We start from the raw sequence: 57419 nt of genomic DNA on the forward strand, positions 1-57419 counted from the left end.
ACGATGATGGTGCGGTTGGCCCACGGGCAGGCGCGCGCCGCGACGAGCCGGTACCGCCCGGCCTCGACGGCGAAGCCGTCACGACCGTCTGCCGTGATGCGGGTGGTGATGTACCGGGTGTCCCGGGTGTACTCCTTGCCCTTGGTCGTGTACTTCCCGCCCTCGCGGTGCTCGGGATGCTCCTCCGCGCCCGTCCCGACGGCGGCGCCCCGTTCAGGCGCCGACGCCGATCCGGCGGTGCGGTCGGTGATGGCCTCGTTGGTGCTCAATGGACGTCCCCTCGTGTCTATAGTGCAATCTTCAACCAGTCTAGCGGGGTTGGGCTGTGGAGGCGGCTCGGCCGGGTCGGCGCCGGAGGGTCGGTGCCGCCGGGTGATGGTCGTGCCGCCGGGCCGTGGCCGTGCCGTCGCACGCTCGCGGCGTCTGCGCCACCGGTCAGAAGCGCTCCCCGCGCTCGCGCACCCCACGTTCGCTGGAGTACACCTCGGTGCCGTCGATGAAGACCACCTCGGCGCGGGAGTACACGTCCAGCGGGTCCCCGGACCAGACGACCACGTCGCCGTCGAGCCCCTCCCGGAGCGCGCCGACCCGGTCGTCCAGCCCGAGCATCTGAGCGGGGTTGAGGGTCAGCGCCGCGATGGCGACGTCCCGGTCGAGCCCCTCCTTCACGGCGAAGGACGCCTGGTGCACGAGAAACTGGATCGGCACGACCGGGTGGTCCGTGGTGATGGCCACCTGGACGCCGGCCTGCGCGAGGCGCGCGAGGTTGGCGATGCCGCGGTCCCGCAGCTCGACCTTCGAGCGGTTGGAGATCATCGGGCCGAAGATGACCGGCACGTGCTTCTCAGCGAGGACGTCGGCGATCTTCGCGCCGTCGGTGCCGTGGTTGACGACCAGGCGATACCCGAACTCCTCCGACAGGCGGATGGCCGTGGCGATGTCGTCGTGGCGGTGCGTGTGCTGGTCCCAGACGAGCTCCCCGTCCAGGACGCGGGCGAGCGTCTCGAGGGCGAGGTCCCGTTCGAACGGCTTGCTCTCGGTCGCGGCGTGCGCGCGCGCGGCGGCGTAGTTGCGGGCCTTGACGAACGCCTCGCGAATGACCTGGGCGACGCCGAGCCGGGTCGAGGGCAGCTGCTTCTTCTCGCCGTAGACCCGCTTGGGGTTCTCGCCCAGCGCGGACTTCACCGACACCGAGGCGCGGATCACCTGCTCGTCCACCGTGCGGCCGCCCCAGGTCTTGATCGCGACGGTCTGACCGCCGATGGGGTTGCCCGAGCCCGGCTTGACGACGGCGGAGGTGACGCCGCCCTCGAGGGCGTCGCGGAAGCCGAGGTCCTCGATGTTGATCGCGTCGAGGGCGCGGACGGCGGCCGCGTTGGGGCTCGTCATCTCGTTCGTGTCCTCCCCGGCCCAGCCCTCGCCCTCCTCGGAGACGCCCAGGTGCGCGTGGGACTCGACGAGTCCCGGCAGCACCCAGCGGCCCGTCGCGTCCACCACGCGGACGCCGTCGGGGACGGCGACGTCGGTGCCGACCTCGCGGATCGTGCCGTCCACGACGAGGACGGTGCCGCCCTCCATGGGCTTCCCGGCGACCGGGACGACGTAGCCGCCGACGATGGCGACGCTGCCGCCCGAGGTCGTGGCACGGGGGCTCCTGCCGGTGGGGACGTCGGGGCCGTTGTCGGTGGGCGCTGCGTTCGCACTGGAAGTCATGGGGCCCATCCTGGGCCGATCGGGCGCCGGCCGCCCGGCGCGCGGGCGGGTTCGCGCAGCGGCCGTCCGGCTCGGGCGCCCGGACGGGCGGGCGTCAAGACGGGCGGAGGCCCTGGCGTGAGCGCGCGCCGTGGTCAGAAGCCGTAGTCGTCCCGGCTCGCCCAGCGCACGCCCTGGCGATGGCTGACGAGCACGGCGCGAACGTCCACCTTCTGCGCGCAGGCGTTGTGCGCGTGCGCAGCCAGAGCTGGTCCGCCGCGCTCAGCGAGGGGCCACCGTCACGCTCGAGTACCAGGATGACCGAACGGGCCTCCGCCAGCTCGGCGGCGTGGCCGACGAGTCTCGCGAACGCGCTTCCGTCCCCGGGTCCTGGTCGCGCCGGAAGGTCCTCGACGGGGATGACGAGGGGGCATGGACGCTGCGCCTCGTCGAGGAAGAACGTCCACACCTGTCGGCGCAGGGCCGGGCCGATGCGGCCGGTGACGTGGCGCTCGACCGCCGCGTCGGTGGTCAGGGGCGCGCGGTGGGTCGCGTCGGGCGCGGGGCTGCTCATGCCCTCACGATGACGGCGGCGGCGGGGTTGGTGCCGGCGACCTGGGGATGACCGCGGGCATCTGCGCCTGGGGACGGCGCGGGCACGCCCTACGGCACGGGCCAGGTGTGTACCGGTTCGTTGGCGTTCATGTGCTCCATGTACGCGCGGAGCATGGAGGTCAGGGCGTCCGGTCGGGCCTGCCCGCGGGCCTCGAACGACTCTGTGGCGGCGACCTGCCAGCTGGCGCCGTTCACCCGCAGCTTGGCGCGGGACTCGATGATGTCGAGGTAGCGGTCGGTGGCCTCGCCCGCCACGCCGAGGCGTTCCAGGCCGCGCTGGGCCATCGGCAGGAGCGCGCGCAGGACGAGCTCGTCCCAGTCGACCTGCCCGACGCCCGGCCAGTACAGCCGCGCCGCCGCACCGTCGCGCGCGCCGGCGCGGAAGTTCTCACGCGCCGCCTCGAAGCTCATCCGCGACCAGACGGGCCGCTCGTCCACCACCATCTCGACGACGACGCCGTAGAAGAAGGCCGCGTTGGCGACGACGTCGACGACGGTCGGGCCGGAGGGCAGCACCCGGTTCTCGACCCGGAGGTGCGGCTGGCCGTCCGAGACGTCGTAGATCGGCCGGTTCCAGCGGTAGATGGTGCCGTTGTGCAGGCGGAGCTCGGCCAGCGTCGGCGTGCCGCCGCCGTCGAGGACGGCGAGCGGGTCCTCGTCGCCCACCTCCGGCAGCAGCGCGGGGTAGTAGCGCACGTTCTCCTCGAACAGGTCGAAGATCGAGTTGATCCACCGGTCACCGAACGGCACCAGGGGGCGCACGCCCTGGTTGCGCAGCTCAGGGGAGCGGGTGTCCGTGGCCTGGAGGAACAGCTCCGTGCGGGTCTCGGCCATGAGCTGGTGACCGAACAGGTACGGGGAGTTCGCGCCGAGGGCGAGCTGCGGGCCCGCGAGGACCTGCGCGGCGTTCCAGTACCGCGCGAAGCTGCCGGGGCGCACCTGCAGGTGCAGCTGGACCGACGTGCACGCGGCCTCGACGGCGATCGTGTCGGTGGACATCTCCAGGCGCTCGGGGCCCGGGATGTCCAGCATGATGTCCTCCCGGCGGGCCGCCAGGACCGCCTGGTCGAGCAGGCGGTAGCGGGCGTTGTCCGAGAACCAGGAGAAGCCGGGCTCCGGCCGCGGCAACGTCGGCAGGATGCCGATCATCACGATGTCCGAGCCGACGTCGCCGGCACGGTCGCGGGCGTGGTTGAGGTTCTTGCGCAGGGCGCTCTCCAGCTGGAGCAGCGACTGCCCGTCGATGCGCCGCGGCTCGACGTTGAGCTCGATGTTGAACCGGCCCAGCTCGGTCTGGAAGCGCATGTCGTCGATGTGCTCGAGCACATCGGTGTTGTTCATCGCCGGGCCGAGGTCGCCGTCGACCAGGTCGAGCTCGATCTCCAGGCCGGTGCGCCACTCGTCCTCGACGAAGGACCCGGCGTCCAGCATCCGCTCGAGGGCGTCGAGGCAGCGCCGGACCGCGAGGCGGTACCGGGTGTGGTCGGCGCGGGTGTACACCTTCGCGCTGACGTCCTGGCCCATCTGGGCCTCCTTCGCTGATGGCGGGGCTGCGGCAAGGCCAGCATGAGCGGGCCGCGCCCGGCGCGCACGCCGGGCGCCAGGCAGGCCGGTCTGGCGGCGAGCACGCCAGGGGGAAGAATGGGCGGTGATGAGCGCGGAGACACGGGCGCGGCACCGCTGGGAGTGGTGGCACCGCCAGACGACCACCACCCGGCGGGTGCTGCGAACCGTGGCGACCCTCCTCGTCACCGGGCTGGCCGCGCTCGTCTTCGGCGTCACCACCGCGAGTACCCACGCGTCGCTCGGCCCCCACGTGGCCGACTACCACGTCACCCTGGACCGGCAGGTCACCATCGAGATGGGCCCCCTGGGTGCCCTGATCCTCGACTCGCCGCTCCCGTGGCCGCTCGGCGTCGACGTCGTCGTCGGGGAAATCCCCAGCGACCTTGAGAAGACCGTCTCGCCGGCGCCCGGCCTGGTCGCGGACCTGCACGCCTACGGCCAGCTCTTCAGCGAGCCGCGGGCGGCCGTCGCCGACGCCGTGCGCGGCCTGGTCGGCGACGCCCTCGGCCGCACGGTCGTGGCCTGGTCGGTCCTGCTCGTGCTCCTCGCCGCCGGCCGGCTCGCCTCCCACGGTCGCCTGCGCGAGGAGCTCAAGGCCGCGCTCGCCCGGCCCGGGGTCGGCGCGCTCGGGTCCGCGGCCACGCTCGCCATGGCGGCGGTCTTCGTCGTGCCCGCGATGGAGCAGGACCAGGACCCCGGCTACAGCCCGGCGGTCCTCGACGGCACGCCCCTGGCGGGCGCGAGGATCACCGGGCGGCTGGCGGACCTCGTGAGCATCTACGGCGGGACCGTCAAGGACGCGTACCTCGAGAACGAGGCGTTCTACAACGAGGCCTCCGCGAACCTCGCCGCGGCCTTCGACGCCGATCCCGCCCCCCGCGCGCCGGAGGACGCCGCTGCGCGGGACGCCGCGGGGGACGGTGCCGCCCCCGCGCCGGAGGGTGCCGCGCCCGCGCCGGACGGTGCCGCGCCCGCGCCGGACGGTGCCGCGCCCGCGCCGGACGGTGCCGCGCCCGCGCCGGACGGTGCCGCGCCCGCGCCGTCGGACGCCCCGCCCTCCCCGGCCGGCGCGCCCGGCCCGGGCTCGACCACCACCTCGGCCGCCCCGAAGGGCGAGGCCCCCGATCCCGTCACCTTCGTGCTCGTCTCGGACCTGCACTGCAACGTCGGGATGGCGCGCGTGATCGCCGCCGCCGTGCACCACTCGGGGGCCGACGTGCTGCTCGACGCGGGTGACACCGTCATGAGCGGGACCTCCGCGGAGTCCTACTGTGTCGACGCCTTCGCCGGTGCGGTGCCCGACGGCGTCCCGGTGGTCGTCTCCTCCGGCAACCACGACTCCGTCACGACGGCGGAGCAGGAGCGGACGGTGGGGTGGACGGTCCTGTCCGGCAAGGTCGTCGACGTGGCCGGGATCAGCATCCTCGGCGACACGGACCCGACCCTGACCGCCGTCGGGGCCGGCACCCGGCCGGAGCGCCCCGAGTCCATCCCCGAGCTGGGGGAGCGGCTCGCGGGGGCCGCGTGCGCGGCGACCGACGCGGGCGCCCGGGTCGACCTGCTCCTCGTGCACAACCCCCGCGCCGGCACGGCCACAATGGACGCCGGGTGCGCCCGCCTGCAGCTGTCCGGGCACTGGCACCGCACCGAGGGACCGGAGGTCCTCGGCCGGGGGCTGCGCTACGTGAGCACGTCCACCGGCGGCGCGGCCGGGGGCGGGATGACCCTCGGCCCCCTTACCGGGGCTGCGGCGATCACGGTGCTGCGGGTGGACCGCACCACCGGCGCGCCGATGGACTACCGCATGATCGACGTCGGGACGGACGCCTCCGTGGCCCTCGGGCCGTGGCACACGTTCCCCGAGGTCCCGCAGGTCGGCGGTGACGGCGCGCCGCCGGTGCCCGACGGCGGCGCCGCGTCCCGGACGGCGACCGAGAAGCCGACGGACGTCCCGTGAGCCGGGAGCGCCGGTGCCGCGGGTCGCATACTTGAAGGCGCCAACCTGGGAGGTCTCGTGAGCCGGAAACGCATGTCGGCGGAGGTCGCGCGTCCGGGCGCGCCGGGCGCGCTGGGCGGGGAGCGCGACGGAACCGCCGGGATCCCGGACGCCGCCGTCGACGACCTCGACGTGAGCGACGAGGAGCTCGAGGCCCAGGTCGCCGCCCTCGACCCCGCGCGGCCCACCGAGCACCAGCTCGCCGGCGGGGCCCCGCGCGGGCTCGCCTGGCTGCTCACCATCGGCGGCGCCCTCGGCGCGTGGGCGGCCGTCATGCTCGTGCTCTCCGAGATCGAGGTCGCCCGCGACCCCGATGCGGCCCTGGCCTGCGACTTCAACCCGTTGATCGGGTGTGGCACGTTCATCACCACCTGGCAGGCCCACCTCTTCGGCATCCCGAACGCGGTGGTGGGCACGGTCGCCTTCGCCGCGCTGACGGCCGTCGGCGTGATGCTGCTGGCGCGCGCCCGCCCGGCGCGGTGGTTCTGGGTCACGCTGACCGCCGCGGCCACGCTGGCGATCCTGTGGGTGTTCTGGTTCCAGTACCAGGCCCTCTTCAGCATCCGGGGGCTGTGCCCCTACTGCCTCGTGGTCTGGACCGTGATGATCCCGATCTTCGTCAACGTCTGGGCGCGCAGCCTTCAGGCGGGGCACGTCCGGGTCCCGGACCGCCTCCGCCGGACGCTGGTCCAGGACCGCCTCCGCCGGACGCTGGTCCAGGACCGCTGGATCATCGTCGCGGCCTGGTACGCGGCGGTCGTGCTGGCCGTCGCCTGGGTGTTCTGGGACCAGTGGCTCCTGCTGCTCGCCTGAGCCCGGCGCGGCCCTCGCGGGCGGTCACCCGCCCGGCGCCCGGTCTCAGGCGAGGGCGGGCGAGGCGAGCGCCGCTGGGACGTGGTCGCCGTGGCCCTCCTCGCGCAGGGCCTGGCGGACCTTCTCGGCCATCGCGTCGAGCTCGTGGCCGGGGACGTCGTGCCGGGCGTTGGCGAAGGTGAGCGACCGCTCGTCCCACGCCGGCAGCACGTGCAGGTGCAGGTGCTCCACCTCGAAGCCCGCCACGATGACGGCGGCGCGCGGCGCGCCGTAGGCGGACTGCTGCGCCCGGCCGATCGTCTTGGCGACGACGGCGAGGTGCGCCACCACCTCGTCCGGGGCGTCGGTGTACTGGGCGAACTCCTCGCGCGGGACCACGAGCATGTGACCGTCGGTGATCGGGGCGATGGTGCCGAAGACGGCGCACACGTCGTCCGCCCACACGAAGCGCCCGGGGATCTCGCCGGCGATGATCTTGCTGAAGACCGTGCTCATGCCACCATCCTGGCACCGGCGGGGCCGGGCCCGGCCCACGAACGTCGGCGCGTCCACGGCCGGGACGTGCCGGCGGGCGGGCGCCTCCGATCTCTTCAGGGGCGGGGCGCCGCGATCTGGGCCGCGAGGTGGCCGCCGCCGTAGCCGTTGTCGATGTTGACCACGCCGACGCCGGGCGCGCACGTGTTCAGCATCGTCAGCAGCGCCGCGAGACCCTGGAAGCTGGCGCCGTACCCGACGGACGTGGGCACGGCCACCACGGGTGCCGAGACGAGGCCGGCCACGACGCCGGGCAGGGCGCCGTCCATGCCCGCGACGACGACGATCGCCGCCGCACGCCGCAGCGTGTCGACCCGGGCGAGGATGCGGTGCAGGCCCGCGATGCCGACGTCGACGACCAGCTCGGTGCGCCGGCCCAGGTAGCGCGCGGTCAGCTCGGCCTCGCGCGCGACGGGCAGGTCGGACGTGCCGGCGCACGCCACGACCACGAGTCCCCCCGTGGGCTCGGGCGGGGTCGGGGGCCAGGCCAGCAGACCGGCCTCGGGGACGTGGAGGGCGTCCGGGAGCACCTCGAGGACGGCGGCGGCGCGCTCGGCGTCGGCGCGGGTGAACAGCGTCCCGGTGGGATGGCCGGCGAGGTCCGCGTCCTGGCGGTGGCGCTCGGCGAGGGCGGCTGCGATGGCCCGCAGCTGCTCGGGGGTCTTGCCCTCGCAGTAGACGGCCTCGGGATAGCCGCGGCGGGCAGCGCGGTCGTGGTCGAGCTCGGCGACGCCGGGCACCTCGCCGCCCGGCTCGGGCGCTGCCGCGGGCCCGGGGGCGCCGTCGGCGGTGGCCTGGAGGGCGCCGGTGTGCGCGTCAGCCACGGGTGCCCACCTGGAGGAGGGGGAGGGTGAAGGCGCCGGACTGGATGCCCCGCAGGTCCACGACGACGTAGCGGAACCCGGCTGCCGTGACGCCGCGGTGGAGGGCCTCGCGCACCGGCTCCTCGGCGGCGCGCGGGATCTCCGCCGTCGGCAGCTCGATGCGGGCGATGTCGCCGTGGTGGCGGACTCGGCCATCGGAGAACCCGAGCTCGCGCAGGACCTCCTCCGCGCGCTCGACCTGCCTGAGCTTCTCGGGGGTGACGTCCTGGCCGTGCGGGATCCGCGAGGCCAGGCACGGCGCGGCCGGCTTGTCGGCGACGGGCAGCTCGAGCACGCGCGCGACATCGCGGACCTGCGCCTTCGTCAGGCCGGCCACCGACAGGGGGCGCAGCACCCGGTGGTTGGTCGCCGCCTGGGAGCCGGGGCGGTCCGGGCGCTTCGCGTCGTCGGCGTTCTCGCCGTACGCGACGGCGGCCAGGCCGTGGGCGGCGACGAGGTCGTCGGAGATGCGGGTGAACAGCTCGTCCTTGCAGAAGAAGCAGCGGTCGACGCCGTTCTTGACGTACTGGGGGTTCTCGCCCTCGTGGGTCTCGATCTCGATCACCCGGGCGCCGATGAAGGCCGCCGTCTCGTGCGCCAGCGCACGTTCCGACCGGGCGAGCGAGGGGGAGACGCCGAGCAGCGCGACCACCTGCTCGGCCCCGAGCGTGCGCACGGCCAGCGCGAGGAGCAGCGCGGAGTCCACGCCCCCGGAGTACGCCACGCCCAGCGGGGCGGCGCCGGTGAGCTCGGCGCCCACGGCGTCGGCGAGGGCGAGTGTCTCCCCGCCCAGGTTGTCGAACCGTGCTGACACGTCTTCCTCCAGTTTTCGGTGCCTCCCGCAGTAGGACACCCTACGTCGGGTGCCCGGCCCTCCCGCGGGCGGTGGTGCGTGCGGGCGCCGGCGCCGCGGTGCTGCGACGTCGACGCCCGCCGGGGACTTCCGGGCACGTGCCCGGGGGTGAGTCAGCTCGCGGCGTCCTCCGGGTGGAGCTCGGCGTGACGCTTGGCGCGGTTGGCCTGGATGCCGACCATGATCTCCTGGAACTTGGCCTCGGTCAGCGGGTACCGGGACATGATCAGCAGGGCGACCAGGAAGAACGCCGCGGGCAGGATCGCCGCGGAGGTCTGGATGCCGTCGAGGACGGACTGGGGCTGGACGGCGAGCGTGCCGTCGTAGCCGACGATGCCCAGCGCGTAGGCTCCGATGGCCGCGCCGACCGCCTGGCCGACCTTGCGGATGAAGGAGAAGGCCGCGTAGGTCGCGCCCTCGGTGCGGATGCCGGTCTTGAACTCGCCGTACTCGACGGTGTCGGCCTCCAGCGCCCACGTCATCGTGTTGAGCAGCGCCATCCCGAGCCCGATGAGGAACAGGCCGGCGAGGCTGACGAGCAGGCTGTTGGCCATGCCGAAGATCGCCGCGCCGACGACGGCGACGCCGGCCGCCGTCATGAAGCCGTGCTTCTTGCCCAGCTTGCGGGTCACGCCCGGGCCGAGCGGGCCGACGTACAGGACGGCACCGGTGGTGATGATGGTGACGACCGCGGCCAGCCAGTTGCCCGCCCCGGCGTACTGCGCGAGGGCGTGGTTGGCGATGTAGATGCCCAGGGCGGAGACGATGTTCTGGCCGATGAGGTAGAAGAGCGACGACGAGCACAGGCGCAGCAGCGGGCCGTTGTGCTTGAGGGTCTGGAGGGTCTCCTTGAAGCTGACCCGCTCGACCTCGCGGTAGACGGACTCCCTCGACGTGGCGAAGGTCGTCATGAACATGACCATGCCGACCACGAGGAAGATCGCCGCGGTGACGAGGAAGGTCGTGGCCAGGTTGTCGGAGGCCTTGATCTGCGGGGCGAGGATCACCGAGAGCAGCAGGATCGTGGCGCCGGAGCCCACCATGCGGGCCGCGGACAGGCGCGAGCGGTCCACCGGGTTCTGGCTCATCGCGCCGGCGAGCGAGCCGTAGGGGATGTTCACCAGGGAGTACAGCAGCCCGAGGAGCGCGTAGGAGCCCACCGCCCAGACGATCTTCATCGAGTAGCTCTCGACGGGGATCCAGAACGCCAGGAGGTTCGAGGCGAGCAGGGGGAACGAGAACCACAGGATGAACGGCCGGAACTTCCCGAACCGGGTCATGGTGCGGTCGACCATGCGGCCGGCGAAGAGGTCGGCGAAGGCGTCCCAGATCTTGACGAAGAGGAAGATGCTCCCGGCGTGCGCCGGGCTGATCCCCACGACGTCGGTGTAGAAGACCAGCAGGAACAGGCCGGTCATCTGGAAGGCGATGTTGCAGCCGGCGTCGCCCGCGCCGTAGCCCATGATCGTCTTGCGCGTGAGGTGGGGCCCCCCGGCGCTGGTAGCTGGCCGCCCCTGCACGGCGACAGACGTTGCGGTGCTCATGTTCTCTCCTGAGTGGTGGGGCTCGGCTCCGGGCGTCGGTTGGCGCTGGGTCGGGGCTCGAGACGCGTTGCACCATTTATCCGCCCCCGGGCCAGGCGCGCGCCAACACTTGCCGTCGGTTGCACGGTGGTTGCCGTTCGTTGTCCCGCAACCTGACGACGACGAGAGCCGTCCGCCGCACGGGTGCGGCGGACGGCTCGGTGCAGTCCTCTTAGCGGGGGGCCTGCGAGGGGTCCTCACCGTGGAGCGCGGCATGCCGCGCGGCACGGTTCGCCACGATCCCGCGCACGATCTCCTTGAACTTCTCCTCGGTCAGGGGGTACGTCGCCATGATGAGCAGGGCGACCAGGAAGAACGCCGCGGGCAGGAAGGCCGCGGCGGCCTGCATGCCGTTGAGGGTCTCGGTCGTCTGCGTGACCTGATGGCCCGCGGTGGACGCACGGAACCCCACGAAGGCCAGGGCGTATGAGGCGATGGCGGCACCGACCGCCTGGCCGACCTTGCGGGTGAAGGAGAAGGCGGCGTAGGTGGCGCCCTCGGTGCGGATGCCCGTCTGGTACTCGCCGTACTCGACGGTGTCGGCCTCCAGCGCCCACGTCATCGTGTTGAGCAGCGCCATCCCGAGGCCGATGAGGAACAGGGCGAGCAGCGCCACCCCGAGGTTGTGGCTGAAGGCGAACAGCAGGCCACCGACGATGGAGATCACGGCGGCCGTCATGAAGCCGCGCTTCTTGCCGAGCCGCCGGGTGACGGACGGCCCGAAGGGCCCGACATAGATGACGGCGCCGGTGGTGATGATCGTGACGACCGCGGCCAGCCACCCGGCGGTCCCGCTGACGTAGCGGGCCAGCACGTCGTTGGCGAGGTAGATCGCGAGCGCCGAGACGATGTTCTGACCGGTGAGGTAGAAGAACGAGGAGAGGCACAGCCGCATGAGCGGGCCGTTCCTGCGCAGGGTGGAGAAGGTCTCCCGCAGGCTCACCCGTTCCACCTCGCGGTAGACGGTCTCCCGGGACGTGAGGAAGGTCGTCATGAACATGGCCATGCCCACGACCAGGAAGATCAGCGCCACGATGAGGAACGTCTGGTGGAGGTTCGCCGCCGTCTTGATCCGCGGGGCGAGGATGACGGCGAGCAGCAGGATCGTGGTGCCGGACCCGACCATGCGGGCCGAGGCGAGGCGGGAGCGGTCCACGGGGTTCTGGCTCATGGCGCCGGCGAGCGAGCCGTAGGGGATGTTCACCATCGAGTACAGCAGCCCCAGGAGCGCGTACGTGAGATAGGCCCACAGCAGCTTGTACCCGTAGCTGTCGAACTCCGGCATCGAGAACACGAGGAGGTTCGACGCCAGCAACGGTAGGGAGTACCAGAGGATGAACGGGCGGAACTTCCCCCACCTGGTCATCGTCCGGTCGACCATCCGCCCCGCGAAGACGTCCGCGAAGGCGTCCCACACCTTGACGACGAGGAAGAGCGTCCCGGCGTCGGAGGGCCGGATGCCCGCCACGTTCGTGTAGTACACGAGCAGGAACAGGCCGGTCATCTGGAAGGCGATGTTGCATCCCGCGTCACCGGCCCCGTAGCCGATGACGGTGGCCGGTCTCAGGTGCGGCTTCGCGGCGTTCTCGAGGGTGCTGGTCGTGGTCGACATGGCCTCTCCCTGATGGCTGGACCTGACGGCACACGCGCGGCGGGTGCCGTTGTCTCGCTGCGAGATGGTGCGTCCATTTACCCACCACGTGTCTGTCGCGGCAATGGTGTGAGCGGCCCCGCCGGGGGTGCGCCGGGACCAAGGTCGCGCTCGCGGCCGGGGGCGCGTGGTGGGATGGCACAGGTGCTCGAGCGGACGGCGACGGGTGCCCCAGCGGACGGCCGTGCGGGAGCGTGCCGGGCAGCGCGCGCAGGGCTGAACGCGCAGGACGGGCCCGGGAGAGGGCGCGTAGGAACCGGCGCGCAGGCGGCCGCGCGCACCCTAGGTGTGACGTCCGCGATACGGCAATCGGTTGCCATTTCTTGCCCCCGCTCCGTACGGTGGTGGCATCCGAACGGGAGGATCGCGCCGATGGGGCACGACACAGACGAGGAACGCACGGGGCCGCCTCCGGGGCCGGCCCCGGAGGCGGAGACGTCGCCGGAGGAGCCGCCGTCGCCGGTGGTCCGTCGGCGCCGCGGCGCCCCCACGATCTACGACGTCGCCCAGGCGGCGGGCGTGGCCCCGTCCACCGTCTCGCGCGCCTTCTCCCGTCCGGGGCGGGTCAACTCCGACACGGCCAACCGCATCCGCCAGGTCGCCGCCGAGCTGGGGTACCGCACCAACCCGATGGCCAGGGCGCTGGCGACCACGCACACGGGCCTGCTCGCACTCGTGGTGCCCGACATCACGAACCCGGTGTACTTCGAGATCATCAACGGCGTCCAGGACGAGGCGGCCGAGGCGGGCTACACAGTCCTGCTGGTGGACTCGCGCGAGTCCGACACCCGCGAGCGGCAGGCGCTGGAACGGGCGCTGCCGATCGTGGACGGCATCGTGCTGGGCACCTCCCGCATGTCCGACGCCGCCATCCGGATGATCGCGAAGCAGAAGCCGATGGTCGCGCTCAACCGGGCGGTGCGCGAGATCCCCTCCGTCGTCCCCGACAACTCGCGGGGCGTGCGGCGCGCGCTCGAGCACCTCGGCGAGCTCGGTCACGACCCGGTGACCTACCTCGCCGGCCCCGAGGCCTCCTGGGCCGACGGCATGCGCTGGCGCGGGCTTCGCGAGGCGTCCCTCGAGCTGTCCGTGCACGTGCGGCGCCTGGGCCCGCTCAGCCCCACCGTGGCCGGCGGGGTGGCGGCGGCGAAGGCGTGGCTCCAGACCCGGACCAGCGGGGTGATCGCCTACAACGACCTCATCGCCATCGGGTTCATCCGCTCCGTCACGGCCCGCGGCGTCCGCGTCCCCGAGGACGTCTCCGTGGTGGGCTACGACAACATCTTCGCCTCGGACCTCGTCACGCCGCCGCTGACGACGATCGCCACGCCGCGCCGGGCGCTCGGCGCGGCCGCCGTGCGCAACCTTGTCGCCCAGATCAGGGGTGCGCAGCCCCGGGTCGGGCCGCCGGTCGTCGTCCCGGTCAAGCTCGTCGAGCGGGAGAGCACCGGCCCGCGTCTCTAGCGGGCGCCGTCTCCGTCGGGCGCCGTCTCCAGCGCTCGCCGGCGGGCGCCCTCCCCAGCGAGCGCCCTCGGCCCGCCCGGGCGCCGTCCCCGCTGGTCGGCGGCCCGCCCGCGGCCCGTCGCCGTCGCCGAGCGGCCCCACCGCGTGGGCAACTGGCGGCAACAGATTGCCCTCGCAAGTCCGGGACCAGCACGATGGCGTCATGACCAACTCTGACAACGACGTCCTGCATGTCCATCCCGACCGGCTGCTGCCCTCGGAGCCCGGCCTGCGCAAGATCGCACGGGAGCTCTACGGCTCCGTCAAGGACCTGCCGATCATCTCGCCCCACGGTCACGTCCCCGCCCAGTGGCTCGCCGACGACGTGCCCTTCGAGGACCCCACCTCCCTGCTCATCACCCCGGACCACTACGTCAACCGCCTCCTGCACGCCAGCGGCGTCTCGCTCGCCGACCTGGGCGTGGGCCAGACCGACTTCAGCGACGAGCAGAAGCGCAACGCCTTCCGCCTGCTGTGCGCGAACTGGAAGGCCTACCGCGGCACGCCGGTGAAGTTCTGGTTCGAGTCCGAGCTGGCCGACATCTTCGGCATCGAGCTCGCGCCGACCGAGGCCAACGCGGACGCGATCTACGACCAGATCGCCGCCGCCATCGCCACCCCCGAGTTCCGTCCCCGCGCCCTGTACAAGAAGTTCGGCATCGAGTTCATCGCGACGACGGACGACCCGGCCGACGACCTGCGCTTCCACGAGAAGCTCGCCTCCGACCCGACCTGGGACGGCAAGGTCGCGCCGACCTTCCGCCCCGACAAGTACCTCGAGCCCGCCACGCCCTCCTGGAACGGCCTGATCGACACGCTCGGCGAGGTCTCCGGCGTCGACACCGGCACGTACGCCGGGTGGGTCGCCGCCATGGAGAACCGCCGCGCGTTCTTCAAGGACCACGGCGCCGTGTCCTCGGACCACTCCCACCGCGACCCGGGCGCCGCCAAGCTCGACGCCGCCGAGGCCGAGCGGCTCTACGCCAAGGCCCGTGCCGGCGAGATCACCTCGGAGGAGGGCGACGCGCTGCGCCGGGACTTCGTGTTCCAGCAGGCCCGCATGGCCACCGAGGACGGCCTGGTCATGACGATGCACCCGGCGGTGTTCCGCAACCATCACGCTGACAGCCTCGAGAAGTACGGGGCCGACGTCGGCGGCGACATCCCGATCCAGGCCGAGTTCACCCGGAACGTCCAGCCGCTGCTCTCCGCGTTCGGCACCCACCCGAACTTCCAGCTGGTCCTGTTCACGATCGACGAGACCGTGTTCTCCCGCGAGCTCGCCCCGATGGCCGGGTTCTACCCGTCCGTGTTCGTGGGCGCGCCGTGGTGGTTCATCGACGAGCCGGACGCGATCCGCCGCTACCGCCGCGCCGTCACCGGCGCCGGCGCCGGCTTCGGCCGCACGTCGGGCTTCATCGACGACACCCGCGCGTTCCTGTCCATCCCCGCGCGCCACGACATGAGCCGCCGGCTCGACGCGGGCTACGTCGCCGAGCTCGTCGGCGAGCACCGCCTCACCATGGACGAGGCGCTCGACACCATGCACGACCTCGTCGTCACCCAGCCCCGGAAGGCGTTCAAGCTGTGAGCCCTGAAACCACGACCCTGCCCCGGCTGACCCGCGAGAACCACGGCCGGCCCGCCGCGCCCGTGCGCATCGTGCACCTCGGGATCGGCAACTTCACCCGCGCGCACCAGGCCTGGTACACCGAGCACGCCCCGGACGCCGCGCAGTGGGGGATCGCCGCCTTCACGGGGCGCCGGCCCGACACCGCCGAGGCCCTCTCCCCGCAGGACGGCCTCTACACGCTCATCACGCGCCACGCCGAGGGGGACACCTTCGAGGTGATCGGCTCCCTGTCCGCGGTGCACCCGGCCAGCGACACGGCCGCATTCCTGGGCTACCTGCGCGCCCCGGAGACGGCGATCATCACCACCACCGTCACCGAGGCCGGCTACATGCGCGGCGCCGACGGCCACCTCGCGCTCGGCGACCCCGCCGTCGCGAGGGACGTCGAGGCCCTGCGGGCCGACCCCGAGGCGCCGACGACGACGACCCCCGCCAAGGTGGTGGGCGGCTTCCTGGCCCGCCGGGCGGCCGGCACCGGCGCCATCGCCGTGCTGCCCTGCGACAACCTTCCCGACAACGGCCCCACCTTCCGCGGCGTGGTCGAGGAGCTCGCCGCCGAGGTCGACCCCACCCTGCAGGAGTGGATGGAGGCCAACGTCTCCTGGGCCACCTCGATGGTGGACCGGATCACCCCGGCCACCACGGACGCCGAGCGCGAGGCCGTCGCCGCCGCCGAGGGCTACGACGACGCCTCGCCCGTGCCGACCGAGCCCTTCAGCGAGTGGGTCGTGGCGGGGGAGTTCCCCGCCGGGCGACCCGCCTGGGAGGAGTCCGGCGTCACGGTCGTCGACGACGTCCACCCCTTCGAGCAGCGCAAGCTGTGGATGCTCAACGGCTCGCACTCGCTCATGGCCTACGCCGCGACCGTCGTCGGGCACGAGACGGTCGCCGACGCCATCGCCGACCCGACCGTCCGCGGCTGGGTCGAGGAGTGGTGGGACGTCGCGGGGGAGCACCTGCAGGTCGGCGCGGAGGACGTCAAGGCGTACCGTGCGGCCCTCCTGGACCGCTTCTCCAACCCGCGGGTGCGCCACCTCCTCGCGCAGATCGCGGCGGACGGCTCGCAGAAGATCCCCGTGCGGATCCTCCCGGCCCTGCGCCTCGAGCGCGAGGCCGGCCGCCTGCCCGACGGCCCGGTCCGGGCACTCGCCGCGTGGGTCCTGCACCTGCAGGGCCACGGCGCCCCGGTCAAGGACGCCCGCGAGGCGGACGTCGTCGCCGCCGCCCAGGGCACGGTCGCCGAGGCCACGACCGGGATCCTGAAGGTCGTCGGCCCGGACCTCCTGCCCGACGACGAGCTCGTCGCGGCGGTCGTGGCCAAGGCCGACGAGCTCCTCGCCCTGGAGGGCACCGCCAAGAAGAGCTGAGCGCACAGCACCGAGCACGCCCGGGACGCCCGGGTCCCGTTCCACGTGGCAACTCTTTGCTGCGCGGCACGCCCTCGTGGCTTGATACGGGTGTCCCGCAAGTGGGTGCCAGGCGCCGGGCCGGTGCCGCTCCTCGGAGCGGTGCCGGCCCGGCTTCGTCCCGGGCGAGCCCGGCCCGGGGAGCCGGGCTGGCGGAGCCGGCCTCCGCCGCGGACCGCTCAGTCGACCTCGGGCTCGGGCCCGAGGACGAAGCTCCGCCCGTCGACGGCGGTGGCCCTGATCTCCACGTACACGGGCTTGAACGTGCCGATCGAGGGTCGGAGCGGGAGGCGCGCGGCGGCCTCGATCTCCCTGTCGTTCTTGAGCTCCCGGGCCTCGCCGTGCACCACGACGCTCCAGGCGGTGTCCTGACCGAGACTGTCGGTCTCGAAGGCCACCTGCCTGTTGATCGTGAGCTCGAGCAGCTTGCTGCCGGGCGACGTACGGAAGTACAGCTTGCCGGCGTCGCTCGCGTAGTTGACCGGGAAGATGTCGGGCCGGTCCCCGACGCTGACCGCCAGGCGGCCGATGTTCGTCGTGCCCAGCAGCTCCCAGCACTGGTCGGCGGTGAGTGTGGTGACCTCTTCGTTGATGTCGTAGCCCATAGCCCAGTATCCAGCGCCTGTCGCCGACCCTGCATGACTTTGGTCACGTCCCCGCGCCGTGGCGGGAAGCGCCCGATAGAATATGCAAATGCATGAAATTGCCGCCGAGACGCCCGCAGCCGGCACCCGGGTGGCGGCCGAGGCCTGGGAGTCGCTCTTCCGGGCACAGGTCACGCTCATGCGCCGGTTCGAGCGCGGCGGGGACTTCTCGCCGCTGCGGTCGCGCGAGTACGACGTGCTCTTCACGCTCAGCCTGGCCGACGAGGGGCGGATGCGCCTGCGTCACCTCAACGAGCAGATCCTCATGAGCCAGCCGAGCCTGAGCCGCATGGTCGAGCGGCTGGAGAACCGCGGCCTCGTGCGCCGCGACCCCGCGCCCGACGACGCACGCGGCGTCCTCGTCGGCCTCACCGCGGAGGGGGCCGCGATGCAGCGCCGCATCGGCCGACAGCACGTGCGCAGCATCCGGCGCTACGTCGGCGGCGCGCTGGACGAGGAGGAGCTCCGGACGCTGGTGGCGCTGACGACCCGGCTGCGGACCTACGAGCCCTGACCTCACCCCGGCCCCACGGGCCGCGGCCGCTCACCGCGCACGAGGCGGACTCCCGAGCCTCGGCCAGGGGCCGCACGAGGTGCCGCTCGGCACGCCCGACGGGACGCATCCCTCCGGCAGGCCCGGGAGACGAACCGCTGGTAGCGTCACGCTGCTTCGAGCCTCTGCAGTGGTTCAACCCGGTCCTGCGAAAGGCCTCCCATGGCGGAGTCAGAGACGCCCGAGGGCGCCGTGGTCGTCGGCCTTGACCGCTTCGCCCCCGCGCAGGTGGCCCTCGACGCCGCTGCCGACGAGGCGGCCCGGCGGCGGGTGGGCCTGCACATCGTCTACGCCTACCCGTGGCTGGCGCGGGCGCGCACGTGGGACTTCCAGCCGCCCCGGGAGGAGCTCGAGGCGGGCGAGCACCTCCTGCGCGGCGCCGCCGAGCGGGCCGGGGCGGCGCACCCCGGCCTCGCGGTGACCACGCGCGTCATCGTGCTGGACCCGGCCGCGGCCCTGGTCGACGCCTCCGCCATCGCGGCCGTCGTCGTGGTGGGCGCGGGCGGGCAGGACGCGCCCGCGGGCCATCTCGGCTCGGTCGCGCAGAAGGTGGTCGCCCACGCGCACGGGCCCGTGGTCGTCGTGAGGAACGCGCCGCCCCACCCGGACGGGCCCGTCGTGGTCGGCATGGACCCCGACGACGGGGCATCCGAAGCGATCGAGTACGCGTTCGAGGAGGCCGTGCGGCGCGGCGTGGGCGTCACGGTGGTCCAGGGCATCCAGGTCGAGGGGGCCCGGCGGGCGTGGGACGACCGCGCGGTGCAGCGGCGGCTGGACGAAGTCCTCACCCGCGCGGAGCAGGAGACCAGGACTCGCCTGGGCCAGTGGCGGTCGCGGTTCCCGGAGGTCCCGACCCGCCTGGAGCAGACCCGCGACCACCCGGTCGACGCCCTGGTGAGGGCAGCGGCTTCGGCAGGCATCGTCGTCGTGGGCAGCCGCGGGCGGGGCGACCTCGTCGGGCTCCTCGTCGGCTCGGTCAGCCGCGGAGTCCTCCACCGCGCCCCGGTCGTCGCGGTGGTGCGGACGCACCGTCCGCGGGCCAGGCCCGCGCCGGAACGCTGACGCGGGGCGGTCCGGCGCGGGACCGGTCCGGAGGGCCGCGCCGCAGCTAGGTCGTCTCGAAGATGTAGCCCATCCCCGGCTGGGTCAGGATGTGGCGCGGGTGGGCGGGGTCACGCTCGAGCTTGCGCCGCAGCTGGGCGGTGTAGACCCGCAGGTAGCCCGTCTCGGTGGTGTAGCCGGGGCCCCAGACCGCCTGCAGCAGCTGGTGGCGCCCGACGAGCCGGCCGCGGTTGCGCACGAGGACCTCGATCATCGCCCACTCGGTCGGCGTCAACCGGACCTCCTCGCCTCCGCGCAGCACCCGCCGGCGCGCCAGGTCGATCGTGAGCTCGCCGGCCTCGACGACGGCTTCCTCCCCGTCGCCCGGGGCCGCCCGCCGCACGGCCGCCCGGAGCCGGGCCAGCAGCTCGTTCATGGCGAAGGGCTTGGTCACGTAGTCGTCGGCGCCCGCGTCGAGGGCGTCGACCTTGTCCTCGCCGTGCTGGCGTGCGGAGAGCACGACGATCGGCACGTGGCTCCAGCCGCGGATGCCGGCGATGACGTCGAGGCCGCTGAGGTCCGGCAGGCCAAGGTCGAGGAGCACCACGTCCGGGCGCCAGCTGGCCGTGAGGTCGAGGGCGTGCGTGCCGTCCGGGGCTGTGGCGACCGCCCAGCCGTGGGCGCGCAGGTTGATGGCGAGGGCGTGGACGAGCCCGGGCTCGTCGTCGACGACGAGGACGCGTGGACCGGTCATGTGGCCACCTTCTCGGCGAGCGGGATCGTCAGCACCATGGTCAGGCCGCCGCCGGGGGTGTCCTCGGCCGCGAGACCGGCACCGACGGCGGACGCCAGTCCTTCGGTGACGGCCAGGCCGAGACCGAGGCCGTCGGGGGAGGAGTCCCCGAGCCGCTGGAACGGCTCGAACATGTGCGCCTTGAGGTCGTCGGTGAGGCCGGGGCCCGTGTCGACCACCCGCAGCTCGACCTGCCGGTGGGTGGCCGACGCGGTGACCCGGACCTTGGCGCCGGGCGGCGTGTGACGCACGGCGTTGGCGACGATGTTCGCCATGGCGCGCTCGAGCAGGCCGGGGTCGGTGGAGACCAGCGGGAGCGACTCCGGCACGTCGACGGCGACGACGTCGGGTCCGAACCCCTCCGTCGCGAGCGGCACGACCTCGTCCAGGCTGGTGGCCCGCAGCACGGGCCTCACACTGCCCGTCTGCAGCCGGGACAGGTCCAGCAGGTTGTCGATGAGCCGCTCCAGCCGCGCGGTCGAGGCGCCCACCGTGGCGACGAGGGCGTCGGTGTCCGCGGCGGAGAGGTGGACCTCCGGCGAGAGCAGCCCGTCGATCGCGGCACGGATGGTGGCCAGCGGGGTCCGCAGGTCGTGGGAGACGGCGGCCAGCAGCGCCGTCCGGGTGGCCTCGGCGCGCTCGAGCGCCTGCGCCTGCTCCGCCTGTTCCCGGAGCCTGCGGTTCTCCAGCATGATGCCCGCCTGGGAGGCGAAGGCTTCGAGGACGCGGCGGTCACCCGCCGCCAGGACGCGGCCACGCAGGGCAAGCACCCGGTCGTCGTCGATGCGCACCACCGTGTCGGCATCCCCCGGGCCCCCCGCCGGGCCGGCGCCGTCCTCGGCGAGGGAACGCCACGGACCTGCCGGGGCCGCCCGCTCGAGCAGGGAGACGGCCGTCAGAGCGAACGTCTCGCGGAGCCGGGCCACGAGCGCGACGGCGGTGTCCTCCCCGGTGAGGACCGAGCGGGAGACCTCGGCCAGTGCTGCGGCCTCGGCGCGGGCGCGGAAGGCCTGCCCGCTGCGCCGTGCGGCCAGGTCGACCACCGAGGCGACGGCCACGGCGACCAGCAGGAAGACGGCCAGGGCGAGCACGTTCTCGGTGTCCGCGATGATCAGGCGCCCGGTGGGCGGGGTGAAGAAGTAGTTGAGCGTCAGGAACCCGATGAGCGCGCCGATGACCGCGGGGGCAAGCCCACCCACGAGCGCCACGGCCACGGTGAGAGCGAGGAAGAGCAGGACCTCGGTCGGGAGCCCGATGCTCGCGTGGGGCCGGTGCAGGGCGCCGGTCAGGGCGGCGGGGCCGAGAACGGCGAGGGCCCACGCCAGGGCGGTGCGGCGACGGGACAGCATGGGCCGCCGTCCGCCCCGCTGCCGCCCGGTCGCGGCCCCGTCGCCGACGAGGTGCACGTCGATGCCGGGCGCGAGCCCCGCGATCGCGCTGCCCGTGGCCGCCCGCAGCACCCTGGTCACCCGCCCCCCGCGGGGGCGGCCCACGACGATCGTCGTGGCGCCGACGCCGATCGCGAACTCGGCAACAGCGGGGGCGACGTCCTCACCGAGCACGGCGTGGAACGTTCCGCCGAGCTCCTCGACGAGCCGACGCTGGGTCGCGAGGGGCGCCGGCGGGGCGCCCGCGGAGGAACCCCCGGTGAGCACGTGGACCGCGAGCAGCCCCCCGCCCCGCTCGCGCTGGGCCATGCGGGCCCCGCGTCGGATGAGGCGCTCGCTCTCCGGGCCGCCCGAGACGGCCACCACGACCCGCTCGGCGGTGCCCACGAGGCCATTGTGGGCGGCGCGAGAGGCCGAGAACAGGGCGCTCGGCGCGGGGCCCCGCGCCTGAAGGCGTGGGGCCCGGACCTCGTCCGGGGGAGACGGCCCGTCGCTTCCGGAACCGCCGCGCATCACAGCCCCCGCCTCGCGGCCTCCGCGCCACGCGGTTGCGGGACCGGCTTGTCGAGGTGGTCGACCTCGTGCAGCTGGAAGGGGACGGAGGCAAGCACCACCCCGGGCGTGAACAGGAGGCGGCTCTTCAGCCGCAGGGCGCTCTGGTTGTGCAGCGCTTGCTCCCACCAGTGGCTGACAACGTACTCGGGCACGAAGACCACGACCAGGTCCCGCGGGGACGCCCGCCGCACCGAGCGCACGTACTCCACCACGGGGCGCGTGATCTCGCGGAACGGGGAGTCCAGCACGGTCAGCGGGACCGGGAGGCCGAGATCGTCCCAGGCGCGGCGCAGCGCCGCGGTCTCCTCGGCGTCGATGTCGACCGTGACGGCCTCGAGCGTGGAGGGCCGGGTGGCGCGGGCGTACGCCACGGCCCGCATCGTGGCCTCGTGCAGCTTCGAGACCAGGACGATGCCGTGCACGCGCGAGGGGAGGGCGCGCGAGGCAGAGGGGTCCGCGACGACGAGGTCGCGCGCGACCTGCCGGTAGTGCCTACGGATGGCCCTCATGGTCACGAACAACACCCCCATGAGCAGCAGGGTGATCCAGGCGCCGTGGCCGAACTTCGTGACGAGCACGATGAGCAGCACCACCGCCGTCATCACGAAGCCGAAGCCGTTGATGGCCCTCGAGCGACGCATGCGCACCCTCGTCCGCCGCTCCATCTGCGTGCCCAGGTGGCGGGTCCAGTACCGCACCATGCCCAGCTGGCTGAGCGTGAAGGAGACGAACACGCCGACGATGTAGAGCTGGATCAGGCGGGTGACCTCGGCGTTGAAGGCGACGATGAACGCGATCGCCCCGGCCGCCAGGATGATGATGCCGTTGGAGAACGCCAGACGGTCGCCGCGGGTGTACATCTGCCGCGGCAGGAAGCCGTCATGGGCGAGGATGGAGCCGAGCGCGGGAAAGCCGTTGAACGCCGTGTTCGCCGCCAGGACGAGGATGAACCCGGTGGCGATCGTGACGAGCACGAACAGGGCGGGAAGGCCGTGGAAGACGCTCGCGGCGATCTGCCCGATGACCGGGTCCTGCACGTACCCCGCCCCGACCGGTGTGCCGGCGCGGAGCAGCTGGTGCGCGGGGTCCTGCGCGAAGCGGATCCCCGTCGCCCCGGCGAGCAGGAGGATCCCCATGAGCATGGTGGCCGCGATGAGCCCGAGCAGGAGGAGGGTCGTGGCGGCGTTGTGGGCCTTGGGGCGCCGGAACGCGGGCACGCCGTTGCTGACCGCCTCGATCCCGGTCAGGGCGGCGGACCCGGAGGAGAAGGCCCGCAGGACGAGGAACGCCCCGGCGACTCCGGTCAGGCCCTGGCTGAACGCCGGGTCGGGGGCGATCTCGAGCCCGGCCGAGGCGGCCGGGCGCAGCGTCCCCGTCAGCTCCTGCCAGGCCCCGACGGCGATCATGAGCCCGATGGCGCCCATGAAGAGGTAGACAGGGATGGCGAAAGCGGTCCCGGACTCGCGCACCCCGCGCAGGTTGAGCAGCGCGAGCACCGCGACGACGGCGACGCCCAGGGCCACCTCGTGCCCGTGGGCGGCGGGGATCGCCGTCGCGAGGTACTGCATCCCTGAGGCGACCGATACCGCCACGGTCAGGACGTAGTCCACGAGTAGGGCGCTGGCGACGGTCAGCCCGGCGCGCGAGCCCAGGTTCTCGCGCACCACCGCGTAGCCGCCGCCGCCCGACGGGTAGGCGTGCACCGTCTGGCGGTAGGAGGCCACCACCGTGAGCATCACGGCCACGACCGCGACGCCCACCCACGGGGACAGCGTCACGGCCGCCATGCCCGCGAGGGAGAGCGTCAGCAGGATCTCGTCCGGGGCGTAGGCGACGGACGAGAGGGCGTCGGAGGCGAAGACCGGAAGGGCGATCCGCTTGGGGAGCAGCGTCGTTCCCATGCGGTCGCTGCGCACGGGCCGCCCGACCAGCGCGCGCTTGAGCACCTCGGGGATGGTCAGGGCGGCGCTCATGCCACCGTTCTCCCACTCGGGCGGGGGGGTCGAGCAGGATCCTTACGGACCCTTGACAGGCCGGCAGGCGTTCTTGACGGGACCATGACGGCCCCGGCCCCGGCGCGGCGCGCCCGGCATCGGGCGCGGCCCGGGCCCGGCCCGGCCCGGGCGCGTGACGGGGCGGGCCGCCGATCGGCGGCCCGCCCCGTCCTCTGCGTCCCTCGGACCGTGCGTGGCTCAGACCACGTCGGCGGTGGCGCGCAGCATCCAGGCCTGCTTCTCCAGGCCGGTCGCGACGCCGATCAGCAGGTCGGCGCTGAGGTGGTCCTTCTCGTCGAGCTCGTCGAGGTGCGCCTTGATGCGGTCCGACGTCGTCTGCAGCCGCTCCTCGAACTGGCGCACCACCTTGTCGGTGGCGACCGGGCCGCCCTCGAGCGGCTCGAGGCCCGAGGTCTCCGCCACCGTCGCCGGCCGGGCGTCCGGGGTCCCGCCGGTCGCGACGAGCCGCTCGGCGACCTCGTCGGACGCGGCGCGGACCTGCGCGACGATCTCGTCGAGCTGGAGGTGGATCGCACGGAAGTGGGGTCCGTGAAGGTTCCAGTGCGCCTGCTTGCCCTGCAGCGCCAGGTCCACGAGGTCGACGAGGGCCTCCTGCAGGCTCGTCTCGACGATCTTCAGCGGCTTCGCCATCGGTGTCGCTCCTTCCGTGCCCCATTCGGGGCGGTCTTGGTGGGTTCTTTTCACCATAGGCCGGACCGGCGGGGCCCGCCCGTCGAGCCGGCGGGGCCCGCCCGTCGAGCCGGCGGGGCCCGCCCCTCGAGCCGGCGGGGCCCGCCCGTCGAGCCGGTGGTGGGCGCGCGGCGGTGCCTCCCGGCGGCGGCGCGGGGAGGGAGCCGCCGCTGCGATAGCCTGGGACCCATGACGGCCGTGGTGCTCCTTACCCAGCCGCGCTGACCCCAGCGGGCGCCCGACTCCAGGGCGCCGCCCCGGCGCGGCTCACCTCCTGTCCCCGGGAGGTCTTCTCTTGTCAGGAGCACGCGCAGCACCCCCTTGAGGCGAGGAACGAAGCCACTCATGAGCACGCACGACGAAGCCACCACCATGGTCGAGACCAGCCACCGCTACACCGCTGCCCTTGCGGGCGAGATCGAGAAGGCATGGCAGGACCGGTGGGAGGAGCGCGGCACCTTCCGTGCCGACAACCCCACGGGTGACCTCGCGCCAGCGGAGGGCGACGTTCCCGCCGAGAAGTTCTACCTCCTCGACATGTTCCCCTACCCCTCCGGCAAGGGGCTGCACGTGGGCCACCCGCTGGGCTACATCGCCACCGACGTCGTCGGGCGCTACCAGCGCATGAAGGGCAAGAACGTCCTGCACGCCCTGGGCTACGACGCCTTCGGGCTGCCGGCCGAGCAGTACGCCGTCCAGACCGGCCAGCACCCTCGGGTCACCACCGAGGAGAACATCGCCAACATGCGCCTCCAGCTGCGCCGCCTGGGCCTGGCCCACGACGACCGGCGCACCTTCGCCACCACGGACCCCGAGTTCGTGCGCTGGACGCAGTGGATCTTCCTGCAGATCTACGGCTCGTTCTACGACACCGAGGCCGTTCGCGCCGACGGCGGCCGCGGCCGGGCCCGGCCGATCGCCGAGCTCGAGGCCCAGCTGGCCGCGGGGACCCGTCCCACCCCGGACGGTCGTCCCTGGGCCGAGCTGAGCAAGGACGAGCGGCGCGAGGTCATCGACTCGCACCGGCTGGCCTACATCTCCGACGCGCCGGTCAACTGGGCGCCCGGCCTGGGGACCGTGCTCGCGAACGAGGAGGTCACCGCGGACGGCCGGTCCGAGCGCGGCAACTTCCCGGTGTTCAAGCGGAACCTGCGCCAGTGGAAGCTGCGCATCACCGCCTACGCCGACCGGCTCGTCGACGACCTGGACACCATCGACTGGCCCGAGAAGGTCCGCTCGATGCAGCGCAACTGGATCGGCCGGTCCGAGGGCGCCCACGTCGACTTCCACGTGCCCGGGGTCGACGAGCCGCTGACCGTGTTCACCACCCGCCCGGACACGCTGTTCGGCGCCACCTTCATGGTCGTCGCCCCCGAGCACCCGCTGCTCGCGGACGGGGCCGTCCCCGCTGCCTGGCCCGCGGGCACGAAGGACGCCTGGACCGGCGGCGCCGCGACGCCCGCCGAGGCGGTCAGCGCCTACCAGCGCCAGGCCGCGGCCAAGACCGACACCGAGCGCCAGGACGCCGAGCGGACCAAGACGGGCGTGTTCACCGGCATCGTCGCGACCAACCCGGTGGGCGGCGGCTCGGTCCCCATCTTTGTCGCCGACTACGTCCTCATGGGCTACGGCACCGGCGCGATCATGGCGGTCCCCGCCGAGGACGCGCGCGACTACGAGTTCGCGACCGTCTACGAGCTCCCCGTCATCCGCACGGTGCAGCCCCCCGAGGGGTTCGAGGGTGGCGCCTTCACCGGTGAGGGCCCCACGATCAACTCCGCGAACGAGGAGATCTCCCTCGACGGACTGCCCATGGCCGAGGCCAAGCGAGCCATGACCGACTGGCTTGAGGCCAAGGGCCTGGGCCGCGGCGCCACGACGTTCCGTCTGCGTGACTGGCTGTTCTCCCGCCAGCGCTACTGGGGCGAGCCCTTCCCCGTCGTCTACGACGACGAGGGCCACGCCCACGCGCTGCCCGAGTCGATGTTGCCGGTCGACCTGCCGGAGGTGCCGGACTACTCCCCGCGCACGTTCGAGCCCGACGACGCAGCCTCCTCCCCGGAGCCGCCGCTCGGCCGGGTGCCCGAGTGGGTCGAGGTTGAGCTCGACCTCGGCGACGGCCTGAAGACCTACCACCGCGACACCAACACCATGCCGAACTGGGCCGGCTCGTCCTGGTACGAGCTGCGCTACCTGGACCCCCGCAACACGGGCGCGCTCGTCGACCCGGCCGTCGAGCAGTACTGGATGGGGCCGCGTCCCGCGACGACGACGCCGGGCGGCGAGGCCGTGGCGGCCAACGTCTCCGGCGGCGCGGACCTGTACGTCGGCGGCGTCGAGCACGCCGTGCTGCACCTGCTCTATGCGCGGTTCTGGCACAAGGTCCTCTTCGACCTGGGCCACATCTCCAGCTCCGAGCCCTTCCACAAGCTCTTCAACCAGGGCTACATCCAGGCCTACGCCTTCGCCGACGACCGCGGCCAGTACGTCCCCGCCGAGGAGGTGGTGGAGGTGCCTGGCGCCGACGGCGCCGAGCCGACCTACTCGTGGAACGGCCAGGAGGTCTTCCGCGAGTACGGGAAGATGGGCAAGTCCCTGAAGAACATCGTCACCCCGGACGACATGTACGCCACGTACGGGGCCGACACCTTCCGCGTGTACGAGATGTCCATGGGCCCCCTCGACGTCTCCCGCCCCTGGGACACGCGCGCCGTCGTCGGCTCGCAGCGCTTCCTCCAGCGGCTGTGGCGCAACGTGGTCGACGAGCGCACCGGCGAGACGACCGTTACGGACGCCCCGGCCGGCGAGGAGACGCGCCGGCTCGTGGCCCGCACGATCGTCGAGGTCGAGACCGAGATGTCGGCCATGCGCGTGAACACCGCGATCGCGCGGATGATCGTGCTCAACAACCACCTCACCGCGCTCGGGACCGTGCCGCGGGAGGCCATCGAGCCGCTCGTGCTCATGGTCGCGCCCGTCGCCCCGCACATCGCCGAGGAGCTGTGGTCCCGGCTCGGTCACCCGGCGTCCCTGGCGCACGAGCCCTTCCCGACTGCGGACCCGGCTCTGCTGGTCGAGGACACCGTGACGTGCGTGGTCCAGGTGGCCGGGAAGGTCCGCGACCGCCTCGAGGTGCCCGCCTCGATCGGTGAGGACGACCTGCGCGCCCTGGCGATGGAGTCCGAGGCCGTGCGGCGCACGCTCGACGGCAAGGCGGTGCGCACGGTCATCGTGCGGGCCCCGAAGCTCGTCAACATCGTCCCCGGCAAGTAGGTGCGGCGGTCTGGCTGGTCCGCCGGCCGGGGCGGCATCCCGGCGCGGCGCCTGCGGATGGCCTGTCCGGCAGGTGGGCTGCTCCGTGGACAGGTGAGCGCGGCGCGCGACGATCCTTCACAGTAGGAGGAACAGCACCGACCAGCCTGGAGCGAACAGATGGAGACTGCCTCGGCCGAGGCCCGCGCGACCGTCGAGCGTGGCGCGCTCGACGGCGAGCCGACCTGGACCCTCACGCACCCCGACGGCGCTCGCCTGGTGGTCGCCGAGACGGGGGCGACGGTCCTGGCGTGGCAGGCCCCCGGCCGTGACGGCGCCCTGGTCGACCTGATCGACGGCTACACCTCCGGCGCCGAGATCGCCGCGCGGGACGGTTATCGCGGCGCCGTCCTCGCGCCCTGGTCTAACCGGGTGCGCGATGCCAGGTATGTCTTCGGCGGCGTCAGCCACGACCTCGCGCCGGGCGAGACCGACGGGCGTGAAGCCCTGCACGGGCTGGTGACGGCCGTGCGCTGGACCCGCGCCCAGGCCGGGGTGCGCGACAGCGACCGCGTGCTCCACCTGACCGCGACGCTCGCGCCCGGCGACCACCCCGGCTACCCGTTCGCGCTCGAGCTCTCGGCGACGTACTCGCTCGGGATCGGTGCCGAGGGAGAGGCGCGCCTGGGGCTGGAGCTTGTCGCGGCCAATGTCGGCGACACACCGGCGCCGGTGGCGCTCGGCTGGCACCCGTACCTTCGGCTGCCCGGGCACGCGACCATCGACGACCTCGAGGTCACCGTCCCCGCACGCGCCCGCGTGCTCACCGACGAGTCGCTGATCCCGCTCCCGGGCGAGCAGGCGTACGCCGGGACGGCGGCGCCGGTGCGGTTCGCGCCCCTGGCCGGCGTGTCCCTCGACGACGCCTTCACGGGCCTGGTGCCGGACGACGACGGAGTGGTCGCCACCGTGCTGCGCTCCCCGCGCACGGGCGAGAGCCTGACGGTGGAGCAGGAACCCTTCCAGGCGCGCGTCGTGCACGTCTTCACCGGCGACATCCTCGAGCGCGGGCCCCGCGCGTCTCTCGCGGTCGAGCCGTGCCAGCTGATGACCGACGCGTTCAACCGCGCGGACAGCGCGGAGGGACTCGTGCTGGCGCCGGGGGAGCAGCGGCAGCTCGTCAGCGACATCGTCTACCGGCGCGGCTGAGGCTAGCTTCTCGCCGGCGGAGCCGCTCGGCCGGGCCCGCCGGCCGCGCCGTCACCCGAACAGCTCGGCGAGCGCCGCGTCCGCGGCGTCCTGCTCCGCCCGGTCGTGGGTCGACGTCGTGGCCATGACCTCGTCCGCGCCCGTGCGCGCGACGAGCGCGGCGAGCTCGGCGGCGACCTCGGTGGGCGCGCCGTAGACCGCCTGTGCGAGGAAGGACTCCACCGTCGACTCCTGCCGAGCCGTCAGGGTCCGGGACCGGATGGCCGCGACGTCCTCCAGCGGCGGGAACGCGCCGGTGGTCCGGGACGCCGCCATGGCCCACGCCTCGGGGAGCAGGAGCTCGCGGGCCGTGGCGCGCGACCGGGCGACCATGGTCATGACGCTGATGATCACGTGCGGCCGGTCGTCGGGGCCGGCCGGCCGGAAGTCGCGCCGGTAGCGCTCGATCGGCGCGGGCGACCCGAGCACCGGGCCGCCCACGACGACGGGAAGACCGGCCGCCGCGGCGAGTTCGAGCCCGCGCGCGCCGGCCAGGACGAAGATCGGCGGAGCCGGCACCCGGGGCATCGCGGTGACCGGCCCGCGCCCGTGGAGGTAGTCGCGCACCTCGTCGATCGCCTGCAGGAAGTCCGCCGGTTCCGCCCTCGTCGCCCCCAGGGCGGCGCGCACCGGCGCCGTGAAGCCGAGGGACCGGCCGAGGCCGAGGTCGACCCGCCCGGGGTAGAGGCCCGCGAGCACGGCGAACTGCTCGGCGACGACGAGGGGGCGGTGGTTGGGCAGCATCACGCCGCCCGAGCCCACGCGGATGCGGCCGGTCCCGGCGGCGACGGCGGCGGCCAGCACCGCGGGGCTGCCGCTGGCGATGCCCGGCACGCCGTGGTGCTCGGCGACCCAGAAGCGGTGGTAGCCGAGGGCCTCGGCCCGGCGGGCGCGGGCGACCGTGCTGCTCAGCGCCCGGGAGTCGGGCTCCCCGCCGCGAGTGCGGGAACGGTCGAGCAGGGAGAGGGGGAGGGGCAGGGCGTCGGGCACGCTGCCCATTCTCTCCGGGAGTCACGCGGGGGGCCGGGGCGCCCGCGCTCCGGTCGGGTCGCCCTGGCGAGGCCGGGGCGCTGGCGGCTCGGGTCGGGTCGCCCCGGCGAGGCCGGGCCCCCGCTCGTCGCTCGCCTACCGCCGCCGGGTGCCGAAGATCGAGCGGGTGATCTCCCGGCCGAGCTGCGTGCCCGCCGAGCGCAGGAGCGAGTCGAAGGCGCTGGAGCGGCGCCTTGCCGCGCGCTCGGAGGCCGTGCGGGCCTTGGCCTCCTCCCGCTCCCTCTCCGCCTGCTGCTTCGCCAGCTCGCGCTCCCGATCCTTCGCCGCCTTGTCCGCGGCCTTCTCCGCCTGCTGCGCCCGCTCGCGGGCGCTCGCCGCCGCCTCGGCGCTTGCCGTCGCCGCCTCGGCGGCCGCCCGCTGCTGCGTCACCCGCGCGGCGAGGAGCTCGTAGGCGGACTCGTTGTCCACGGCGACGGCGTACCGGGCGGCGAGGGGCGAGGCGGTGACGACCCGCTCGATGGTGGCGACCGCCGCCGTGCCCATCGACGAGCGTGGCGCGCGGATGCGGGTGGGCGCCACCGGCGTGGGGGCGCCGGTCTCGGCGAGCACGGTCACGACGGCCTCGCCCGTCCCCAGCGAGGTGAGGACGCCGCCCAGGTCGTAGGGCGAGGTGGGGAAGGTGCGCACGGTCTCGCGCAGGGCGTCGGCGTCCTCCGGCGTGAAGGCGCGCAGGGCGTGCTGGACGCGGGCGCCGAGCTGGCCGAGCACGTCGGCCGGCACGTCCTTGGGGGTCTGGGTCACGAAGAAGATGCCCACGCCCTTGGACCGGATGAGCCGGACGGTCTGGACAACCTGCGTCAGGAACTCCTTGGACGCGCCGGTGAACAGCAGGTGCGCCTCGTCGAAGAAGAACACGAGGCGGGGCCGCTCGGGGTCGCCCACCTCGGGCAGCGAGCCGAAGAGGTCGGCGAGCAGCCACATCACGAACGTCGAGAACAGCGCCGGGCGGTCCTGCAGGTCGGGCAGCTGCAGCGCGGAGACCACGCCCCGGCCGTCGGGTGCCGTGCGCAGGAGGTCCGTCGTCTCGAAGGCCGGCTCGCCGAAGAAGACGTCGGCGCCCTGCGCCTGCAGGGCGGAGATCTCGCGGAGGATGACGCCCGCCGTCGCCGTCGAGATCCCGCCGATCGCCTTGAGCTCGTCCTTGCCCTCGCCGGTGAGGTACGCGACGGTCGCGCGCAGGTCCTTGAGGTCGAGCAGGGCCAGCCCCTGCGCGTCCGCCCAGTGGAAGATCAGCTGCAGGCTGGACTCCTGGGTGTCGTTGAGCCCGAGCACCTTGGCCATGAGGAGCGGGCCGAAGTCCGTGACCGTGGTGCGGATCGGGGTGCCGGTGCCCATGCCGCCGAGCGAGAGCAGCTCGACCGGGAAGGCGGCCGGGGACCAGTCCTGGCCCAGCGCGCGGGTGCGGGCGAGCAGCTTCTCGCTGCTCCTGCCCTGTTCCAGCATGCCGGACAGGTCGCCCTTGATGTCCGTGAGGAAGACGGGCACGCCCGCCGCCGAGAGCTCCTCGGCGAGGAGCTGCAGCGTCCGGGTCTTCCCCGTGCCGGTGGCGCCCGCGACGAGACCGTGCCGGTTGAGCATCCGCAGGGGGAGGGTGACCTGCGCGCCCGCGACGGGCGCGCCGTCGTCCAGCAGGGCGCCCAGGGGGATCGTCAGCCCGTCGAAGGTGTATCCCGCGGCGACCTCCTGGGCGTACCCCTTCAGCGCCGACGACGCCGCCGGGGCCGGCGACGGGCCCGGTGCCGGGGCAGGCGGCCGGGTCGGGGTGGTGGGCGGCCCGGCCGGCGTGATCGGTGGCGTCGCCGTCGCTGCGGCAGCGGGCGACGGTGGTGGCGCCGGTGCGGGAGTCGGCGGGGGAGCCTGCGGCGCGGGCGCGCCGCTCCCCGCCGCCGCGAGCGCGGCGTCCAGCGCCGCCTGCGCGGCGGCCGCCTTGGCCTTGGCGGCCTCGGCCGCGGCCCGGGCCGCCTCGGCGCGCAGCCGGGCGATCTCTGCCGGATCGGGCACGAGCGTTGCGTCATCGGCCATGCCCGGATCCTAGGCGGCGGACGGGCGCCGCGCGGGCCGCGGCGTCGACGCCCCTAGGGTGAGGGGATGCCACCGCCCGAGCACATCGCCGTCGTCACCGACTCGACCGCGAGCCTGCCGGCGGAGGTGGCCGCGGCGTACGGCATCGCCGTCGTGCCGCTGCACGTGGTCGTCGACGGCGTCGAGCAGCTCGACGACGCCGTGGGCGGCGACGCGCTGGCCGCGCAGATGGCGGCCGGCGCCAGGGTCACCACGTCCCAGCCCTCCGTGGGCGAGCTGGTGGAGGCCCTGCGCGCGGCGTCGGACCACGGGCGCCGCGACGTGGTCAGCCTCCACCTCTCGGGCGAGCTGTCCGGCACGGTCGCGGGCGCCCGCCGGGCCGCCGCGCTCCTCGCGGACGACGGCGTGCGGGTCCACGTCGTCGACTCGCGCACCGTGGCCGGGGGCACCGGGCTGGCCGCCATCGCCGCCGCGGAGGCGGCCACGGCGGGCCGGCGCGCCGAGCAGGTCGTCGCGGTCGCCCGGGAGACGGCGGCGAAGGCGACGGTCCTGTTCGCGGTGCCCGACCTGGCGTGGCTGCAGCGCGGCGGACGGGTCGGGGCGGGCGCCGCCCTGGTGGGTTCCGCGTTGGGGATCCGGCCGGTGCTGGGCATCAGCGACGGGCGCATCGCCGTGGTCGAGACCGCGCGCGGGCTGGCGCGGGTGCGCCGACGGGTCCTCGACCGTGCGGTGCGCGCGGCCGGTGGGCCCGGCGCGCGCGTGCCGCACCCGCCCGCCGTCCGGGTCCGGGTCGCGGTGCATCACTTCGGCCGTCCCGACGAGGCGGCGGCGCTGCAGGACCAGCTCGCCGAGGCCCTCGCCGGGACGGGTGCGCTGGTCGTCGAGGCGCTGCGCAGCGAGCTGACCGCCGTGGTCGGCGCGCACACCGGGCCGGGCGTGATCGGCATCGTGGTCGCGCCCGCTCCCTGACCCACCGGCTCCCGGCCGGCAGGGCGGGAGGGGAGGCGCGCGACCCACAGGACGCGCTGCTGCCACCGCGTCCACAGGCGCGAGGGGGACGGCCGCCGCGGTGGGGGTGCCCGCTCCTAGCGTGTCGCGGGTGGAGTCCCGGGGGAGCAACGAGCGGCTGAGCCGCCTGACGCGCGCCGCGTACTCGGCGGCCGCCGGGCACCTCGAGCTCGACCCCGAGGGGGAGCGGGCCGGTGGCGGGCGCCGCTGGGCGCCGTCCGCGCGGGCCGCGACCACCGCCGCGGCGGTCGTGCTGCTGATCGCCCTCGTCCTCGCGCTGCGGGTGTGGGTCGCCAGTCCCTCGGATCCGGTGCCGTTGCCCCCGGCGGCGTCGGGGATGACCGGTGACCCCACCGCCGGCGCCTCCGGGGAGGGTGCCGCCCCGCCGGCCGACGGCGGCGCGGCCGGCGACGGCACGAGTGGCGGGGGTGACACCGGCTCGAGTGGCGCGGGCGGCGACGGCACCAGCGGCGCCCGGGGCGCGGCGGGAGCCGGCGGGGGTGCGGGATCGGCGGCGGTCGTCGTCGTGCACGTGGCCGGCGCCGTGACGCGCCCGGGGATCGTCGAGCTGCCGGGCGGCTCGCGCGTGGCGGACGCCGTCGCCGCCGCCGGCGGCCCGGTTCCCGAGGCGGAGCTCACGGCGGTGAACCTCGCGCGGCTGCTGGCCGACGGCGAGCAGGTCTACGTCCCGCGCGTCGGCGAGGCGCCGCCCGGGGCCGCCGGTGACAGTGGTGCCGGGGCCACCGGAGGCGCGGGCGGCGACGGTGCCGGCGACGGCGGCGCCGGGCCCGGCGCCCCCGTCGACCTCAACACCGCCGACGCCGCCCAGCTCGACGCCCTGCCCGGTGTCGGCCCGGCCATCGCCCAGCGCATCCTCGAGTGGCGCGACCTCAATGGTCCCTTCACCACGGTCGACGAGCTCGACGAGGTCGCCGGCATCGGGCCGACGATCTTGGAACGCCTGCGGCCCCTGGTGACCGTGTGAGCGCCGACGGCCCACGCCGGGGCGCGGATCCCGCACAGCCGCGCGCGCCCGCGCCCGTCGACGCGCGGCTCGTCCCGGCGGCTCTCGCGGCGTGGCTCGGCGCATTCGTCGCCGTCGCGCGGACACCGCCCGAGGTCCTGGTGCTCGCGGCGGTAACGGGTGCCGGTGCCCTGCTGGCCGCCGTCGCATTGGCGCGCGCGCGCCGGGCCGGACGGCGGCGCGAGGCATCCGCCACCACGGGCGCGGCCACGACGCAACCGCACTCTCGTGGGCACCCGCGGACGACACGGCGCCCCGGCGCCCGGCATCGTGGCGCCCCGACGTCCCCGCCTGCGGCGGCGGCCCTGCTCACCGTCGTCGTCCTGCTGGCCGTGCTCCTGACCACGGCGGCCCACCTGCACGCCAGGCACTCGGGCCTGCTCGCCGACCTCACCACGAGGGGCGCGAGCGCGGTGCTCACCGGACGGGTGGGCACCGAGCCGCGCGCCGTCGCCCAGCCCCAGGGGCGGGGGAGCGCGCCGCGCTACCGCCTGATGCTGCGGGTGGAGGAGGTCGCCGGCCGTGGCGAGACGTCGGGCGCCGCCGCGACCGTGGTGCTGGTCGGGCCGCTGGCGTGGGCCGAGGTGCCGCTCGGCGCCCAGGTCCGGGTGCGGGCCGGCCTGGTCGCGACCGCGCCGGGCGACGGCCCGGCCGCTCTCGCCTTCACCGACCGGACCCCGGAGGTCCAGGCGGGCCCGGGGTGGCCGCTCGCCGCGGTGAACCACCTGCGCGGGTCCCTCCGTGCCGTGACCGCGGACTTGCCGGCCCAGGCGCGCGGGCTGGTCCCGGGTATCGCCGTCGGCGACGACCGGGCGCTGCCGCCGGAGCTGGCGGCGGACATGCGCGCGACGTCGCTGACCCACCTGACGGCCGTCTCGGGCGCGCACATCGCGATCCTGCTGGGCGCGGTCCTCGGCGCCCTCGTCTGGCTGCCCCGCGCCTGGCGGGTCGGGCTGGGCGCCGTCGCCCTCGTCGCGTTCGTGACCCTGGTCCGGCCGGAGGCGAGCGTGCTGCGCTCGGCGGTGATGGGCGCGGTGGTGCTGGCCGCCCTGCTGCTCGGCCGGCCGGCCCGCGCGCTGCCGGGCCTGTGCGCCGCGGTGACGCTGCTGCTCGTGGCCGACCCCTGGCTGGCCCGGAGCTACGGCTTCGTGCTCTCGGTGCTGGCCACCGGCGGCCTCGTGCTCCTCGCCCGCCCCTGGGCGCGGTGGCTCTCCCACCTCGTGCCCCGGTGCGTCGCCACCGCCCTGGCGGTGCCGGCCGCGGCCCAGGCGGTGTGCGCGCCGGTGGTCGTGCTGCTCACCCCGGCCCTGTCCACCTACGCGGTGCCCGCCAACCTCCTCGCGGCCCCGGCGGTCCCGCCGGTCACGGTGCTCGGCGTCGCCGCCACGCTGCTCGCGCCGGTCTGGCCGGCGGGTGCCCACGCCCTGGCGGTGACGGCGGGCTGGTGCACCTGGTGGATCGCGGCCGTCGCCGGCACCTTCGCGGCGCTGCCCGGCGCGCAGCTGCCGTGGCCGCCCGGCGCGGGCGGCGCGCTCGCCCTGGCGCTGGCGACGGTCGTCGCGGTGAGGGTCCTGGCCCGGCTCAGGCCGGGCCCGGCCGGGTGGCGCCGCGCCGCGCCGGTGGTCGTCGTGGTGGCGACCCTCGCCGTCGTGCCGTGGCCGCGTGTGACCGGGTGGCTGCCCGGCGGGTGGCCCCCCGCCGGCTGGGTGGTGATCCAGTGCGACGTCGGCCAGGGCGGCGCGGTCCTCGTCCGGTCCGGGGAGCGCGCGGCGGTGATGGTGGACGTCGGGCCCGTCGACGGCCGGGCCGAGGCGTGCCTGTCCGCTGCGGGCGTGGAGCGCCTCGACCTGCTCGTCCTCACCCACGGTCACGCCGACCACGTGGGCGGCCTGACCGCGGTGCTCGCGACGGTCGACGTCTCCGCCGCCCTGCTGACGCCGGGCGACGGCCCCGGCTCGTCGACCGCGCGGGTGCTCGAGCAGCTGCGGGACATCCCCGTGACACGGCCGGTGGCCGACGGCGGCGGCACCCGAGGCCGGGCGGGCGCGGTGGACTGGGAGGTGCTCTGGCCCCCGGCCGCCGCCGTCGCGCGCCTGCGCGGCGACGACGGTGTCAACGACCTCTCCCTCGTGCTGCGCCTGAGCGTCCCGGGTGTGGCGGTGGTGGCGCTCGGTGATGTCGAGCTGGCGGGGCAGGCGGGGCTCGTGCGCCGGCTCCGCGGCGCGCCCGCCGCGGCCGACGTCGTCGTGATGGCCCACCACGGCTCCGCCCTCCAGGACGACGCCCTCGCGGGCATGCTGCGCCCCCGGCTGGCGGTGGTGAGCGTGGGCAGCGGCAACGAGTACGGCCACCCCGCGCCGGACGCCGTCACCCTGTACGGGCGCCTCGGCGCGGTCGTCCAGCGCACGGACACCTGCGGGCCGATCGCCGTCGTGCGCGACGGCGATGGGCTCGCCACCGTCTCGGGCTGCCCGCCGTGACGCGCGGGGCAGCAGCCCCTGCGCGGCCTGTGAGTGACCACCCGTGAGCCGCTCGCGGCGATGTCGGTGCGTCGTGGCAGGCTAGGACCGTGCCACCCACCCGCCGCAAGACTGTTTCCGCCGGCCTGACCTGGGACCAGGTCCCGCTCGCCCCCGTCGTGCTCGTCAAGGGCACGGAAGGCCTGCTCGCCGACCGCGCGGTCGACCGCGTGCTGGAGCTCGCGCGCCAGGAGGACCCGGCCGTCGAGGTCACGCATCTCGAGGCGGCCGCGTACGAGCACGGCCAGCTCGAGCTCGTCGCCAGCCCGTCCCTCTTCGGCGAGCAGCGCTGCGTGGTGATCGACAGCGCGGAGGCGATGACGGACGCGTTCCTCGAGGACGCGCTCGTCTACCTGCGGGCCGTGCCCGACGACGTCTGGCTGGTGGTCCGCCATGGGGGCGGCACGCGCGGCAAGAAGCTCCTCGACGCCATCGGCGGGGCCGGCTTCCCGGTCGTGACGTGCGAGCCCGTCAAGCGGGACGCCGACAAGGCCGACTTCGTGCGCGCGGACTTCCGGCGCGCCGGCCGCAAGATCGATCCCGACGCGGTGCAGGCCCTGGTGGAGGCGGTGGGCGCGGACCTGCGCGAGCTCGGCGCCGCCACGAGCCAGCTGGTCGCGGACACGACGGGCACCATCTCCGCCGAGGTGGTCCTCCGCTACTACGGCGGTCGGGTCGAGGCGACCGGCTTCAAGGTGGCGGACGCGGCCGTCGCCGGGCACGCCGGGGACGCCGTCGCGCTGCTGCGTCACGCGGTGGCCACGGGGACGGGCCCCGTGCCGATCGTCGCCGCGCTGGCCATGAAGCTCCGCACCCTCGCCAAGGTCGCGGCCACCCGCGGCCGCTCCGGCGTCTCCGCTGGCGAGCTCGGGCTCGCCCCCTGGCAGATCGACCGTGCGCGCCGGGACCTGGACGGCTGGACGCCGGAGGGGCTGGCCAACGCCATCACCGCGGTCGCGGCGGCCGACGCCGAGGTCAAGGGGCTCAGCCGGGACCCCGTCTTCGCGGTCGAGCGCGCGGTGCTGCGCGTGGCCGCCGCCCGCGCCCACCGCTGACCGGCGCCGCCGGCCCACCACGCGCCACGACGGCGGCACTCACCAGGAGTGCCGCCGTCGTGGGTTCACGTCCGCGACGTGGTGACCGGCAGCGCCGGTCGGTCAGCGTGCGGTCAGGCGTTCGCGCCGGCGAGCTGGTCCGCGCGCACCGACTCCATGGCCTTGGTCCACGGGACGAGCTGGTCCAGCATGGGCTCGACGGACGAGGTGGCCGGCTCGGTGGGGGCGAAGACCGAGAAGTTCTCGAAGTCCGTGAACAGGGACATGAGCACGGCGTTGCGCACGTGGGCGACCTGCATCTCGGAGAGGATGCCGCGCAGGTGCTCGACGGCGCGGGCACCGCCGGCGGAGCCGTAGGAGACGAACCCGGCGGCCTTGTTGTTCACCTCGCCGGCGAGGTAGTCCAGGGCGTTCTTCAGGGCGCCGGTGATGGAGTGGTTGTACTCGGAGACGACGAAGACGTAGCCGTCGAACTCGGCCATCTTCGCGGACCAGGCCTGGCCCTCGGCGGAGGCGGCGGGGCCCCAGGACGGCGGGGTCGCCTCGGCCCACACGGGCAGGTTGAAGTCGGCGATGTCGACGACCTCGAACTCGGCGTCCGAGCGCTTGTCGGCGATGGACTTGACCCAGTTGGCCACGTTCAGGCTCTGACGGCCGGGACGGACGCTGCCGGTGATGATGGCGATCTTCGTCATGCTTCTCCTTCAGGAAGGTGCGAATAGGACGGGCATGGCCCGCTCACGTACATGCCAATGCATACACCTGGTGGTCTGTTCCCGAACGGGGCGAGTGTGACGGACGGCACGGTTGTCTTGATGCTTCAAGTCCGGCGGCTGGCCGGGCGCTACGCGCCGGGCCGCCGCAGGATTACCCTCGGCGCGTGAGCGATCCCGTCCGGGCGAGCCGCGACCCCCGTCCCGCAGCGTCGGGCCGTCCTGGGCGGTGGCCCCGCACCGGCGGTCACCGTGGTGGGGTTCGAGAGAGGGAAGAGGTGGGCCCTGTGCCCCGGATCGACGAGAGCGCGGCGGCCGCCGCGCCGACCCTGAGCCGCTCCCAGCGGCTCGACCGGCTGCCCTTCACCCGGGAGCACGGACGGCTGCTGGGCGGAGCGGGGATCGGCTGGGCGCTGGACGCGATGGACGTCGGCCTCATCTCGTTCGTCATGGCGGCCCTGTCGCGGCAGTGGCAGCTCTCGGACACGTCGCTGAGCCTCATCGGGTCGATCGGCTTCGTCGGCATGGCGCTCGGCGCCACCCTCGGCGGCCTCCTCGCGGACCGGATCGGCCGGCGCAACGTCTTCGCGTTCACCCTGCTCCTCTACGGCCTGGCCACGGGTGCGTCCGCACTGGCCACCTCGGTCGGTGCCCTGCTGGTCCTGCGCTTCATCGTCGGTCTCGGGCTGGGCTCGGAGCTGCCCGTGGCCTCCACGCTGGTCAGCGAGTACGCGCCCGCCCGGATCCGCGGCCGGCTCGTGGTGATCCTCGAGGCCTTCTGGGCCGTGGGCTGGTTGCTGGCTGCACTGCTGGGCTATCTCGTCGTCGCCGGTTCCGACAACGGGTGGCGGTGGGCGCTGGCCCTGGGCGCCGTGCCGGCGGTCTACGCCCTGTACGTGCGCCGGTCCATCCCGGAGTCCGTGCGCTTCCTCGAGTCCACGGGGCGGCACGCCGAGGCCGAGGCCGCGGTCCAGAGGTTCGAGGGCTCCACGCCGATGTTCGGTGGCGCGGCCGGCCCCGTGGCCCCGCCGGCCGCCGCCGGCGATGCCCCGGCCGACGGTGCGGTCACCGCTCCCGCTGACGCTCCGGTCACCGCGACGGGCCTCAGCGCCCTGTGGGGCGCGTCGCTGCGCAGTCGCACGCTGGGACTCTGGCTGGTCTGGTTCTTCGTGAACTTCGCCTACTACGGCGCGTTCACCTGGCTGCCGACGCTGCTCGTGGCGGACGGCATGACCATGGTCAAGTCGTTCCAGTACACGCTCATCATCACCGCCGCCCAGCTGCCCGGCTACGCCGTGGCGGCCTACCTCATCGAACGGTGGGGCCGGCGTCCGACGTTGGCGAGCTTCCTGGTCGGCGCGGCGGGCGCCGCGGCGCTGTTCGCCGTGGCCAGCACCCCGGCCGGCGTGCTCACCGCCGGCTGCCTGCTCTCGTTCTTCTGCCTCGGCGCCTGGGGCGCCCTGTACGCGGTGACCCCGGAGATGTACCCCACCGCGGTGCGCGGCACGGGCGCCGGCTGGGCCTCGGGCTTCGGGCGCCTCGCCTCGATCCTCGCCCCGCTCGCGGTGCCCGTGCTGAACCGCGCGGGCGACCTCTGGCTCGTCTTCACCGTGTTCGCCGGCGCTTTCGTGATCGCCGCGGCCGCCGCGCTCCTGCTCCAGGAGCGCAAGGGCGTGGCCCTGGAGCAGTAGCTCCGGCGCCGCGCCGCCCGCGGCGACCGCGCACGCAACGTTCACCGACCCGACACCGGACGCTTCAGGTCCGGATGCCGTGGGGCCGCCTGCGCCCGTCACGGTGGCCCCGTGCGCGTCCTGGTCGTGACCGAGTCCTTCCTGCCCTCCGCCAACGGGGTCACCACGTCGGTGCTCCGGGTGCTGGACCACCTCGCCGCCCGCGGTCACGAGGCGCTCGTGGTCTGCCCGGGGCCGGCGCCGAGCACCTACGCCGGCTTCCCCGTCGTCGAGGTGCCGGCGATCACCTACCGCGGCTTCCGCGCCGCCGTCCCGGGCGTCGCCCTGGCGCGCCTGCTGGACCGGTTCGTGCCCGACGTCGTGCACGCCGCCTCACCGTTCGGGCTCGGCGCGCAGGCGCTCGTCACCGCGCACCGCCGGGGGGTCCCCACGGTGGCGATCTTCCAGACCGATGTGGCGGGCTTCGCCGGCAGGCACGGGCTCGCGGTCGCGGGGCCGACCATCTGGCGCTGGCTCCGCCGGGTGCATTCCCACGCCGACCTGACCCTGGCACCCTCGAGCGCCACCCTCGCCGAGCTGGCCGCGCACGGGATCGCCAGGACGCGGTGGTGGGGCCGCGGCGTCGACGCCCGGGCGTACCACCCACGCCACCGCACCAGCCCGGCCGGCGCGGCGCTGCGTGCGTGCCTGCTCGACGGGGCCGGCGAGGGCGCGGCGCTCGTCGGCTACGTGGGCCGCCTCGCCCCCGAGAAGCGGGTGGACCGCCTCGCCGGGCTGGCCGACCTGCCCGGCGTGCGCCTCGCCGTCGTCGGGGACGGCCCGTCTCGTTCGGGGCTCGAGCGGGCGGTCGCGGGCACCGGCGCCCGCTTCCTCGGGCGCCTCGACGGCGTGGAGCTCGCCCGGGCGTACGCCGCGCTCGACGTCTTCGTCCACACCGGCACCATGGAGACCTTCGGCCAGACGCTCCAGGAGGCCATGGCGAGCGGCGTCCCGGTCGTCGCGCCGGCCGCCGGCGGACCCCTGGACGTCGTCGCCGAGGGGCAGACCGGGTACCTGTACGCCCCGGAGGACGACGGCGCGCTCGCGCGCGCCGTCGCCGTGCTGGCCGCCGACCCGGCGATGCGGGCACGGATGGGTGAGGCGGGCCGGCGCCGGGTGCTGCCGCGATCCTGGGAGGCGCTGGGCGACGCGCTGCTCGAGCACTACGCCGAGGCCGTCGACGCCGCGGCGGCCGTCCGGCACGCCGCATGGCCGCTGGTTCGCTGACGTCGCGGGCGGCGCCGCCCGCACGCGGCGCCGCCCGCGTTCGGGCATGACGAAACGGCACCGCACCTCGAGGGGTACGGCGCCGTCGCGCGTGCTGGGCTGACGGCCGGGGCCGTCAGCCGGGCCGGCTCAGAGGCCGGCGACCCGCTTGGCCAGCTTGGACTTGCGGTTCGCGGCCTGGTTGGCGTGGATGACGCCCTTGCTCACGGCCTTGTCGAGCTTGCGGCCCGCGGTCTTGAGGGCCTCGGTCGCCGTGTCCTTGTCACCGGCCACGACGGCCTCGCGAACCCGACGCACGTGCGTGCGCAGCTCGGCCTTCACAGCCTTGTTGCGGAGGCGCGCCTTCTCGTTGGTGCGGATGCGCTTGATCTGGGACTTGATGTTCGCCACGTAAGGACTCTCTCGTACGTTCGCCGGAGCGATCTGTCAACGGTCGGTGAGGGATTTTCGCCGCGACCGGGACTGGGGCGTGGGGATACCTTGTGGTTGGTCGGTGGCTGGGCAGCCGCCGACCGGGCGGCAACCCAAGGAACGACCTTACCAGCAGGGGCCCGGAACCCGCACCGGGCGGCGGCGTGAGCGGCGTCTCCCTGGGTTCCGGTCCGTGCAGGACCCGCGTGCGCCGGCCCGCGAGGGCACCCTCAGCCGCGGTGGTGCGCGCGCAGCGCGTCGGCGACGGCGGCGTAGCGGCGCGCGTCCAGCGCCGCCCCCTCGCGGCGCACGGCCACGGTGTCGACCCAGAGCAGGCGGTCGATGCGCACCTCGCTCTCACGACCCTGGCGGTCCCAGGCGCCGGAGCCGACGTCGACCCAGTGCCGGCCCCAGCGGGCCTCGTCGGCGCGGTCGCGGTCGTGGTCCTTGGACGTCATCTGCGCCACCACGAGGCCCGCGCCCTCCCGGGCCAGGACGAGCACGGGGCGGTCCTTGCCGCGCGCCGCGTCGTCGTCGTAGGGCACCCAGGTCCACACCACCTCACCGGGGTCCGGCTGGTCGTCGTCGCTCGGGCTGTAGGTGAGCTCGGGCAGCCCGAGGCGGGCGACGTCGTACGCCCGGGTGGTCCGTGAGGCCGCCCCCACCTGCTGCTCGCCGGGGCTCGCCGTGGGAGAGGTGCCGCCGCGGCGCCGCGGGCCGGCGGGCCGGGCGTGCGGGCGGGACCTCGTCGCCGGCGCGCCGGCCCCGTGGGACGTCCCTGCTGGGCGCGGCGTCCTGGCGGGCGTCCCGGGCGTGGTGCGGGGCGAGGTTACGGGCGTGGCGCCGCCGCGGGACTTGCGCAGGTAGCCGCCCACCGCGGAGGCGGCGACGGTCCCGGCGATCTTCAGCGCTCGGCGCCACATAGTGCTCATGACCGCCAAGGCTAGTGGGGGCATCGGTCACGGGCCTCGGCGGGGCGTTCCTTCGTACCTCGCCCTCACCGGCGGGGGAGCGGTGCGTACCCGTCAGCGGGCGAGCAGCAGCACGGCGGTGACGACGGAGCCGAGCACGGAGAGCGGGACGGCCCCGACGGTGCCGAGCAGCGCCACGATCGTGACCCGGAGGTCGTCCCTGAGATAGGGCGCCTGCACCGGCCCGCCGGCCGCGCGCAGGGCGGCACGCTGGGCGGCCTCGACCCGGGGGAGGAACCGCGCGGTGCGGACCGCGCCCTCCGCCATGGCGGCGCTGAGCGCGTCCAGCTCCTGCTGGACCGGACTGGGTTCGACGCCGCCGACGACGACGAGGTCGCGCGAGGACGCGCCGATCGTCCGGTGCAGATGCAGGTCGGCGGTCTGGGCCTGGAGCCGTTCGCGGCGCACCGCGAGGACGACCACCGGGACGCCCAGCGCCCCGGCGAGCGCGAGCGGCACCCAGGCCCCCCAGCCAGAACCGGTGAGGCCCAGCACGAGGGCGAGCAACGTGAAGACGGCGACGCCGGCACCGGCGACGCGGAGCAGCACGCCGCCCGGGCGGCGCGCCACACGCACCAGGGTGGGGACCACCTGGCCCAGCAGGTCTCCGGTCGCGGTCATGGATCCAGGCTCGCACGCCGCGGCCCGCCGGAACGAGCGCTCGCCCCTGGGCGAACATCGGGAACCCGCCCGCGCGGCGGCGTCCGCGGGCGGTGCGGCGAAGTCCGCCCCGCCGCACCGTCGTCGGCCCGGCGGGGGCATGGGACGATAGGACAAGTCATGTCCGACGTGCGCGGCTTCGCGCACCAGCCGTAGAGGTAGCTGCGTGTCACCGATTCCCACCCCGGCCCTGGCCGCGCAGATCCGCCCGGCGGCGACCCCGCCGGCGCTCCTGCGCAACTTCAGCATCATCGCGCACATCGACCACGGGAAGTCCACGCTGGCCGACCGCATGCTGCAGCTGACCGGGGTGGTCGGGGAGCGGGCCATGCGCGCCCAGTTCCTCGACCGCATGGACATCGAGCGCGAGCGCGGCATCACGATCAAGTCGCAGGCCGTGCGCATGCCGTGGCAGGTGGGGGACCAGCCGTACGCGCTCAACATGATCGACACCCCCGGCCACGTCGACTTCTCCTACGAGGTCAACCGCTCGTTGGCCGCCTGCGAGGGCGCCGTGCTGCTCGTCGACGCGGCGCAGGGCATCGAGGCGCAGACCCTCGCCAACCTGTACATGGCCATGGAGAACGACCTCACCATCATCCCGGTCCTGAACAAGATCGACCTGCCCGCCGCCCAGCCGGAGAAGTACGCCGAGGAGCTCGCCAACCTCATCGGCGGCCGGCCGGAGGACTGCCTGAGGGTCTCCGGCAAGACCGGCGAGGGCGTGCTCGAGCTGCTCGACACGATCGTCGCCAAGGTGCCCGCGCCGACCGGTGACGCGAACGCACCGTCCCGCGCCATGATCTTCGACTCGGTGTACGACACCTACCGAGGCGTCGTCACGTACGTGCGCGTCATCGACGGCCAGCTCAGCCCGCGCGAACGCATCCAGATGATGTCCACCCGCGCCACGCACGAGCTTCTGGAGATCGGCGTCATCTCGCCCGACCCCATCCCCTCCGGGGGACTGGGGGTCGGCGAGGTCGGCTATCTCATCACCGGCGTGAAGGACGTGCGCCAGTCCAAGGTCGGTGACACCGTCACCAACCTCTCGAAGCCGGCCGCCGAGGCGCTGTCGGGCTACCGAGAGCCCAAGCCGATGGTCTTCTCCGGGCTGTACCCGATCGACGGCTCGGACTACCCGGCGCTGCGCGACGCCCTCGACAAGCTCAAGCTCAACGACGCCGCCCTCGTCTACGAGCCGGAGACGTCGGTCGCGCTCGGCTTCGGGTACCGCTGCGGCTTCCTCGGCCTCCTCCACCTGGAGATCGTCCGCGAACGGCTCGAGCGCGAGTTCAACCTCGACCTCATCTCGACGGCGCCGAACGTCTTCTACGACGTCGTCGCGGAGGACGGCTCCGAGATCCGCGTCACCAACCCCAGCGAGTTCCCCGAGGGCAAGGTGTCGAGCATCCGCGAGCCGGTGGTGCGCGCGACGATCCTCGCCCCGAGCGAGTACGTCGGGACCATCATGGAGCTCGCCCAGGGCCGGCGCGGGAACATCCTCGGCATGGACTACCTCTCCGAGGACCGCGTGGAGATGCGGTACACGCTGCCCCTCGCCGAGATCGTCGGCGACTTCTTCGACCAGCTGAAGTCCAAGACCCGTGGTTACGCCTCCCTCGACTACGAGCCCGAGGGCGACCAGGAGGCGGACCTGGTCAAGGTGGACATCCTCCTCAACCACGAGCACGTGGACGCCTTCTCCGCGATCGTGCACCGGGACAAGGCGTACGCCTATGGCGTGACGATGGCCGAGAAGCTCAAGGACCTCATCCCGCGCCAGCAGTTCGAGGTGCCCATCCAGGCCGCGATCGGCGCGCGCGTGATCGCCCGCGAGACCATCCGGGCGCTGCGCAAGGACATGCTGGCCAAGTGCTACGGCGGTGACATCACCCGTAAGCGCAAGCTGCTGGAGAAGCAGAAGGAGGGCAAGAAGCGCATGAAGAACATCGGCCGGGTCGAGGTGCCTCAGGAGGCGTTCATCGCCGCCCTCACCTCCGACGCGCCCACCGGCAAGAAGTAGCGTCGCTTCGCTCCCCGACCGGAAGGAGGACCCGCACGTGGCCACAGTTCTCGGCGTCTGCCGGGTGGCGGACCTCCACCCCGACGCGGGCGCCGTCGGCGTCACCGCGATCGACAAGCGGCCCGTGGAGGGCCCGGTGCGGGTGGGGCCGTTCGGCCTCCGCGGGGACGTCCAGGCGGACCGCAAGCACCACGGGGGGACGGAGAAGGCGCTCTACGCCTTCGACCAGGCCGAGGCCGACCACTGGGCGGACGCGCTCGGCCAGGACGTCCCGCCCGGGCGGTTCGGGGAGAACCTGCGCGTCACCGGCGTGGCCGTCGACGACGCCGAGATCGGCGAGTGCTGGCGCATCGGCGAGGACCTCGAGGTCGAGGTCACCGGCCCACGGACGCCGTGCGCCACGTTCGGACGATGGCTGCGGCAGGACGGCTGGGTCAGGCGGTTCACCCAGCACGGGCGCGCCGGCGCCTACCTCCGCGTCCTGACGCCGGGGTCGGTCGCGGCGGGGGACGCGGTCACCGTCGTGCACCGGCCCGGCCACGGCGTGAGCGTGGCCGGGTGGTTCGCCGCGAACCACCCCGACGCCGCCCGCGCGCTCCTCGCGCACGAGGCCGACACGGGCTGGGAGATGGCCTCGTACCTGCGCAAGCACGTCGACAGGGCCGCGGGCCGGACGGCGGCGGCCGAGCGAGGGTGAGTCCCGTCAGGCCGCCCAGGCGAACGGCGCCGAGTGGCCGTTCGTCCCCGGGCTGTCCATGCTGACGCCGAACGCGTGCACGCGGGAACGGGTCGCCCTGGCGAGCGTCAGCACGGGCGCGGGGAACGTCATGCCGGTCAGGTGCGCGACCTCCTCGCCGCCCGGTGGCACCCAGTCCTCGATCTCCATGTCGATGGTGTCGCCGACGCGGAGGCGGTGCGCCCGGCCGTCGTCCGCGTAGGTGATGGCAGCGCGTTCGGCACCGATCATCTCGCCGACCAGCGGGGCGACCGCCGCCCAGATGCCGCCGCGCTGCCCGGAGAACACCGCTCCAAGAGCCCCGAACTGTTCGTCCGTCGCGGCGTCGTCGACGTAGAGGCCCACCTTCCACCCACCCTCGCTCATGAGGGCCGGTGCGTCGACCACCAGCACAGCGACGCGCCCGCCGACGTCGACGCCGTCGACCGCCCCCTTCTCGACGTTGAACGCTAGGACGACGGTGCACCGGTCCTGGCCGGCCGGCAGGTTGGCCGGCAGCGTCAGCCCGGAGGTCGTGCACGGGCAGACCATCCCGCACGGACAGTGCTCGAAGTACGTTCCTGACATGTCCCAGGCCACGAGGACTCCTCTCCCGGGCCAGGAGCCAGGATCGTCAGCTCGACCGGCGGGGTCTTCACCGCGGTGTGGCACCTGGCCTGTGACGTGCCCGCATTTTCCGCCCTCTGGGCGCGGCCGTCAACGGCCAGCCCTCGCTGCCTCGGCGCCCGGTGTGGACCGTGGTCGGTCGTATGTGGGTGCCCGGTCATACGTTGTGACCATGGTCACAGACGACGGGGACGCGGGGACGGAAGCAGGCACGACGCCGCCCCCGGCGCCCACCCCGCCGGTCGGTTTGGCCGGGGCTGGTGCCGGGGCCGCCTTGTCGGCTGGTGCATCGCACGCGGCTCCGGGCGGCGTGGACGCCGTCCCGGGCGACCCTCACCTCGCCGACCCCGACCTCGCCGAAGCCTTCAGATACGGCGTGACGTCCCCGGCAGCGATCACCCTGGAGCGCACACCCACCGGCCCTGCGCTGGCGGCCCGACTGGCGGCGGTCAACCTGGCCGACGTGGATGACGCGACGGTCATCGAGGTGATTGCGGGCTATGAGCGTGAGATAGCCCGACTGGTGTCGACCCAGGCCATGGCGGTTGCCGAGCTCCAGGCCCGGCGAGACCGCACCCACGGCCGCGGCACCGACGCGAACCGGTTGGCCGTCTCGGAGGTACAGGCCCGGCTGGGAATCACGCAGCACGCGGCAGAGGCGAAGGTGAACCTGGCGCTCGGGCTTCAGGAGTTTCCCGCGGTCGCCCACGCACTGACCGCGGGCAGGATCGATGCCCGCAAGGCGGACATTCTCCTCACCCACGACTCGTTGACACCGGCGGAGAGGCGAAGGCTCCACGCCCAGCTCCTGGCCGCGGCCGGCGGGCTGACCGGCCCGCAGCTCAAGGCCCAGATCGCGACGGCAGCCCTACGGGTGGACCCGGATGCGGGAAAGAAGCGCCGAGCCCAGGCGGTGCGGGACCGCACCGTCTCCTTCGACGATGGCGGCGACGGGATGATGTGGGTGGCCGCATTCATCCGCGCCGACCACGGCGCCGCCGCCCGCGTGGTCCTCGAGGCGTTGGCCGCCGCGAGCAAGACAGACACGGACAACCGAACGGTCGACCAGCGTCGGGCGGACGCCTTTGCCGACATCTTCGGGGGCATCCTCGAGCGCGGCGTGGATCTGCAGGGCCAGCCATTGCCCACGTTCCACGGCCAGCGCGCACTCGTGCAGGTGACCATCGGCGCCGGCACGCTGCTCGGTATCGACGACGAGCCGGCGGTTCTGGGCGGGCACGGGCCCATCTCGGCCGAGCTGGGCCGGGAGATCGCCCTGGACGGGACGTGGCGGGGACTGTTCACGGACGCCGCCGGGTGCTTCGCCGCACTGGGTTCCAAGAAGTACCGGCCGGGGGCAGACCTCTCGCGCACGGTGATCGCGCGCGACGTCACGTGCTCCTTCCCGGGCTGCCGGCAGCCCGCCTGGCGCGCTGACCTGGACCACATCGACTCCTACGATCCGGCCGTGGCCGATCTGCTGGAGCAGACCACCAAGAACCGCATGCAGGCCCTGTGCCGCCGCCACCACAACCTCAAGACCGCCAAGTTCTGGCATGCAAGCCGGGACGAGGTGAGCGGAGCAATCACGTGGACGGCTCCGACCGGCCACGTCTACATCCGCGCACCCGACCGGCCGCCGGGGCCCCCGCCGCCTCCGGCTCGTGCCCCGGCCGCAAACGGACCGCAGCCGCCTGGTATCCGGTTCCGAGGCGACGGGTCCGACGTCGGGGACGCGCCCCCATTCTGATCGCACCGACCGGCCAAGCCGATCACCGCCCGGACACGTCCACCTCCACGCGACCACGTCCACCGCCGTGCCGGCACTCCGCCGCCGCGTCGGCACACCGTAGCGGGTGTGCCGACGCCGACGCGGACAGGACGCCGACGGGGGCAACGCGTGCCGACTGCGCTGCGCAGTCATGGCCGTTCCTCAACCGCCAGCCGCATCACCCGCTGCGGGCCGTGGCCGCCGCCGAGATAGCGGCCGACGTCGGTGAAGCCGCCGGCGGTGTACGCGCGGACACCGGCGGGGTTGCGTTCGTTGACGGTGAGGTACAGCCACCGGGCGGCGGGCGCGACCTCGCGGACCAGTGCCGGCAGCAGGCGCACCGCGGTGCGCCCGTGCCCGCGGTGCTGGCTCGAGGCGTCGATGTAGAAGGCGCGCAGGAGCGCCGCCTCGGCGGGGCGGTCGGTGAGGCTGTCGAGGTAACCGACCGCGTCCAGGACCCCGAACCCGACGGCGGCGCCGTCGTACTCGACGACGAAGGGGGTGCGGTCGGGGTCGGCGTCGGCCGCGGGCAGGGTGAGCGCGGCGCGCGAGCTGTACTGCTCCTGGTCGGGCAGGGGGCGGAGCCGCACCGCCGCGGCACGTCGCGCGCGGGTGGCTTGGTCCGTGCGGTCCAGGCGGTACACGGCCGTCAGTGCCGGGTCGGCGCGGGGCCCGCCGGCGTGACGCATCTCAGGGTCGCCGGGGGTCTCGGGAGCGCTCACAGTGGGAGAGGATAGAGGCCATGCCCGCACTTCCCGACGGCGAGACGCCGCCCGACGACGGCACCCTCCCGCCGTCCGCGGCGGCCGGGGCCGCGCGCCGAGACCTGGGCGTCTACCTCCACGTGCCCTTCTGCCGCGTGCGCTGCGGCTACTGCGACTTCAACACCTACACCAACGCCGAGCTCGGCGGCGGGGCGAACGCGGCCAGCTACGCGAGCACGGCGCTGCGCGAGATCGACCTCGCCGCGCGGATCCTCGCGGACCCGGCGCTGCTCGCGGCGGGCATGCCCCAGCGTGAGGTCTCGACCGTCTTCGTCGGCGGCGGGACGCCCACGATGCTGCCCGTCGCCGATCTCGCCAGGATGCTCGACGGCGTCCGCCGCACCTGGGGCCTGGACCCGGGGGCCGAGGTGACCACCGAGGCGAACCCCGACTCCGTCGACGCCGCCTCGCTGGGGGCGCTGGCGGCGGCCGGTTTCACCCGCGTGTCCTTCGGCATGCAGTCCGCGGTCCCGCACGTGCTGGCCACGCTCGACCGCACCCACGACCCGAGGCGCGTGCCCGACGTCGTCGGCTGGGCACGTAGGGAGGGCCTCGACGTCTCCGTGGATCTCATCTACGGCACGCCGGGGGAGTCGATGGCGGACTGGCGCGCCAGCCTCGAGGCCGCCGTCGCGATGGAGCCCGACCACGTCTCCGCCTACGCGCTCGTGGTCGAGCCGGGCACGAAGATGGGCGCCCAGGTCCGCCGTGGCGAGCTGCCCCTGCCCGACGACGACGACGCGGCGCGTAAGTACGAGCTCGCGGAGGAGATCCTCACCGCCGCGGGCCTGCGCTGGTACGAGGTGAGCAACTTCGCGCGGGTCGACCCCGCCGACGGCGTCACGACGGGTGCCGGGGGCGCGCTGGGCACCCCCCGCCACGCGAGCCGGCACAACCTCTCCTACTGGCGCGACCAGGACTGGTGGGGAGTCGGCCCGGGCGCGCACAGCCACGTCGGGGACGTGCGGTGGTGGAACGTCAAGCACCCGCGCACCTATGCGCACCGCCTCGAGCAGGGCCTGAGCCCCGCCGCCGGGCGCGAGACGCTCGACGCGGCGACCCGCGAGCTCGAGCGCGTCATGCTCGGTGTGCGCCTGGCCGAGGGGCTCGAGCTCGCCCCGGGGACGGGCGCGGTACCGGTGGACCGGCGGGCGACCGTGGCCGACCTCATCGGTCGCGGGCTCGTCGAGTTCGCGCCGGCGCGCCGCGGGCGCATCGTCCTGACGCTGGACGGTCGCCTGCTCGCCGACGCGGTGGTCCGGGCGCTGACCGCCTGACGGCGACGATCTAGGGCGCCGCCTGACGGCGACGATCCCGGTGACCCGCTCCGGTCACCGACCCCGGTGGGCCGCGCTCACTCCGGGACGGCGGTGACGAAGTCGATGAGCTCCTCCATCCGGCCGAGCAGGGCCGGGGAGAGGTCCTTGTAGTCGCGGACCCGGCCGAGGATGCGCTTCCAGCCGTGGGCGATGTCGGCCTGGTCGGCGTGCGGCCAGCCGAGGGCCTCCAGCGTGCCGTGCTTGATGTCCACGCCGCGCGGCACGTCGGGCCACGCCGTCAGGCCCAGCCGTTCGGGGCGGACCGCCTGCCAGACGTCGATGTACGGGTGGCCGAGCACGAGCACGTGCGCCCCCGCGGCGCCCGCGGTGGCCTTGGCGGCGATGCGGGACTCCTTCGACCCCGCCACCAGGTGGTCAACGAGGACCCCGGCGCGACGGCGGGGCCCGGGCCGGAACTCGCGCAGCACCGCCTCGAGGTTGTCGACGCCGTCGAGCATCTCCACGACGACACCCTCGACGCGGAGGTCGTCCCCCCAGACCTTCTCGACGAGCTCCGCGTCGTGACGGCCCTCCACATAGATGCGCGAGGCCCGGGCGACGCGCGCGCGGTGCTGGTCCACCGCGATGGAGCCCGAGGCGGTCAGCCTCCGCCCCCCGGCGGTGGCAGGCCCGCTCGGGCGGGCCGGTGCGGCCGCCGGGGGAGTCAGCCGCACCGGCTTGCCCTCCACCCAGAACCCGGCGCCGAGCGGGAACGTCCGCGTGCGGCCCTTGCGGTCCTCCAGGACCACGACGTGCATCCCGCCGGACTTCTCCACGCGCACCACCGCGCCCACCCAGCCCGTCTGGACCTCCTCGACCACGAGCCCCCTCTCGGCCGGGAGGTCGCGGGTGGTGGCCCGGGTGGCGAAGGCGCCGCTGCGGTGCGGGTCTGAGGCAAGGATGTCGGTCCCGTAACGGTCGCTCACCCAGGCAGCCTAGGCAGGTGTGGTGCTTCCCACCGGCCGGCGCGCGGGCGTGGCGCGTAGGATTAGCACTCAGAACGTCAGAGTGCTGATGCGGCGCCGCCGCAGAGCCGCTCACCTGCGGGGGTGGTCGGTGGCAGGCTGCGCACAGAGGGTGCCGAGCGCCGTGGCCGTGCACCAGGGAGGAGGAGCGATGAGTCAGGACCGTCGGTTGGACGTCCTGCGCGCGATCGTGCAGGACTATGTCGAGACGCGTGAGCCGGTGGGCTCGCGCATCCTCGTCGAACGGCACTCCCTCGGCGTGTCGCCCGCGACCATCCGCAACGACATGGCCGCGCTGGAGGAGGAGGGCCTGATCGCCCAGCCCCATACGTCCGCCGGCCGCGTGCCGACGGACAAGGGCTACCGGCTCTTCGTCGACCAGATCTCCACGCTCAAGCCGCTGTCCATGGCGGAGCGGCGCGCCATCCAGAGCCTCCTCGACGGTGCCGTCGACCTCGACGACGTCGTCGAGCGCACCGTGCGCCTCCTCGCGCAGCTCACCCACCAGGTCGCCGTCGTGCAGTACCCGTCGCTGCGCCGCTCCGCGCTGCGGCACCTCGAGCTGGTGCCGCTGAGCCCGCAGCGGCTGCTGGTGGTCATCATCACCGACACCGGCCGGGTGGAGCAGCGCAGCGTCGAGACCGCGGCCGAGATCGACCCGGGCGTCATCGCCGAGCTGCGGGCGCGCCTCAACGTCATCTGCGCCGGCCGGCGGCTCCCCGCCATCTCGCACACCCTCGCGTCGCTGCCCGAGCAGTTCGCCCCCGAGCACCGCCCGCTGGTCGAGGCGGTCGCCGACGTGCTCGTCGACACGCTCCGCCTGGAGACGGAGGAGCGCATCGTGATGGCCGGCACGGCCAACCTCGCGCGCTCCGACCTCGACTTCACGCGGACCATCGGCCCCGTCCTCGAGGCGCTCGAGGAGCAGGTGGTCATGCTGCGCCTGTTCTCGGAGATGGAGGAGGACGCCGTCGCCGTGCGCATCGGCGCCGAGAACCACCACGAAGGCCTCGCCGAGGCGTCTGTGGTCACGAGCATCTACGGTGGTGCGGCACCCTCCGAGGGCGTCGCCCGTCTCGGTGTGCTCGGCCCCACACGCATGGACTACCCCGGGACGATGGCGGCGGTGCGCGCCGTCGCCCGCTACATCTCCCGCATCCTCGCCGGATGACCGGCACCAGACACCTCCGGGGCCGAGCCGCCGGAGCCCAGCACCCAGCCCCCAGCAGAGAGTGACGTGGTGAACGACTACTACGAGATCCTCGGCGTGTCCCGCCAGGCGAGCCACGAGGAGATCAAGAAGGCCTACCGCAAGCTGGCCCGAAAGCTCCACCCGGACGTCGCCGGCCCGGACGCCCAGGACAAGTTCAAGGACGTCACCCGTGCCTACGAGGTGCTCTCCAACCCCGAGAAGCGCCAGATGTACGACGTCGGAGGTGAGCAGGCCTTCAGCGGCGGCGGTGCCCCGGGCGGCTTCGGCGGCTTCCAGGACATCTTCGAGACCTTCTTCGGTGCGGCCGCCGGCGGGGCGCCCCGCGGCCCGGTGCCCCGCGGGCGGCGCGGGCAGGACGCCCTGGTCCGCCTCGACATGGAGCTCGAGGAGGTCGTCTTCGGCGCCACCCGCGAGCTCCAGGTGGACACGGCCGTCGTGTGCCCCACGTGCGAGGGCACGTGCTGCCGGCCCGGCACGCAGCCGCGGACCTGCGAGGTCTGCCACGGCCGCGGCTCGGTCCAGCGTGTGACACGGTCCTTCCTCGGCCAGGTCATGTCCACCGCCCCGTGCTCGGCCTGCCAGGGCCACGGCACCGTCATCCCCGACCCGTGCCCGGACTGCGCCGGCGAGGGCCGCGTGCGCACCCGCCGCACCCTCAAGGTCGAGGTCCCCGCCGGCGTCGACTCCGGCACCCGCATCCGGATGACCGGTCAGGGCGAGGTCGGCCCCGGCGGCGGACCGGCCGCCGACCTCTACGTGGAGATCCGCGAGCGGTCCCACCCCACCTTCGTGCGCCGCGGCGACGACCTGCACTGCACGATGGGCATCCCCATGACCGCGGCCGCGCTGGGCACCGTCCTCGAGGTCGACACCTTCGACGGCCTGCGCGCGGTGGACGTCGAGCCCGGCACCCAGCCCGAGGAGGTCCTCACGCTCCGCGACCTCGGCGTCGGGCACCTCAACCGCCCGGGTCGCGGCGACCTGCACGTGCACCTCGACGTCCAGGTCCCCACCCGCCTCGACGACCGTCAGCGCGAGCTCCTGGCCGAGCTCGCCGCCCTGCGCGGCGAGGAACAGCCCGAGCCCCGCCTCGCCACGAGCGGCTCCGGCGTGTTCTCCAAGCTCCGCGACAAGCTCGCCGGCCGCTGAGCGACCCGGGGACCAGGCCATGACCACCGCCGTCTTCCACGCCGGGGGCCGCGAGCTCGACGCCGCAGCCCCCGGGTCCGTGGTCACGCTCACCGGCGCCGAGGCCCGCCACGCCTCCACCGTGCGCCGGATGCGCGTGGGCGAGGAGGTCGAGCTCGTCGACGGCGCCGGCCTGCGCGTCGGCGGCACCATCACCTCGGCCGGGAAGGATGCCCTGCGCGTCCAGGTCGCCGACGTGCGCCGGGAGGCCCCGCCGGCGGCGCGCCTCGTCCTCGTCCAGGCCCTCGCCAAGGGCGGCCGGGACGAGATGGCGGTCGAGACGGCCACCGAGCTCGGCGTGGACGCCGTCGTGCCCTGGCAGGCCGAGCGGTCGGTGTCGGTCTGGGCCGGTGCGAAGGTCGCGCGCGGGCGTGAGCGGTGGGCCGCCGTCGTGCTCGCGGCGGCCAAGCAGTCCCGCCGGGCCTGGGTGCCCGAGGTCCGCGCGCCCCTGACGTCACGCGACCTCGTCCCGGCCGTGGCCGCGACGGTCGCCGCGGGCGGGGCGGTGCTCGTCCTGCACGAGCGGGCGAGCGTCCCGCTGGCCGCCGCGCGCCTCCCGTCCGCCGGCCCAGGGCCGGAGCGCCCCACGGACGTCACCGTGATCGTCGGCCCCGAGGGCGGCATCTCCGACGCCGAGATCAGCGCCCTGGAAGGTGCCGGCGCCCAGCCGGTGCTCGTCGGGCCGCACGTGCTGCGCACCTCGACCGCCGGCCCGGCCGCCCTGGCCGTCCTCGCCCAGCGCCTCGGGCGCTGGGGCTGACCCGCCGCGACCGGCCGCCCACCACGACCGGCCACGTCACGGACCCCGGCCGCCCACCGCGACCGGCCCCACCTATCCGCCCGGCCCTGCGGTAGGGCTCCGGCGGCCGGGCGGATATCCTGGTGCCGGCTCGGCGCGGATGCGCCGTCACGATCTACAGGAGAGACAAGGGCCCAGGCCCGACCTCATGTCGCAGAACCCACCTCCAGCCAGCGGCGACGGCACAGCAGGTCACGTGCAGCACCTGGTCACCGTCCCCGACAACGTCCCCATGGTCGCCCTCCTGGGGCAGCGCGACGAGGTGCTGCGCGCGATAGAGGGCGGGTTCCCCGCCGTCGACGTCCACGTCCGGGGCAACGTCGTGACCCTCACCGGCCCCAGCGGCGACGTGTCGCTGGCCGAGCGCCTCGTCGACGAGCTCGCGCAGGTGGCCGACGCCGGCCAGCCACTGAGCGCCGACGCCGTCGCGCGGGCCATCGCGATGCTGGTCGCCCCGAGCGCGGAGCGGCCGGCCGACGTGCTGACCACCAACATCCTCTCGAGCCGCGGGCGCACCATCCGGCCCAAGACCGTGGGCCAGAAGCACTACGTCGACGCCATCGACAAGTCGACCATCGTCTTCGGCATCGGCCCCGCGGGCACCGGGAAGACCTACCTCGCCATGGCGAAGGCGGTCGGTGCCCTGCAGGCGAAGCAGGTCAACCGGATCGTGCTCACGCGCCCGGCCGTCGAGGCGGGCGAGCGCCTCGGCTACCTGCCCGGCTCCCTCAGCGACAAGATCGACCCGTACCTGCGCCCGCTGTACGACGCCCTGTACGACATGCTCGATCCCGAGTCGATCCCCAAGCTCATGGCCGCCGGGACCATCGAGGTCGCGCCGCTGGCGTACATGCGCGGGCGCACCCTCAACGACGCCTTCATCATCCTCGACGAGGCCCAGAACACCTCTCCCGAGCAGATGAAGATGTTCCTCACGCGCCTCGGCTTCAACTCCCAGGTGGTCGTCACCGGCGACGTCACCCAGGTGGACCTGCCGACCGGCACGAAGTCCGGCCTGCGGGTGGTCCAGGAGATCCTCGACGACATCGACGACGTCACGTTCTGCCGCCTGACCAGCGCGGACGTCGTCCGGCACCGGCTCGTCGGCGAGATCATCGACGCGTACGCGCGCTGGGACGCCACCGCCGCCGGTCACGGCGACCGGGCGTCGGAGCGCCCCGAGCGTCGGGACCACCAGGCGCGAGGAGAGCGGCGATGAGCACCGAGATCAACAACGAGTCCGGGTACGACGTCGACGGCGAGGAGTTCGCCGCCCTGGCGCGGTACGTGCTCGAGGAGATGCGGGTGCACCCGCAGGCCGAGCTGTCGATCCTGTTCGTCACCACCGACGTCATGTCCGAGCTGCACGAGCGGTGGATGGACGAGCCCGGCCCCACCGACGTCCTGTCCTTCCCCATGGACGAGATGCGCCCCGGGCGGGCCGGCGAGGAGCCGCAGCCGGGCACCCTCGGCGACATCGTGCTGTGCCCGGAGGTGGCCGCCGAGCAGGGCCGCGCCGCGGGGCACTCCACCGTCGAGGAGATGCTGCTGCTGACCACCCACGGCATCCTCCACCTCCTGGGCTACGACCACGCGGAGCCGGAGGAGGAGAAGGAGATGTTCGCCCTCCAGCGACGCCTCCTGCTGACCTTCCTGGCCGGGCGCTGAGGCGCCGACCATGAGCGGGATGATCAACCAGGTCCCCGAGGTCTGGCTCGGCGTCCTCGCGGTCCTCGGCGTCGTCGTCGGCGCGGCCCTCAGCGCGGGGGAGGCCGCCCTGCAGCGCATCACGCGCACCGCCGTCGGCGAGATGGCGGCGGGGCGCCGGAAGAACGCCGACGCCGTCGCCCGGCTCGTGGAGCGGCGCCACATCGCGATGGGCGCGGTGTCCTTCGTGCGCGTGCTCGCCGAGATGACGGCCGCCGTGTGCGTGACCCTCGTGGTCGCCGACCTGCTGCCCCGCTGGTGGCACGTGCTGCTCGTGGCCGTCGCGGTGACCGCGTTCCTCCTGGCCCTCGTGGTCCAGGTCAGCCCGCGCCGCCTCGGCCGGCGCAACCCGGTGGGCGTGCTCCAGGTGCTCGCGCCGGTGATGTCCGTGCTCGCCGTCGCCGGCGCCGGCGTCCACCGGGTGGCGCGGGCCCTCGCCCCGCGGCCCTCGCGGACCGCCGACGAGACCCGCGCGGAGCGGGAGGAGGACCTGCGCGACATGGTCGACCGGGTCAGCGAGTCCGACCAGATCGAGGAGGAGGAGCGAGAGCTGCTCCACTCCGTGTTCGAGCTCGGCCGGACGCTGACCCGCGAGGTCATGGTCCCGCGCACGGACATGGTCACCATCGACGTCGACCAGCCGCTGGACAAGGCGATCAGCCTGTTCACGCGCTCGGGGTACTCCCGGGTGCCGGTCGTGGGGGAGTCGACGGACGACCTGCGCGGCGTGCTCTACCTCAAGGACGTCATGCGCCGGGTCCACCACCGCAACGACGCCGCGCACCTCACCGTCGCGGACGTCATGCGCGAGCCCACGTTCGTGCCCGAGACGAAGCTCGTGGACGACCTGCTCCGGGAGATGCAGGCCGACAGCGTGCACATCGCCATGGTGGTGGACGAGTACGGCGGCATCGCCGGGCTCGTGACCATCGAGGACCTCCTCGAGGAGCTCGTCGGCGAGATGGTCGACGAGCACGACCGCGCCGAGCCCGAGGTCGAGCACCTCGCGGACGGGACGGTCCGCGTGCCCGCCCGGCTGCCCATCGACGAGCTGGGCGAGCTCTTCGGG

At 74.2% G+C, this 57419-nt stretch carries 48 protein-coding genes (2 of these 48 running past the window's edge); 26 read left to right on the plus strand and 22 right to left on the minus strand.

All coding sequences use genetic code 11. The annotated features are described in order from the left end of the window. Both EJK16_RS05400 and EJK16_RS05405 read right to left on the minus strand, forming a co-directional pair. Positions 1–269 carry the 5' end (the start) of a glutathione S-transferase family protein gene (locus tag EJK16_RS05400; RefSeq protein ID WP_240645794.1) on the minus strand. The gene continues 859 nt to the left of window position 1, outside the view, so the window shows 269 of its 1128 coding nt (coding positions 1–269); its start codon is at positions 267–269; its stop codon lies off the left edge, out of view. Between the two features lie 166 nt (positions 270–435). Further along, complete coding sequence (locus tag EJK16_RS05405; RefSeq protein ID WP_127127115.1) at positions 436–1713, minus strand: amidohydrolase; 1278 nt, start codon at positions 1711–1713, stop codon at positions 436–438. Positions 1714–2041: 328 nt separating this feature from the next. On the opposite strand from EJK16_RS05405, the gene EJK16_RS05410 reads away from it, so the two are divergent. Then, entirely contained in the window at positions 2042–2317 is a 276-nt protein-coding gene (locus EJK16_RS05410) for a hypothetical protein (protein ID WP_127127117.1), read from the plus strand. 38 nt (positions 2318–2355) lie between these two features. Here the strand turns inward: EJK16_RS05410 and EJK16_RS05415 are convergent, their stop codons facing one another. After that, positions 2356–3831, minus strand: coding sequence for a glutamate-cysteine ligase family protein (locus EJK16_RS05415; protein ID WP_127127119.1), 1476 nt, complete (start codon positions 3829–3831; stop codon positions 2356–2358). A 127-nt stretch (positions 3832–3958) separates the two neighbouring features. On the opposite strand from EJK16_RS05415, the gene EJK16_RS05420 reads away from it, so the two are divergent. Together EJK16_RS05420 and EJK16_RS05425 are read left to right on the plus strand one after the other, a co-directional pair. After that, positions 3959–5830, plus strand: a complete 1872-nt coding sequence (locus EJK16_RS05420; protein ID WP_127127121.1) for a metallophosphoesterase — start codon at positions 3959–3961, stop codon at positions 5828–5830. A 57-nt stretch (positions 5831–5887) separates the two neighbouring features. Next, positions 5888–6682: a vitamin K epoxide reductase family protein gene (locus EJK16_RS05425; protein ID WP_127127123.1), complete on the plus strand. Its 795-nt coding sequence runs from the start codon at positions 5888–5890 to the stop codon at positions 6680–6682. A 45-nt stretch (positions 6683–6727) separates the two neighbouring features. Here the strand turns inward: EJK16_RS05425 and EJK16_RS05430 are convergent, their stop codons facing one another. The 5 genes from EJK16_RS05430 to EJK16_RS05450 all read right to left on the minus strand — a co-directional run bounded on the left by EJK16_RS05430 (position 6728) and on the right by EJK16_RS05450 (position 12127). Next, positions 6728–7177, minus strand: a complete 450-nt coding sequence (locus tag EJK16_RS05430) for an HIT family protein (RefSeq protein ID WP_127127125.1) — start codon at positions 7175–7177, stop codon at positions 6728–6730. Positions 7178–7272: 95 nt separating this feature from the next. Further along, entirely contained in the window at positions 7273–8040 is a 768-nt protein-coding gene (larB, locus tag EJK16_RS05435; protein WP_205739609.1) for a nickel pincer cofactor biosynthesis protein LarB, read from the minus strand. Then, the gene (gene larE / locus EJK16_RS19475; RefSeq protein WP_164737203.1) at positions 8033–8893 is read right to left on the minus strand and encodes an ATP-dependent sacrificial sulfur transferase LarE; all 861 of its coding nucleotides are present in this window, start codon (positions 8891–8893) and stop codon (positions 8033–8035) included. Before larE ends, larB begins: the two co-directional genes overlap by 8 nt. Before the next feature lie 152 nt (positions 8894–9045). Then, on the minus strand, positions 9046–10476 hold the full coding sequence (locus EJK16_RS05445; RefSeq protein ID WP_164737204.1) for a glycoside-pentoside-hexuronide (GPH):cation symporter: 1431 nt from the start codon (positions 10474–10476) through the stop codon (positions 9046–9048). A gap of 211 nt (positions 10477–10687) precedes the next feature. Beyond that, positions 10688–12127: a glycoside-pentoside-hexuronide (GPH):cation symporter gene (locus EJK16_RS05450; protein WP_127127133.1), complete on the minus strand. Its 1440-nt coding sequence runs from the start codon at positions 12125–12127 to the stop codon at positions 10688–10690. A 411-nt stretch (positions 12128–12538) separates the two neighbouring features. Here EJK16_RS05450 and EJK16_RS05455 point away from each other — a divergent pair, with 411 nt between their 5' ends. The 3 genes from EJK16_RS05455 (at position 12539) to EJK16_RS05465 (ending at position 16669) form a co-directional block, all read left to right on the plus strand. Next, entirely contained in the window at positions 12539–13630 is a 1092-nt protein-coding gene (locus EJK16_RS05455) for a LacI family DNA-binding transcriptional regulator (protein ID WP_127127136.1), read from the plus strand. A 202-nt stretch (positions 13631–13832) separates the two neighbouring features. Continuing rightward, a complete protein-coding gene (gene uxaC / locus EJK16_RS05460) occupies positions 13833–15260 on the plus strand; it encodes a glucuronate isomerase (protein ID WP_127127138.1) in 1428 nt (475 codons plus the stop codon). Further along, positions 15257–16669 (plus strand): mannitol dehydrogenase family protein, encoded by a 1413-nt coding sequence (locus EJK16_RS05465; protein ID WP_205739610.1) that lies wholly within the window; start codon positions 15257–15259, stop codon positions 16667–16669. Before uxaC ends, EJK16_RS05465 begins: the two co-directional genes overlap by 4 nt. A gap of 218 nt (positions 16670–16887) precedes the next feature. On the opposite strand, the gene EJK16_RS05470 is transcribed toward EJK16_RS05465, so the two are convergent. Beyond that, positions 16888–17313, minus strand: coding sequence for a pyridoxamine 5'-phosphate oxidase family protein (locus EJK16_RS05470; RefSeq protein ID WP_127127140.1), 426 nt, complete (start codon positions 17311–17313; stop codon positions 16888–16890). Positions 17314–17401: 88 nt separating this feature from the next. On the opposite strand from EJK16_RS05470, the gene EJK16_RS05475 reads away from it, so the two are divergent. Next, complete coding sequence (locus tag EJK16_RS05475; RefSeq protein WP_127127142.1) at positions 17402–17866, plus strand: MarR family winged helix-turn-helix transcriptional regulator; 465 nt, start codon at positions 17402–17404, stop codon at positions 17864–17866. A gap of 201 nt (positions 17867–18067) precedes the next feature. After that, the gene (locus tag EJK16_RS05480) at positions 18068–18967 is read left to right on the plus strand and encodes a universal stress protein (RefSeq protein ID WP_127127144.1); all 900 of its coding nucleotides are present in this window, start codon (positions 18068–18070) and stop codon (positions 18965–18967) included. 46 nt (positions 18968–19013) lie between these two features. On the opposite strand, the gene EJK16_RS05485 is transcribed toward EJK16_RS05480, so the two are convergent. The 4 genes from EJK16_RS05485 to EJK16_RS05500 all read right to left on the minus strand — a co-directional run bounded on the left by EJK16_RS05485 (position 19014) and on the right by EJK16_RS05500 (position 24327). Then, positions 19014–19700, minus strand: a complete 687-nt coding sequence (locus tag EJK16_RS05485; protein WP_127127146.1) for a response regulator — start codon at positions 19698–19700, stop codon at positions 19014–19016. Further along, the gene (locus tag EJK16_RS05490; protein WP_240645795.1) at positions 19697–21514 is read right to left on the minus strand and encodes a DUF4118 domain-containing protein; all 1818 of its coding nucleotides are present in this window, start codon (positions 21512–21514) and stop codon (positions 19697–19699) included. The genes EJK16_RS05485 and EJK16_RS05490 overlap by 4 nt, the downstream gene beginning before the upstream one ends. Positions 21515–21639: 125 nt before the next feature. After that, a complete protein-coding gene (locus tag EJK16_RS05495) occupies positions 21640–23655 on the minus strand; it encodes an APC family permease (protein ID WP_127127150.1) in 2016 nt (671 codons plus the stop codon). A 219-nt stretch (positions 23656–23874) separates the two neighbouring features. Continuing rightward, complete coding sequence (locus EJK16_RS05500; protein ID WP_127127152.1) at positions 23875–24327, minus strand: Dps family protein; 453 nt, start codon at positions 24325–24327, stop codon at positions 23875–23877. A gap of 384 nt (positions 24328–24711) precedes the next feature. Between EJK16_RS05500 and leuS the strand changes: the two genes are divergently transcribed. Both leuS and EJK16_RS05510 read left to right on the plus strand, forming a co-directional pair. Then, positions 24712–27639, plus strand: a complete 2928-nt coding sequence (gene leuS, locus EJK16_RS05505; RefSeq protein ID WP_304999938.1) for a leucine--tRNA ligase — start codon at positions 24712–24714, stop codon at positions 27637–27639. A gap of 159 nt (positions 27640–27798) precedes the next feature. Then, the gene (locus tag EJK16_RS05510; protein WP_127127154.1) at positions 27799–28827 is read left to right on the plus strand and encodes an aldose 1-epimerase; all 1029 of its coding nucleotides are present in this window, start codon (positions 27799–27801) and stop codon (positions 28825–28827) included. A gap of 51 nt (positions 28828–28878) precedes the next feature. Here the strand turns inward: EJK16_RS05510 and EJK16_RS05515 are convergent, their stop codons facing one another. Both EJK16_RS05515 and EJK16_RS05520 read right to left on the minus strand, forming a co-directional pair. Continuing rightward, positions 28879–29865, minus strand: a complete 987-nt coding sequence (locus EJK16_RS05515) for an MsnO8 family LLM class oxidoreductase (protein WP_127127156.1) — start codon at positions 29863–29865, stop codon at positions 28879–28881. 126 nt (positions 29866–29991) lie between these two features. After that, on the minus strand, positions 29992–31938 hold the full coding sequence (locus tag EJK16_RS05520; RefSeq protein WP_205739611.1) for a helicase HerA-like domain-containing protein: 1947 nt from the start codon (positions 31936–31938) through the stop codon (positions 29992–29994). A gap of 66 nt (positions 31939–32004) precedes the next feature. Here EJK16_RS05520 and EJK16_RS05525 point away from each other — a divergent pair, with 66 nt between their 5' ends. From EJK16_RS05525 to holA, 4 genes are all read left to right on the plus strand, one after another. Next, positions 32005–32907: a DegV family protein gene (locus EJK16_RS05525; RefSeq protein ID WP_127127158.1), complete on the plus strand. Its 903-nt coding sequence runs from the start codon at positions 32005–32007 to the stop codon at positions 32905–32907. Between the two features lie 130 nt (positions 32908–33037). Continuing rightward, positions 33038–33931: a ComEA family DNA-binding protein gene (locus EJK16_RS05530; protein WP_240645797.1), complete on the plus strand. Its 894-nt coding sequence runs from the start codon at positions 33038–33040 to the stop codon at positions 33929–33931. Continuing rightward, positions 33928–36450 (plus strand): ComEC/Rec2 family competence protein, encoded by a 2523-nt coding sequence (locus tag EJK16_RS05535; protein ID WP_127127160.1) that lies wholly within the window; start codon positions 33928–33930, stop codon positions 36448–36450. The genes EJK16_RS05530 and EJK16_RS05535 overlap by 4 nt, the downstream gene beginning before the upstream one ends. Before the next feature lie 89 nt (positions 36451–36539). Then, positions 36540–37544, plus strand: coding sequence for a DNA polymerase III subunit delta (gene holA, locus EJK16_RS05540; protein ID WP_127127162.1), 1005 nt, complete (start codon positions 36540–36542; stop codon positions 37542–37544). A 113-nt stretch (positions 37545–37657) separates the two neighbouring features. On the opposite strand, the gene EJK16_RS05545 is transcribed toward holA, so the two are convergent. Further along, positions 37658–38239 (minus strand): NADPH-dependent FMN reductase, encoded by a 582-nt coding sequence (locus EJK16_RS05545; RefSeq protein ID WP_127127164.1) that lies wholly within the window; start codon positions 38237–38239, stop codon positions 37658–37660. A 296-nt stretch (positions 38240–38535) separates the two neighbouring features. Here EJK16_RS05545 and EJK16_RS05550 point away from each other — a divergent pair, with 296 nt between their 5' ends. Both EJK16_RS05550 and EJK16_RS05555 read left to right on the plus strand, forming a co-directional pair. Then, the gene (locus EJK16_RS05550; RefSeq protein WP_370275955.1) at positions 38536–39948 is read left to right on the plus strand and encodes an MFS transporter; all 1413 of its coding nucleotides are present in this window, start codon (positions 38536–38538) and stop codon (positions 39946–39948) included. Between the two features lie 111 nt (positions 39949–40059). Further along, positions 40060–41214 carry a glycosyltransferase family 1 protein gene (locus tag EJK16_RS05555; protein WP_127127166.1) on the plus strand — a complete coding sequence of 385 codons (1155 nt, stop codon included), beginning with the start codon at positions 40060–40062 and terminating at the stop codon, positions 41212–41214. 129 nt (positions 41215–41343) lie between these two features. Here EJK16_RS05555 and rpsT read toward each other — a convergent pair whose 3' ends face one another. The 3 genes from rpsT to EJK16_RS05570 all read right to left on the minus strand — a co-directional run bounded on the left by rpsT (position 41344) and on the right by EJK16_RS05570 (position 43217). Continuing rightward, positions 41344–41604 carry a 30S ribosomal protein S20 gene (gene rpsT, locus EJK16_RS05560; protein WP_127127168.1) on the minus strand — a complete coding sequence of 87 codons (261 nt, stop codon included), beginning with the start codon at positions 41602–41604 and terminating at the stop codon, positions 41344–41346. 251 nt (positions 41605–41855) lie between these two features. Then, positions 41856–42557 (minus strand): type II toxin-antitoxin system PemK/MazF family toxin, encoded by a 702-nt coding sequence (locus EJK16_RS05565; RefSeq protein WP_127127170.1) that lies wholly within the window; start codon positions 42555–42557, stop codon positions 41856–41858. A gap of 93 nt (positions 42558–42650) precedes the next feature. Then, positions 42651–43217, minus strand: a complete 567-nt coding sequence (locus EJK16_RS05570; protein WP_127127172.1) for a hypothetical protein — start codon at positions 43215–43217, stop codon at positions 42651–42653. Positions 43218–43422: 205 nt separating this feature from the next. Between EJK16_RS05570 and lepA the strand changes: the two genes are divergently transcribed. After that, the gene (lepA, locus tag EJK16_RS05575; protein WP_127127174.1) at positions 43423–45282 is read left to right on the plus strand and encodes a translation elongation factor 4; all 1860 of its coding nucleotides are present in this window, start codon (positions 43423–43425) and stop codon (positions 45280–45282) included. Positions 45283–45319: 37 nt separating this feature from the next. Further along, entirely contained in the window at positions 45320–45979 is a 660-nt protein-coding gene (locus tag EJK16_RS05580; protein ID WP_127127176.1) for an MOSC domain-containing protein, read from the plus strand. Between the two features lie 6 nt (positions 45980–45985). Here EJK16_RS05580 and EJK16_RS05585 read toward each other — a convergent pair whose 3' ends face one another. Next, positions 45986–46597 (minus strand): DUF1326 domain-containing protein, encoded by a 612-nt coding sequence (locus tag EJK16_RS05585; protein WP_127127178.1) that lies wholly within the window; start codon positions 46595–46597, stop codon positions 45986–45988. A gap of 79 nt (positions 46598–46676) precedes the next feature. Here EJK16_RS05585 and EJK16_RS05590 point away from each other — a divergent pair, with 79 nt between their 5' ends. Then, positions 46677–48374, plus strand: coding sequence for an HNH endonuclease signature motif containing protein (locus EJK16_RS05590; RefSeq protein WP_164737205.1), 1698 nt, complete (start codon positions 46677–46679; stop codon positions 48372–48374). Between the two features lie 170 nt (positions 48375–48544). On the opposite strand, the gene EJK16_RS05595 is transcribed toward EJK16_RS05590, so the two are convergent. Continuing rightward, a complete protein-coding gene (locus tag EJK16_RS05595) occupies positions 48545–49117 on the minus strand; it encodes a GNAT family N-acetyltransferase (RefSeq protein WP_127127182.1) in 573 nt (190 codons plus the stop codon). Positions 49118–49137: 20 nt separating this feature from the next. Between EJK16_RS05595 and hemW the strand changes: the two genes are divergently transcribed. After that, a complete protein-coding gene (gene hemW / locus EJK16_RS05600) occupies positions 49138–50436 on the plus strand; it encodes a radical SAM family heme chaperone HemW (RefSeq protein WP_127127184.1) in 1299 nt (432 codons plus the stop codon). Between the two features lie 77 nt (positions 50437–50513). On the opposite strand, the gene EJK16_RS05605 is transcribed toward hemW, so the two are convergent. Next, positions 50514–51404, minus strand: coding sequence for a DUF3097 domain-containing protein (locus EJK16_RS05605; protein ID WP_127127185.1), 891 nt, complete (start codon positions 51402–51404; stop codon positions 50514–50516). A 190-nt stretch (positions 51405–51594) separates the two neighbouring features. On the opposite strand from EJK16_RS05605, the gene hrcA reads away from it, so the two are divergent. From hrcA to EJK16_RS05635, 6 genes are all read left to right on the plus strand, one after another. Beyond that, complete coding sequence (gene hrcA / locus EJK16_RS05610; protein ID WP_127127187.1) at positions 51595–52614, plus strand: heat-inducible transcriptional repressor HrcA; 1020 nt, start codon at positions 51595–51597, stop codon at positions 52612–52614. A 69-nt stretch (positions 52615–52683) separates the two neighbouring features. Then, entirely contained in the window at positions 52684–53805 is a 1122-nt protein-coding gene (dnaJ, locus tag EJK16_RS05615) for a molecular chaperone DnaJ (protein WP_127127189.1), read from the plus strand. 19 nt (positions 53806–53824) lie between these two features. Then, on the plus strand, positions 53825–54604 hold the full coding sequence (locus EJK16_RS05620; RefSeq protein ID WP_127127191.1) for a 16S rRNA (uracil(1498)-N(3))-methyltransferase: 780 nt from the start codon (positions 53825–53827) through the stop codon (positions 54602–54604). Positions 54605–54791: 187 nt separating this feature from the next. Further along, positions 54792–55862 carry a PhoH family protein gene (locus EJK16_RS05625; protein ID WP_205739612.1) on the plus strand — a complete coding sequence of 357 codons (1071 nt, stop codon included), beginning with the start codon at positions 54792–54794 and terminating at the stop codon, positions 55860–55862. Continuing rightward, positions 55859–56311 (plus strand): rRNA maturation RNase YbeY, encoded by a 453-nt coding sequence (ybeY, locus tag EJK16_RS05630; RefSeq protein ID WP_127127195.1) that lies wholly within the window; start codon positions 55859–55861, stop codon positions 56309–56311. Before EJK16_RS05625 ends, ybeY begins: the two co-directional genes overlap by 4 nt. 10 nt (positions 56312–56321) lie before the next feature. After that, positions 56322–57419, plus strand: partial view of a hemolysin family protein gene (locus tag EJK16_RS05635; RefSeq protein WP_240645799.1) — the 5' portion only. The gene runs 213 nt beyond the window's last position; 1098 of the gene's 1311 nt are visible here — the first part of the coding sequence; the start codon lies at positions 56322–56324; its stop codon lies off the right edge, out of view.

Source organism: Georgenia sp. SYP-B2076, from assembly GCF_003991205.1.
In the GTDB taxonomy this organism is placed as follows: Bacteria; Actinomycetota; Actinomycetes; order Actinomycetales; family Actinomycetaceae; genus Georgenia.

What these genes read in the sequence shown, in the direction of transcription:
- EJK16_RS05420 (WP_127127121.1), top strand. Translation starts at nt 3,959, where the DNA reads ATGAGCGCGGAGACACGGGCGCGGCACCGCTGGGAGTGGTGGCACCGC.
- EJK16_RS05455 (WP_127127136.1), top strand. Translation starts at nt 12,539, where the DNA reads ATGGGGCACGACACAGACGAGGAACGCACGGGGCCGCCTCCGGGGCCG.
- EJK16_RS05480 (WP_127127144.1), top strand. Translation starts at nt 18,068, where the DNA reads ATGGCGGAGTCAGAGACGCCCGAGGGCGCCGTGGTCGTCGGCCTTGAC.
- EJK16_RS05405 (WP_127127115.1), bottom strand. Translation starts at nt 1,713, where the DNA reads ATGACTTCCAGTGCGAACGCAGCGCCCACCGACAACGGCCCCGACGTC.
- EJK16_RS05450 (WP_127127133.1), bottom strand. Translation starts at nt 12,127, where the DNA reads ATGTCGACCACGACCAGCACCCTCGAGAACGCCGCGAAGCCGCACCTG.
- EJK16_RS05445 (WP_164737204.1), bottom strand. Translation starts at nt 10,476, where the DNA reads ATGAGCACCGCAACGTCTGTCGCCGTGCAGGGGCGGCCAGCTACCAGC.
- hemW (WP_127127184.1), top strand. Translation starts at nt 49,138, where the DNA reads ATGCCCGCACTTCCCGACGGCGAGACGCCGCCCGACGACGGCACCCTC.
- EJK16_RS05545 (WP_127127164.1), bottom strand. Translation starts at nt 38,239, where the DNA reads ATGACGAAGATCGCCATCATCACCGGCAGCGTCCGTCCCGGCCGTCAG.
- EJK16_RS05500 (WP_127127152.1), bottom strand. Translation starts at nt 24,327, where the DNA reads ATGGCGAAGCCGCTGAAGATCGTCGAGACGAGCCTGCAGGAGGCCCTC.
- EJK16_RS05520 (WP_205739611.1), bottom strand. Translation starts at nt 31,938, where the DNA reads ATGGCCGATGACGCAACGCTCGTGCCCGATCCGGCAGAGATCGCCCGG.
- EJK16_RS05525 (WP_127127158.1), top strand. Translation starts at nt 32,005, where the DNA reads ATGCCACCGCCCGAGCACATCGCCGTCGTCACCGACTCGACCGCGAGC.
- EJK16_RS05415 (WP_127127119.1), bottom strand. Translation starts at nt 3,831, where the DNA reads ATGGGCCAGGACGTCAGCGCGAAGGTGTACACCCGCGCCGACCACACC.
- EJK16_RS05430 (WP_127127125.1), bottom strand. Translation starts at nt 7,177, where the DNA reads ATGAGCACGGTCTTCAGCAAGATCATCGCCGGCGAGATCCCCGGGCGC.
- EJK16_RS05475 (WP_127127142.1), top strand. Translation starts at nt 17,402, where the DNA reads ATGCATGAAATTGCCGCCGAGACGCCCGCAGCCGGCACCCGGGTGGCG.
- hrcA (WP_127127187.1), top strand. Translation starts at nt 51,595, where the DNA reads ATGAGTCAGGACCGTCGGTTGGACGTCCTGCGCGCGATCGTGCAGGAC.
- EJK16_RS05495 (WP_127127150.1), bottom strand. Translation starts at nt 23,655, where the DNA reads ATGAGCGCCGCCCTGACCATCCCCGAGGTGCTCAAGCGCGCGCTGGTC.
- EJK16_RS05570 (WP_127127172.1), bottom strand. Translation starts at nt 43,217, where the DNA reads ATGACCGCGACCGGAGACCTGCTGGGCCAGGTGGTCCCCACCCTGGTG.
- EJK16_RS05510 (WP_127127154.1), top strand. Translation starts at nt 27,799, where the DNA reads ATGGAGACTGCCTCGGCCGAGGCCCGCGCGACCGTCGAGCGTGGCGCG.
- ybeY (WP_127127195.1), top strand. Translation starts at nt 55,859, where the DNA reads ATGAGCACCGAGATCAACAACGAGTCCGGGTACGACGTCGACGGCGAG.
- leuS (WP_304999938.1), top strand. Translation starts at nt 24,712, where the DNA reads ATGAGCACGCACGACGAAGCCACCACCATGGTCGAGACCAGCCACCGC.
- EJK16_RS05620 (WP_127127191.1), top strand. Translation starts at nt 53,825, where the DNA reads ATGACCACCGCCGTCTTCCACGCCGGGGGCCGCGAGCTCGACGCCGCA.
- uxaC (WP_127127138.1), top strand. Translation starts at nt 13,833, where the DNA reads ATGACCAACTCTGACAACGACGTCCTGCATGTCCATCCCGACCGGCTG.
- EJK16_RS05565 (WP_127127170.1), bottom strand. Translation starts at nt 42,557, where the DNA reads ATGAGCACTATGTGGCGCCGAGCGCTGAAGATCGCCGGGACCGTCGCC.
- EJK16_RS05470 (WP_127127140.1), bottom strand. Translation starts at nt 17,313, where the DNA reads ATGGGCTACGACATCAACGAAGAGGTCACCACACTCACCGCCGACCAG.
- EJK16_RS05625 (WP_205739612.1), top strand. Translation starts at nt 54,792, where the DNA reads ATGTCGCAGAACCCACCTCCAGCCAGCGGCGACGGCACAGCAGGTCAC.
- EJK16_RS05515 (WP_127127156.1), bottom strand. Translation starts at nt 29,865, where the DNA reads ATGGGCAGCGTGCCCGACGCCCTGCCCCTCCCCCTCTCCCTGCTCGAC.
- EJK16_RS05485 (WP_127127146.1), bottom strand. Translation starts at nt 19,700, where the DNA reads ATGACCGGTCCACGCGTCCTCGTCGTCGACGACGAGCCCGGGCTCGTC.